The sequence below is a fragment of the Cellulosimicrobium sp. AB352 genome (assembly GCF_049538415.1).
GTDB classification, from domain to species: domain Bacteria; phylum Actinomycetota; class Actinomycetes; order Actinomycetales; family Cellulomonadaceae; genus Cellulosimicrobium; species Cellulosimicrobium funkei.
Genome location: NZ_JBMVFX010000002.1, coordinates 226231 through 281610, shown reverse-complemented (window position 1 = coordinate 281610; position 55380 = coordinate 226231). Strand labels below are relative to the sequence as shown.

59 protein-coding genes and 1 tRNA gene (2 of these 60 cut by a window edge) are annotated in these 55380 nt (G+C 72.5%); 45 read left to right on the top strand and 15 right to left on the bottom strand.

Translation table 11 applies throughout. The annotated features are described in order from the left end of the window. Positions 1 to 1035, bottom strand: the 5' portion of a protein-coding gene (locus ACPCUX_RS02825; RefSeq protein ID WP_085388412.1) for a LacI family DNA-binding transcriptional regulator. The gene continues 108 nt to the left of window position 1, outside the view; only the first 1035 of its 1143 coding nucleotides appear in the window; the start codon lies at positions 1033 to 1035; its stop codon lies off the left edge, out of view. A 72-nt stretch (positions 1036 to 1107) separates the two neighbouring features. Between ACPCUX_RS02825 and ACPCUX_RS02820 the strand changes: the two genes are divergently transcribed. The 3 genes from ACPCUX_RS02820 to ACPCUX_RS02810 all read left to right on the top strand — a co-directional run bounded on the left by ACPCUX_RS02820 (position 1108) and on the right by ACPCUX_RS02810 (position 5302). Then, a complete protein-coding gene (locus tag ACPCUX_RS02820; RefSeq protein WP_137280093.1) occupies positions 1108 to 2712 on the top strand; it encodes an MFS transporter in 1605 nt (534 codons plus the stop codon). Continuing rightward, complete coding sequence (locus tag ACPCUX_RS02815; protein WP_114553849.1) at positions 2709 to 4022, top strand: MFS transporter; 1314 nt, start codon at positions 2709 to 2711, stop codon at positions 4020 to 4022. Before ACPCUX_RS02820 ends, ACPCUX_RS02815 begins: the two co-directional genes overlap by 4 nt. Positions 4023 to 4084: 62 nt before the next feature. Then, positions 4085 to 5302, top strand: a complete 1218-nt coding sequence (locus ACPCUX_RS02810; protein ID WP_051028616.1) for a UDP-N-acetylmuramate dehydrogenase — start codon at positions 4085 to 4087, stop codon at positions 5300 to 5302. 19 nt (positions 5303 to 5321) lie between these two features. Here ACPCUX_RS02810 and ACPCUX_RS02805 read toward each other — a convergent pair whose 3' ends face one another. From ACPCUX_RS02805 to ACPCUX_RS02795, 3 genes are all read right to left on the bottom strand, one after another. Continuing rightward, positions 5322 to 6302, bottom strand: a complete 981-nt coding sequence (locus tag ACPCUX_RS02805) for a L,D-transpeptidase family protein (RefSeq protein WP_423388120.1) — start codon at positions 6300 to 6302, stop codon at positions 5322 to 5324. A 167-nt stretch (positions 6303 to 6469) separates the two neighbouring features. Beyond that, positions 6470 to 6865, bottom strand: a complete 396-nt coding sequence (locus tag ACPCUX_RS02800; RefSeq protein WP_085388410.1) for a GntR family transcriptional regulator — start codon at positions 6863 to 6865, stop codon at positions 6470 to 6472. Next, complete coding sequence (locus ACPCUX_RS02795) at positions 6858 to 7826, bottom strand: hypothetical protein (RefSeq protein WP_423388119.1); 969 nt, start codon at positions 7824 to 7826, stop codon at positions 6858 to 6860. The genes ACPCUX_RS02800 and ACPCUX_RS02795 overlap by 8 nt, the downstream gene beginning before the upstream one ends. 124 nt (positions 7827 to 7950) lie before the next feature. Here ACPCUX_RS02795 and ACPCUX_RS02790 point away from each other — a divergent pair, with 124 nt between their 5' ends. Together ACPCUX_RS02790 and ACPCUX_RS02785 are read left to right on the top strand one after the other, a co-directional pair. Further along, positions 7951 to 9279 carry an aminoglycoside phosphotransferase family protein gene (locus ACPCUX_RS02790; protein ID WP_423388118.1) on the top strand — a complete coding sequence of 443 codons (1329 nt, stop codon included), beginning with the start codon at positions 7951 to 7953 and terminating at the stop codon, positions 9277 to 9279. A 64-nt stretch (positions 9280 to 9343) separates the two neighbouring features. Continuing rightward, positions 9344 to 9736, top strand: coding sequence for a hypothetical protein (locus ACPCUX_RS02785; RefSeq protein WP_415298040.1), 393 nt, complete (start codon positions 9344 to 9346; stop codon positions 9734 to 9736). Between the two features lie 72 nt (positions 9737 to 9808). Here ACPCUX_RS02785 and ACPCUX_RS02780 read toward each other — a convergent pair whose 3' ends face one another. The 3 genes from ACPCUX_RS02780 to ACPCUX_RS02770 are packed head-to-tail and all read right to left on the bottom strand — an operon-like array spanning position 9809 to position 12542. Beyond that, positions 9809 to 10483: a response regulator transcription factor gene (locus ACPCUX_RS02780; protein WP_034654727.1), complete on the bottom strand. Its 675-nt coding sequence runs from the start codon at positions 10481 to 10483 to the stop codon at positions 9809 to 9811. After that, complete coding sequence (locus ACPCUX_RS02775; RefSeq protein ID WP_081600101.1) at positions 10480 to 12147, bottom strand: sensor histidine kinase; 1668 nt, start codon at positions 12145 to 12147, stop codon at positions 10480 to 10482. Before ACPCUX_RS02775 ends, ACPCUX_RS02780 begins: the two co-directional genes overlap by 4 nt. Positions 12148 to 12188: 41 nt before the next feature. Further along, the gene (locus ACPCUX_RS02770; RefSeq protein WP_137280098.1) at positions 12189 to 12542 is read right to left on the bottom strand and encodes a hypothetical protein; all 354 of its coding nucleotides are present in this window, start codon (positions 12540 to 12542) and stop codon (positions 12189 to 12191) included. A gap of 122 nt (positions 12543 to 12664) precedes the next feature. On the opposite strand from ACPCUX_RS02770, the gene ACPCUX_RS02765 reads away from it, so the two are divergent. After that, the gene (locus tag ACPCUX_RS02765; RefSeq protein WP_171467566.1) at positions 12665 to 13435 is read left to right on the top strand and encodes a methyltransferase domain-containing protein; all 771 of its coding nucleotides are present in this window, start codon (positions 12665 to 12667) and stop codon (positions 13433 to 13435) included. 49 nt (positions 13436 to 13484) lie between these two features. On the opposite strand, the gene ACPCUX_RS02760 is transcribed toward ACPCUX_RS02765, so the two are convergent. The 5 genes from ACPCUX_RS02760 to ACPCUX_RS02740 all read right to left on the bottom strand — a co-directional run bounded on the left by ACPCUX_RS02760 (position 13485) and on the right by ACPCUX_RS02740 (position 18447). Next, on the bottom strand, positions 13485 to 14504 hold the full coding sequence (locus tag ACPCUX_RS02760) for an adenosine deaminase (protein WP_034654722.1): 1020 nt from the start codon (positions 14502 to 14504) through the stop codon (positions 13485 to 13487). 101 nt (positions 14505 to 14605) lie between these two features. Beyond that, positions 14606 to 15271 carry a response regulator gene (locus tag ACPCUX_RS02755; protein ID WP_255438041.1) on the bottom strand — a complete coding sequence of 222 codons (666 nt, stop codon included), beginning with the start codon at positions 15269 to 15271 and terminating at the stop codon, positions 14606 to 14608. Continuing rightward, a complete protein-coding gene (locus ACPCUX_RS02750) occupies positions 15268 to 16590 on the bottom strand; it encodes a sensor histidine kinase (RefSeq protein ID WP_423388117.1) in 1323 nt (440 codons plus the stop codon). The genes ACPCUX_RS02755 and ACPCUX_RS02750 overlap by 4 nt, the downstream gene beginning before the upstream one ends. After that, positions 16577 to 17434 carry an ABC transporter permease gene (locus ACPCUX_RS02745; RefSeq protein ID WP_043656145.1) on the bottom strand — a complete coding sequence of 286 codons (858 nt, stop codon included), beginning with the start codon at positions 17432 to 17434 and terminating at the stop codon, positions 16577 to 16579. The genes ACPCUX_RS02750 and ACPCUX_RS02745 overlap by 14 nt, the downstream gene beginning before the upstream one ends. Continuing rightward, the gene (locus tag ACPCUX_RS02740; protein WP_423388116.1) at positions 17431 to 18447 is read right to left on the bottom strand and encodes an ABC transporter ATP-binding protein; all 1017 of its coding nucleotides are present in this window, start codon (positions 18445 to 18447) and stop codon (positions 17431 to 17433) included. The genes ACPCUX_RS02745 and ACPCUX_RS02740 overlap by 4 nt, the downstream gene beginning before the upstream one ends. A gap of 205 nt (positions 18448 to 18652) precedes the next feature. On the opposite strand from ACPCUX_RS02740, the gene ACPCUX_RS02735 reads away from it, so the two are divergent. The 5 genes from ACPCUX_RS02735 (at position 18653) to rplA (ending at position 21496) form a co-directional block, all read left to right on the top strand. Continuing rightward, positions 18653 to 18725 (top strand) — tRNA-Trp (locus tag ACPCUX_RS02735). Positions 18726 to 18831: 106 nt separating this feature from the next. Further along, the gene (secE, locus tag ACPCUX_RS02730; RefSeq protein ID WP_031316181.1) at positions 18832 to 19113 is read left to right on the top strand and encodes a preprotein translocase subunit SecE; all 282 of its coding nucleotides are present in this window, start codon (positions 18832 to 18834) and stop codon (positions 19111 to 19113) included. A 114-nt stretch (positions 19114 to 19227) separates the two neighbouring features. Then, on the top strand, positions 19228 to 20067 hold the full coding sequence (gene nusG, locus ACPCUX_RS02725; RefSeq protein WP_389299356.1) for a transcription termination/antitermination protein NusG: 840 nt from the start codon (positions 19228 to 19230) through the stop codon (positions 20065 to 20067). A 96-nt stretch (positions 20068 to 20163) separates the two neighbouring features. Beyond that, positions 20164 to 20595, top strand: coding sequence for a 50S ribosomal protein L11 (rplK, locus tag ACPCUX_RS02720; protein ID WP_021482529.1), 432 nt, complete (start codon positions 20164 to 20166; stop codon positions 20593 to 20595). A 184-nt stretch (positions 20596 to 20779) separates the two neighbouring features. After that, on the top strand, positions 20780 to 21496 hold the full coding sequence (gene rplA / locus ACPCUX_RS02715; protein ID WP_423388115.1) for a 50S ribosomal protein L1: 717 nt from the start codon (positions 20780 to 20782) through the stop codon (positions 21494 to 21496). 116 nt (positions 21497 to 21612) lie between these two features. Here the strand turns inward: rplA and ACPCUX_RS02710 are convergent, their stop codons facing one another. From ACPCUX_RS02710 to ACPCUX_RS02700, 3 genes are all read right to left on the bottom strand, one after another. After that, entirely contained in the window at positions 21613 to 22911 is a 1299-nt protein-coding gene (locus ACPCUX_RS02710) for a glycosyl hydrolase family 18 protein (protein ID WP_423388114.1), read from the bottom strand. Positions 22912 to 23121: 210 nt separating this feature from the next. Next, positions 23122 to 23676 carry a hypothetical protein gene (locus tag ACPCUX_RS02705; RefSeq protein ID WP_423388113.1) on the bottom strand — a complete coding sequence of 185 codons (555 nt, stop codon included), beginning with the start codon at positions 23674 to 23676 and terminating at the stop codon, positions 23122 to 23124. Then, positions 23673 to 24080: a DUF4383 domain-containing protein gene (locus tag ACPCUX_RS02700; protein WP_021483202.1), complete on the bottom strand. Its 408-nt coding sequence runs from the start codon at positions 24078 to 24080 to the stop codon at positions 23673 to 23675. Before ACPCUX_RS02700 ends, ACPCUX_RS02705 begins: the two co-directional genes overlap by 4 nt. A gap of 354 nt (positions 24081 to 24434) precedes the next feature. Here ACPCUX_RS02700 and ACPCUX_RS02695 point away from each other — a divergent pair, with 354 nt between their 5' ends. From ACPCUX_RS02695 to secY, 34 genes are all read left to right on the top strand, one after another. Further along, a complete protein-coding gene (locus ACPCUX_RS02695) occupies positions 24435 to 25070 on the top strand; it encodes an RNA polymerase sigma factor (protein ID WP_034653623.1) in 636 nt (211 codons plus the stop codon). Next, a complete protein-coding gene (locus ACPCUX_RS02690) occupies positions 25067 to 25564 on the top strand; it encodes a hypothetical protein (RefSeq protein WP_034653625.1) in 498 nt (165 codons plus the stop codon). Before ACPCUX_RS02695 ends, ACPCUX_RS02690 begins: the two co-directional genes overlap by 4 nt. A 145-nt stretch (positions 25565 to 25709) precedes the next feature. Continuing rightward, entirely contained in the window at positions 25710 to 27497 is a 1788-nt protein-coding gene (locus ACPCUX_RS02685; RefSeq protein WP_423388112.1) for a S8 family serine peptidase, read from the top strand. An 11-nt stretch (positions 27498 to 27508) separates the two neighbouring features. After that, on the top strand, positions 27509 to 30079 hold the full coding sequence (locus ACPCUX_RS02680) for a CHAT domain-containing protein (RefSeq protein WP_423388111.1): 2571 nt from the start codon (positions 27509 to 27511) through the stop codon (positions 30077 to 30079). A gap of 268 nt (positions 30080 to 30347) precedes the next feature. Further along, complete coding sequence (gene rplJ / locus ACPCUX_RS02675; protein WP_024840304.1) at positions 30348 to 30878, top strand: 50S ribosomal protein L10; 531 nt, start codon at positions 30348 to 30350, stop codon at positions 30876 to 30878. A gap of 113 nt (positions 30879 to 30991) precedes the next feature. Then, positions 30992 to 31384, top strand: coding sequence for a 50S ribosomal protein L7/L12 (gene rplL / locus ACPCUX_RS02670; RefSeq protein WP_024840305.1), 393 nt, complete (start codon positions 30992 to 30994; stop codon positions 31382 to 31384). A gap of 546 nt (positions 31385 to 31930) precedes the next feature. Continuing rightward, positions 31931 to 35443: a DNA-directed RNA polymerase subunit beta gene (rpoB, locus tag ACPCUX_RS02665; protein WP_021479867.1), complete on the top strand. Its 3513-nt coding sequence runs from the start codon at positions 31931 to 31933 to the stop codon at positions 35441 to 35443. Positions 35444 to 35559: 116 nt separating this feature from the next. After that, entirely contained in the window at positions 35560 to 39441 is a 3882-nt protein-coding gene (locus ACPCUX_RS02660) for a DNA-directed RNA polymerase subunit beta' (protein ID WP_021479868.1), read from the top strand. 456 nt (positions 39442 to 39897) lie between these two features. Beyond that, positions 39898 to 40272 (top strand): 30S ribosomal protein S12, encoded by a 375-nt coding sequence (gene rpsL, locus ACPCUX_RS02655; RefSeq protein WP_021479869.1) that lies wholly within the window; start codon positions 39898 to 39900, stop codon positions 40270 to 40272. Then, entirely contained in the window at positions 40272 to 40742 is a 471-nt protein-coding gene (rpsG, locus tag ACPCUX_RS02650; RefSeq protein WP_021479870.1) for a 30S ribosomal protein S7, read from the top strand. The genes rpsL and rpsG overlap by 1 nt, the downstream gene beginning before the upstream one ends. A 117-nt stretch (positions 40743 to 40859) precedes the next feature. Beyond that, on the top strand, positions 40860 to 42962 hold the full coding sequence (fusA, locus tag ACPCUX_RS02645) for an elongation factor G (RefSeq protein WP_021479871.1): 2103 nt from the start codon (positions 40860 to 40862) through the stop codon (positions 42960 to 42962). Positions 42963 to 43089: 127 nt separating this feature from the next. Further along, positions 43090 to 44286 carry an elongation factor Tu gene (gene tuf / locus ACPCUX_RS02640; RefSeq protein ID WP_021479872.1) on the top strand — a complete coding sequence of 399 codons (1197 nt, stop codon included), beginning with the start codon at positions 43090 to 43092 and terminating at the stop codon, positions 44284 to 44286. A gap of 479 nt (positions 44287 to 44765) precedes the next feature. After that, positions 44766 to 45074: a 30S ribosomal protein S10 gene (gene rpsJ, locus ACPCUX_RS02635; RefSeq protein WP_012867945.1), complete on the top strand. Its 309-nt coding sequence runs from the start codon at positions 44766 to 44768 to the stop codon at positions 45072 to 45074. Between the two features lie 14 nt (positions 45075 to 45088). Next, the gene (gene rplC, locus ACPCUX_RS02630; protein ID WP_021479874.1) at positions 45089 to 45751 is read left to right on the top strand and encodes a 50S ribosomal protein L3; all 663 of its coding nucleotides are present in this window, start codon (positions 45089 to 45091) and stop codon (positions 45749 to 45751) included. Positions 45752 to 45756: 5 nt separating this feature from the next. Further along, a complete protein-coding gene (rplD, locus tag ACPCUX_RS02625) occupies positions 45757 to 46461 on the top strand; it encodes a 50S ribosomal protein L4 (protein ID WP_034654917.1) in 705 nt (234 codons plus the stop codon). Next, entirely contained in the window at positions 46458 to 46748 is a 291-nt protein-coding gene (gene rplW / locus ACPCUX_RS02620; protein WP_021479876.1) for a 50S ribosomal protein L23, read from the top strand. The genes rplD and rplW overlap by 4 nt, the downstream gene beginning before the upstream one ends. 31 nt (positions 46749 to 46779) lie before the next feature. Next, positions 46780 to 47616 carry a 50S ribosomal protein L2 gene (gene rplB / locus ACPCUX_RS02615; RefSeq protein ID WP_021479877.1) on the top strand — a complete coding sequence of 279 codons (837 nt, stop codon included), beginning with the start codon at positions 46780 to 46782 and terminating at the stop codon, positions 47614 to 47616. 15 nt (positions 47617 to 47631) lie between these two features. Then, positions 47632 to 47913, top strand: coding sequence for a 30S ribosomal protein S19 (gene rpsS, locus ACPCUX_RS02610; protein ID WP_021479878.1), 282 nt, complete (start codon positions 47632 to 47634; stop codon positions 47911 to 47913). Between the two features lie 58 nt (positions 47914 to 47971). Beyond that, positions 47972 to 48343 carry a 50S ribosomal protein L22 gene (rplV, locus tag ACPCUX_RS02605; protein WP_021479879.1) on the top strand — a complete coding sequence of 124 codons (372 nt, stop codon included), beginning with the start codon at positions 47972 to 47974 and terminating at the stop codon, positions 48341 to 48343. Beyond that, the gene (gene rpsC / locus ACPCUX_RS02600) at positions 48343 to 49188 is read left to right on the top strand and encodes a 30S ribosomal protein S3 (protein WP_034654910.1); all 846 of its coding nucleotides are present in this window, start codon (positions 48343 to 48345) and stop codon (positions 49186 to 49188) included. Before rplV ends, rpsC begins: the two co-directional genes overlap by 1 nt. A 3-nt stretch (positions 49189 to 49191) precedes the next feature. Continuing rightward, positions 49192 to 49611 (top strand): 50S ribosomal protein L16, encoded by a 420-nt coding sequence (gene rplP, locus ACPCUX_RS02595; protein ID WP_021480428.1) that lies wholly within the window; start codon positions 49192 to 49194, stop codon positions 49609 to 49611. Next, positions 49611 to 49847, top strand: a complete 237-nt coding sequence (rpmC, locus tag ACPCUX_RS02590; RefSeq protein ID WP_021480429.1) for a 50S ribosomal protein L29 — start codon at positions 49611 to 49613, stop codon at positions 49845 to 49847. The genes rplP and rpmC overlap by 1 nt, the downstream gene beginning before the upstream one ends. 11 nt (positions 49848 to 49858) lie before the next feature. Next, positions 49859 to 50149 carry a 30S ribosomal protein S17 gene (gene rpsQ, locus ACPCUX_RS02585; RefSeq protein ID WP_021480430.1) on the top strand — a complete coding sequence of 97 codons (291 nt, stop codon included), beginning with the start codon at positions 49859 to 49861 and terminating at the stop codon, positions 50147 to 50149. Positions 50150 to 50355: 206 nt separating this feature from the next. Continuing rightward, positions 50356 to 50724 carry a 50S ribosomal protein L14 gene (rplN, locus tag ACPCUX_RS02580; RefSeq protein ID WP_021480431.1) on the top strand — a complete coding sequence of 123 codons (369 nt, stop codon included), beginning with the start codon at positions 50356 to 50358 and terminating at the stop codon, positions 50722 to 50724. A gap of 2 nt (positions 50725 to 50726) precedes the next feature. Next, complete coding sequence (gene rplX, locus ACPCUX_RS02575) at positions 50727 to 51068, top strand: 50S ribosomal protein L24 (protein ID WP_021480432.1); 342 nt, start codon at positions 50727 to 50729, stop codon at positions 51066 to 51068. Further along, positions 51068 to 51637, top strand: a complete 570-nt coding sequence (gene rplE, locus ACPCUX_RS02570; protein WP_021480433.1) for a 50S ribosomal protein L5 — start codon at positions 51068 to 51070, stop codon at positions 51635 to 51637. Before rplX ends, rplE begins: the two co-directional genes overlap by 1 nt. 1 nt (position 51638) lies before the next feature. Then, on the top strand, positions 51639 to 51824 hold the full coding sequence (locus tag ACPCUX_RS02565) for a type Z 30S ribosomal protein S14 (RefSeq protein WP_021480434.1): 186 nt from the start codon (positions 51639 to 51641) through the stop codon (positions 51822 to 51824). A gap of 81 nt (positions 51825 to 51905) precedes the next feature. Continuing rightward, positions 51906 to 52304: a 30S ribosomal protein S8 gene (gene rpsH / locus ACPCUX_RS02560; protein WP_021480435.1), complete on the top strand. Its 399-nt coding sequence runs from the start codon at positions 51906 to 51908 to the stop codon at positions 52302 to 52304. Positions 52305 to 52323: 19 nt separating this feature from the next. Then, a complete protein-coding gene (rplF, locus tag ACPCUX_RS02555) occupies positions 52324 to 52860 on the top strand; it encodes a 50S ribosomal protein L6 (protein ID WP_021480436.1) in 537 nt (178 codons plus the stop codon). A 2-nt stretch (positions 52861 to 52862) separates the two neighbouring features. Then, positions 52863 to 53234, top strand: coding sequence for a 50S ribosomal protein L18 (gene rplR / locus ACPCUX_RS02550; RefSeq protein WP_021480437.1), 372 nt, complete (start codon positions 52863 to 52865; stop codon positions 53232 to 53234). Between the two features lie 40 nt (positions 53235 to 53274). Then, positions 53275 to 53931 (top strand): 30S ribosomal protein S5, encoded by a 657-nt coding sequence (rpsE, locus tag ACPCUX_RS02545; RefSeq protein ID WP_423388110.1) that lies wholly within the window; start codon positions 53275 to 53277, stop codon positions 53929 to 53931. Beyond that, a complete protein-coding gene (rpmD, locus tag ACPCUX_RS02540) occupies positions 53931 to 54113 on the top strand; it encodes a 50S ribosomal protein L30 (RefSeq protein WP_021480439.1) in 183 nt (60 codons plus the stop codon). Before rpsE ends, rpmD begins: the two co-directional genes overlap by 1 nt. Before the next feature lie 2 nt (positions 54114 to 54115). Continuing rightward, the gene (gene rplO, locus ACPCUX_RS02535) at positions 54116 to 54670 is read left to right on the top strand and encodes a 50S ribosomal protein L15 (RefSeq protein WP_074808895.1); all 555 of its coding nucleotides are present in this window, start codon (positions 54116 to 54118) and stop codon (positions 54668 to 54670) included. Between the two features lie 310 nt (positions 54671 to 54980). Continuing rightward, on the top strand, positions 54981 to 55380 hold the start of the coding sequence (gene secY / locus ACPCUX_RS02530; protein WP_021480441.1) for a preprotein translocase subunit SecY. Its footprint extends 899 nt past the window's final position; only the first 400 of its 1299 coding nucleotides appear in the window; it begins with the start codon at positions 54981 to 54983; the stop codon falls past the right edge of the window.

Sequence of the window (55380 nt, the reverse complement as noted above, 5' to 3'; positions counted from 1 at the left end):
CTCGGCGCCCTTGCGCGCGAGCGGCTGGTGCACGCTCGTCAGCACGTCGGGGGCCAGCCACGGGAGGTCGAGCCCGTCGAACCCCGCGACCGAGACGTCGTCGGGCACGCGCAGCCCGAGCTCGCGCGCGGCGAGCAGCGCGCCCGCCGCAAGGAGGTCGGAGTGGGCGATGACGGCGGTCGGCCGGGTCGCGGGGTCGGCCGGCTCGGTCGTCCCGTCGGCCGCGGTGCGGCCGAGCAGGGCGAGCGTGGCGGACCGGCCGTGCTCGACGAGCGAGGCCTCGGTCTCCCAGCTCGCGACCGGCTCGACGACGTCGCGCACGCCCGCGAGGCGGTTGGCCGTCGGGGTGCGGTCCACCTGCGCGAGCCGCGCGGCGTCGAGCGGTCCGCTGCGGTCGGACGTGTCGAGGGGGAGCGAGACCTCGGCGATGCGCGTGTGCCCGAGCTCGACCAGGTGCCGCACGGCGTCCGCGGTGCCCGCGCGGTCGTGGATGAGGACGAGCGGGGCGCCCTCGACGGGGCGGCCCTCGCCGACGACGACGGGCACGCCGCGCCGCTGGAGCGCGGCGAGCGTCGCGTCGTCCGTGCCGACGCCCCACACGAGCACCGCGACGTCCATGGCCGCGCTCTCGACGAGCGGGTCGACGGCGCGTGCGGGGTCGTCGGACGGGATGCCGGGGATGAGAAGCACGCCGAGGCCGTTCTCGCCCAGGGTCGAGACGAGGCCGTCGAGCACCTGGACGGCGACCGGGTCGCGGAACGCGCGGCGGAGCTGGTCGCCGACGACGACCCCGACGACGCCCGACCGGCCGGAGCGGAGCTGGCGGCCCAGCGGGTTCGGTCCGGTGTACCCGAGCTCCTTCGCGGCGTCGAGCACGCGCGCACGGGTCTCCGGGGTGATCGGCCCGGCGCCGGAGAACGCGAGGGAGGCCGTCGAGACGGAGACCCCCGCGAGCTCGGCGACCTTGGCGAGCGTGGGCCGGTGAGCCGGCGCGGCGGGCGCCGCGGGCTCCCGGTTCCCGGGGGTGTCGCTCATCACGCTCCCTGCCTCCCGCGGGCGCGGGATTCTCGATTGACGCGCGGCCAGCGTACCCGCACACTGGTGACCATGCCTCGAATCGATTCGAAGAGCACTCTCGTCCGTCGGATCGAATCGATTCGAGGAGGTGCTGCGCAGTTCCCGTCCGGCCCCGAGTCCGACGCCCGCGCCCTGGCCAGGGCCCGCTGGGTGCTCCTCGGGGTGTTCGCGCTCAACGGCGTCATGATGTCGAGCTGGCTCGCGCGCCTCCCCTCCGTGCGCGACGCGCTCGGCCTCGGCCCCGCAGACCTGGGCGTCGTGCTCCTCGCGGGCGCCGTCGGGGCGCTCCTCACGGTCACCGCGGCCGGACCCTTCGTCACGCGGTTCGGCGGCCGGGTCGCGTTCGCCGTCTCGGCGGGCCTGTTCGGCGTCGCGTTCCTCCTGCTCGGGCTCGGTCCCGCCACCGGGTCGGTCGCGCTCCTCGCCGCGGGTATCTTCGTCAACGGCATGGCGTTCTCGCTCGGCAACGTGCCGATGAACGTGGAGAGCGCGGGCATCGAGCGGCGCGTCGGGCGCACGATCCTGCCCCAGTTCCACGCCGCGTTCTCCGTCGGCGCCGTCGTCGGCTCGCTGGTCGGCGCGGCGTGCGCGCACGCCGAGGTGCCCGTCGTCGTGCAGTTCGTCGCGACCGGGGTCGTGGCCACCGTGTGGCGGCTCGCCGCGATCCCCGCCACGGTCCACGACACCCTCCCGACGCGGACCCCCGCGCCCGGCACAGCGGCGCCGGCCCCGGTCGACGCGCTCGGCGACGCCGTCGTCGACGTCGAGACGGCGGGCCTGCGCGCGCGCCTCGCCCGGCGCGGTGCCCGGCTCGGCGCCGCGCTGTCGGCATGGCGCGAGCCGCGCACGCTGCTCATCGGGCTCGTCATCCTCTCGGCCGCGCTCTCCGAGGGCTCCGCCAACGACTGGCTGTCCCTCGCCGTCGTGGACGGGTTCGCCCAGACCGAGGCCGTCGGCGCGGTCGTCTTCGGCACGTTCGTCGCCGCCATGACCGTGATGCGCCTCGCGGGCACGCGCCTCATCGACCGGTTCGGCCGCGTCACCGTGCTCCGCGCGTCGGGCGTCGCGTCGATCGCCGGTCTCGTGCTGTTCGGGTTCGCGCCGACGCTCCCGCTCGCGGCCGTCGGGGTCGTCCTGTGGGGCTTCGGCGCCGCGCTCGCGGTGCCCGTCGGGATCGCCGCGGCGTCCGACGAGCCCCTGCGGGCCGCGAGCCGCGTCTCGGTCGTGTCGGCGTTCTCCTCGATGGCGTCGCTCGCCGCGCCGCCGCTCCTCGGCCTCGCCGCCGAGGCGATGGGCGCGCGCCACGCGCTCGTCCTCATCGTCGCCGCGATGGTCCTCAGCGTCCTCCTCGCGCGCCAGGTCGCACCCCTGGGCACCGCCGCCGCCCGTGCGGCGCGCCCGGCGCTCGGCACCGACGACGCCGCACCCGTCGCGGTGCAGGATGGTCCGGTGGACGTCCTGACCCCCGGCGCGCACGCCCCGGACGCCGTGGGCGGCCCCGCCCTGGCCGACGGCGCCCGTCGTCGCCGCCCGTGGCGCAGCGTCCGCGCGGGGTCCTCCGCCACCGCCCACCGGGCCGCGTCCCGCCGCCCCCGCACCCGCCCGTCGCACCGCCGCGAGGAGACCTCCGCATGACCACCGCCCGCCCCGACCGCCGCGTCGTCGCCCTCGCCACCTGGTCCGTCTTCGCGGTCTTCTTCCTCAACGGGTTCAACTTCGCGACGTGGGCCTCCCGCCTGCCCGCGGTGCGGGACTCGCTCGGCTTCACCGAGGCGCAGATGGGCCTCCTGCTGCTCTTCATGGCGGTCGGGTCGCTGCTCGCGCTGCCGCTGTCCGGGATGGTCGTCCAGCGGCTCGGTGCCTCGAAGGCCGTGACGGTCTTCGCCGTGACCAACGTCGTCGGTCTCGTCACCGCGGTCACGGGCGTCGCGACGGGGGAGGACGTCGTCGTGCGCGTCGGTCTGTTCCTCGCCGGGATCGGCACCGGCGTGTGGGACGCCGCGATGAACCTCGAGGGCGCCGCCGTCGAGCAGCGGCTCGGCAAGGCGATCATGCCGCGCTTCCACGCCGGGTTCTCGTTCGGCACCATGGCCGGCGCCGGCGTCGGTGCGCTCATGGCCGCGCTCCACGTGCCGGTCCAGGTGCACCTCACGGCCGCCGTCGTGCTGAGCCTCGTCGGCGTCCTGTGGTCCGTGCGGTTCTTCCTCCCCGCGGGCCAGGTGGACCACGCGGTCGCCGACGCCGTCGAGGACGCCGCCGGCGCCGACCCCGCCGCCGCGGCCGGGAGCGGGGCGTCGCACGGGACGGGCAAGGACGCGCGCGGGGCCCTCAGCGCGTGGACCGAGCCGCGCACCCTCCTCATCGGCCTCGTCGTCCTCGCGGCCGCGCTCACCGAGGGCGCCGCGAACGACTGGGTGAGCCTCGCCGTCGTCGACGGGTTCGGCACGTCCGACGCCATGGGCGCCGTCGGCCTCGCCGTGTTCCTCACCGCCATGACCGGGATGCGCCTGCTCGGGACGGGCCTGCTCGACCGCTACGGCCGCGTCGCCGTCCTGCGCCTGGGCGCCGCGCTCGCGCTGCTCGGCCTGCTCGTGTTCACGCTGTCCCCGAACCTCTGGGTCGCGCTCGTCGGCGTCGTCGCGTGGGGCATGGGTGCGGCGCTCGGGTTCCCCGTGGGGATGAGCGCCGCGTCCGACGACCCGGCGCGCGCCGCCGTGCGCGTGAGCGTCGTCGCGACGATCGGGTACTCCGCGTTCTTCATGGGGCCGCCGCTCATCGGCTTCCTCGCCGAGCACGTCGGCTACCGCGGGGCGCTCCTCGTGATCGCCGTGCCCGTCGTCGTCGGCCTGCTCGTCGTCGGCGCGACGCGACCGCTCCCCACGGCCGCCGGTGCCGCGGGCCAGCAGGCCGCCCAGGGCGCGGACCGCGCGGGGCGCGCCGACTGACGGGGAACCCGAACTACGCTGGACGGGTGACCTGCGAACCTGCCGCCCCCGTGGACCGTGACCTGCCCGAGATCGTCGGGACCGCCCCGGGGCTGCGTCCCGAGGCCGTCGGGACGCCGTCGCTCGCCGAGCTGACGACGCTGCGCGTGGGCGGGCCGGCGGACCGGTACGTCGAGGCGCACAGCGAGGCCGAGCTGCTGGAGATCGTCCGGGCCGCCGACGAGGCGGGGGAGCCGCTCCTCGTGGTCGGCGGAGGCTCCAACCTGCTCGTGGGCGACGAGGGGTTCGGCGGCGTCGTCGTGCGCGACCTGCGGCGCGGGATCACCGTCGACGCGGAGGACTCGTGCGGGGGCGCGAGCTTCCACGCCCCGGCGGGCCAGGACTGGGACGAGCTCGTGGCGCGCGCGGTCGCGGAGGAGTGGGTCGGGGTCGAGGCGCTGTCGGGCATCCCGGGCACCGTGGGCGCGGCGCCGGTCCAGAACATCGGCGCGTACGGGCAGGACGTCGCGGGCGTGGTCTCGACCGTGCGGGTCTGGGACCGCGCGCGCTCGCGGGTGCGCACGCTCGCCCTGGGCGAGCTCGCGTTCGGCTACCGGACGTCGCTGCTCAAGCGCAGCATGCACGTGGACGCCGGCGCCGGGTCCGACGACGACGGCCCCTGGTACCCGTCGCCCCGCTACGTCGTGCTCGACGTGGGCTTCCAGGCGCGGCTCGGGTCGTTGTCGGCGCCGGTCGCGTACCCCGAGCTGGCACGCACGCTCGGCGTCCAGGTCGGGGACCGCGCGCCGAGCGCGGACGTGCGCGCCGCGGTGCTCGCTCTGCGCGCGCGCAAGGGCATGCTGCTCGACGGCGTCGGCCCCGACGTCGACCCCGCGGCGGGGCCCGACCACGACCGTTGGAGCGCCGGGTCGTTCTTCACGAACCCCGTCGTCCCGGCCGAGCAGGCGGACCTGCTCCCGGCCGAGGCCCCGCGGTACCCGGTCCGCACGGCGACGCCGACCCGGACCACCGGCCCGAGCCTCGGCGAGATCGACCCGACGCTCGTGAAGACGTCGGCCGCGTGGCTCATCGAGCACGCGGGCTTCACCAAGGGGTTCGGCGTGCACGGCCCGTCGAGCCTCGCGCGGCTGTCGACGAAGCACACGCTCGCGCTGACGAACCGCGGCGGGGCGAGCGCGGAGGACGTCGTCGAGCTCGCGCGCGCGGTGCGCGACGGCGTCGTCGAGGCGTTCGGCGTCGAGCTCGTGCCGGAGCCGGTGCTCGTCGGCGTCGCGCTCTGACCCGCCCGACGCGCGGGGCTCAGTAGACGAGGACCGTGGTGCCGGGGTCGGCGCGCCAGGTGTCCCAGAGCCAGTTCATCGCCGAGTTCGCGACGCGGACGCACCCGTGCGACGCGGGCCACGGCGGGATCGACCCCGAGCCGTGCACCGCGATCCCTCCGGTGAAGAACTTGGGGCGCCACATGTCGCCGAGCTCGAGGCTGGACGAGTGGTTCCCGTCGACCTGCCGGCCCACCTGGAACGTGCCGCGCGGCGTGCTCGCGCGGTAGGTGCGCCCCTTCGCCTCGTACGACTCGCCGTTCCCGGACGACGCGTTGACCACCGTGACGACGCGACCGTCCTCGACGGCGAGCAGGAGCTGACGGTCGAGGTCGATCTCGACGACCTTGCCCGATCCGCTGCGCGGCTGCGGCGTGACACCCTCGTCGAGCGCGGCCTGGGTCGCGGGCCCGACGACGCCGTCGCGCGAGAGGCCCGCCGCCTTCTGCAGGGCCCACACGGCCTGCTGCGTTCCGCCGCCGAAGTCGCCGTCGGGCGCGCCGATGAAGTAGCCGAGGTCGGCGAGGCGCTGCTGGAGGGCGACCACCCGCTCGCCGGTCGCCCCGCGCGCGAGCTCGACCGGCTCCGGCGGGGCCTCGGGCGTCGGCTCCGGCGTGGGCTCGGCGGCGGGCGGCGGGGTGCTGGGCTCAGGCGTCTCGGTGGGCGTCGGCTCGGGCTCGGGCGTCTCGGTGGGGGTGGGCTCCGGGGTCGTGGTGGGCGCGGACGGGCTCGGGCTCGTCGGCTCCGGCGAGGCCGGGCTCTCGGAGGCCGACGGCGTCCGCCCGGGCTCCATGTCCGGCAGGCCCGCCTGGCAGCCCGCGAGAGCCAGCGCGGCGGCGAGCGCAGGCACGACGGCGCGCGCGACCGCCCGCCGGACGGGCCCGTGGCGGCGCGGTGCCGCCGTCGGTCGCGCGCCGGGCGCGGGTGCGGTCACGGTCGAGCGGACGGTTCCCTGCTCCACCTGGTCCCCCTTCGTCTGCCGCGGCGTCGCCGCGATGGTCCATCATGCGCCGTCCGCCGCGCCCGGTCGGACGACGGCGCCGGTTCTCGGCGGATCGTGACCCGGTCGTGACGCACGGTCTGTGCCGGTGGTCCGTGCCGGTGGTCCGTGCCGGTCGGTGCCGGTGGTCAGTGCGGCGCGCCCCGGTCCGGGCGGTGCGCGTCGAGCAGCGCGCCGCGCAGGACGTCGACGATCGCGTCGTCCGACAGCCCGGCCTCGCGGCCGGTGCGCACGAGCTCGTGCGCGGCGTGGCGCGCGGCGACGTCCGTGGGGGAGACGCCGTCGGCCACGACGGTCCCGGCCCGGCGACGCGTCGTGACGACCCCGGCCGCCTCGAGCTCCCGGTAGGCGCGGGCCACCGTCCCGGGGGCGAGACCGAGGTCCGTCGCGAGCGCGCGGATCGTGGGGAGGCGGTCCCCGACGCGCAGCCGCCCGGCCGCGACGTGCGCGACGACCTGGCTCCGGATCTGCTCGTACGGGGCGAGGCCGGTGCGCAGGTCGATCTCGACGCGCAGCTCACCCATCGCGACGCCCGTGCCCCGCGGACGCCGGGGCGGCGACCTCCGCGTCGGGGTCGGGCGCGGGACGCACGCCGACGGCGACCGCCACGAGGGCGATCACGACGGCGACGACCACGAGCACGACCGCCCCGGGGTAGCCCGCCCGGGCGGCGGCGTTCGCACCGTAGGCGAGCGTGCCGGCCGCGGTGAGCCCGAGCGCGAGCTGGGTGCCGCGCAGGACGCGGTGCGCGGACGCGCGGCGCAGCGCGAGGTCCCACCCGGGCTCGACGCGCGGGACGGCGGGGCGGCGCGCGACCAGCCGGAGCACGCCCTCCGCGCCGGCCACGAGCAGCACCCCGCCGGCGGCGAGCCACGCGCCGTAGAACCACCCGGGGTAGGGGCCGGCTGTGGACGTGACGTCGCCCAGCACGCGCGTCACGGACCGCCCGTCCGCCCCGGCGGTGAGGCCGCCGACGACGGTGAGCACGAGCACGAGGGCACCGAGGGCCCAGGTGAGGCGGCGCAGGCCGCGCGGCGCGACGTCGGACACCGTGCGCGGGCGCAGCGTCGCCGCCCGGACCGCCGTGCGCTGGCGCGGCCAGGTGCGCTCGCCGACGGCGTGCGCCCCGAGGAACGCCAGGCCGACGAGCGCGGGGGAGAGCCCCACGAGCACGCCCTCCGCGAGGCCGCCGACGGCGGTCGTCACGGCCTGCACGAGGACGGCGCCCACGAGCGCGGCGGCGGTCGCCGCGGCGACGCTGACGGTCGTCGCGTGCCGTCGGGCGGCGCGCCGCACCGGGTCGCCGTCCGCGAGCCCGTGCAGGGCGGGTGCCGGCTCGCGCGTCAGCGCACGCACGGCGAGCACGACGAGGGCGCCGACGCCCGCGAGCGCGGCGAGGGCGACGACGCTCCACAACAGGTCGTACGCGGCGGGGAAGAACAGATCGACCCCGTCCGGCTCCTCGGAGACACTTTGTATCAACACATCGATACATTCCCACGGACCCGCCCGCGGGTCAAGGGTGGCCGGGCGGCCTGGTGCGGACTCGATGAGAGGACTCTCATCGCGCTCTCACCCCCGTTCCACGCGCGCACGGTGCCGTGGGCGCATGACGATCGCCCCCGCCGTCCCCGACCAGCGCGCCTGGCTCGATCTGCTCACCGGTCCCGACGCGGGCGGCCTCCTCGACGCGGCGCTCGGGGCCGACGGCGCCGCGCTCGGCACGTGGCGCGTGCACCAGGTGCACGCGCGCCCCGGCGCGGAGGTCACCGTCGGGTACGACGTCGTCGCGCGCCGCACGCTCCCGACCCGGCCCGGCGGGGCGGTCGCGACCGTCGACGCGACCGCGTACCTGCTCGCCACGACGGCACCCCTGCCGCCCCACGCCGTCGGGCCGGGCGTCGCGCGCCTGGAGGACGGGCCGCGCGTCGTGCACGTGTGGCGGCACCCGGCCGACCCGGCGCTGCCCGCGCTCGCCGCGGCGTGCGACGCACCCGGGCTCACGCGCCGCCTGGACGACGCGGGCGTGCTCGCCCCGGGCGAGGCCGTCGAGTCGGTGACGATGGTCGCCTACCGGCCGCTGCGGCGCGCGGTGCTCCGCGCCCGGACGCCCTCCCGCACGCTCTACGTCAAGGTCGTCCGGCCCGGCCGGGCGCGCGCGCTCGCGCGCCGCCACGACCTCCTCCAGGACGGAGCCGTGCGCGCCCCGCGGTGCCTCGCCCGGGACGACGACGGCCTCGTGGTCCTCGAGGAGGCGCGCGGCCCGTCGCTCGCGCAGCACCTCGCGGCGTCGGGACCGGAAGCGCAGCCCGAGGCGATCGACCCGCACGAGCTGCTCCGTGCGCTCGACGCGCTGCCGGAGCGCGCGACGACGCTGCGCCGTCGGCCCGCGTGGGCGGAGCGCGTCGAGCACTACGCGACGTCGGCCCTCGCGGTCCACGGGCTCGACGCCGAGCGGGTGCGGCGCGTGGCGCGCGCCGTCGGGGACGCGGTCGCGACGCGCGACCCGGGCCCCGTGGTCGCGACGCACGGCGACTTCTACGAGGCGAACGTCCTGCTCGCCGTCGGCGCGGACGCCGACGACGTCCCGGGGGCGACGGCCCGGCCGCGCGTGGCCGCGCTGCTCGACGTGGACACGCTCGGGCCGGGCCACCGCGTGGACGACCTCGCGTGCTTGGTCGGGCACCTCGCCGTCCTGCCCGCGCTCGCGCCGACCGTGTACGGGGGCGTGGGCGGGCTCGTCGAGCGGTGCCTCGCGGTGTTCGGGACCGCCGTCGACCCGGTGGGCCTGCGTGCCCGGGCCGCGGGCGTCGTGCTGTCCCTCGTGCCGGGCGCGGGCTCGCGCGAGCTCGCGGAGGCCTGGCTCGCGGTCGCCGACGGGCTGCTGCCGGTTCCTGAGAGCACTCTCATGACGACCTCCTCGGCCTCTCACGCGTGAGCGGGAGGCTCGAGACCTGCACGGCCGAGGGGTCGTGCGCACCATCGGACGAAGGAGAAGCACCATGAAGGCACGCAGCGCATGGATCGTCACCGGGGCGCTCGGGGCGGTCGGTCTCGGGGCCACGATGGCCGCCGCCCAGGGCGCGCTCGACGCCCCCGACGAGGCGGTCGTCTCCCCGTCGGTCGAGGTGACGACGTCCGACGCCGCGACGGCCGCGGCGACCGCGTCGGCCACCCCGAGCCCGACGGACGTCCAGAACGGGACGTCGATCACGACGGTCACCGCGGGCTCCGCGAACACGTCCGCGTCGCCCACGACGGCGGCCTCCGCCGTGACGAGCCAGACGGCGAACACCGCGAGCACCGCCCCGACGGCCGACACGGCGGGCACCGCGCAGACGGCGAGCACGCCGGCCAGCCCGGTGACCCCGCCGTCGCCGCAGTCCGCGACCTGACCGGGCCCGGGCCTCGCCGCCCGCGCCCGCACGACGCCCGCCCCGGCCTCCGGGGCGGGCATCGTCGTCGGTTCAGGAGCGCCGTGGCGCGTCCGCGAGGCGGTAGCCCATCCCGCGCACGGTGACGAAGTGCTCCGCGCCGAGCTTGTTGCGCAGGTACCGCACGTACACGTCGACGACGTTGGAGCCGGGGTCGAAGTCGTACCCCCACACGCGCGACAGGAGCTGCTCGCGGCTGAGGACCTGCCCGGGGTTGCGCAGGAACGCCTCGGCGAGCGCGAACTCGCGCGCGGAGAGGTCGACCTCGCGGTCCGACGTCCGGGCCCGCCGCGTGCGCAGGTCCAGGCTCAGCGCGCCGTGCGTGAGCACCGTGACCTCGCCCGCGGGCTCGCTGCGCAGCCGGAGCCGGATGCGCGCGAGGAGCTCCTCGAAGCGGAACGGCTTGGCCATGTAGTCGTCGGCGCCGCCCTCGAGCCCGGCGACGGTGTCCGTGACCGACGTGCGCGCCGTGAGGATGATGACGGGGATCGCGTTCCCGGTCTCCCGCAGCCGGCGCAGCACGGTGAAGCCGTCCTGGTCCGGCAGGCCGAGGTCGAGCACGAGGAGCGCGAAGTCGCCGCTGCTCGCGAGGTCGAACGCCTCGCGGCCCGTCGCGACCGTGGTGCTCGCGTAGCCCGCGGCGCGCAGCCCCTTGGCCACGAACGACGCGATGCGGGTCTCGTCCTCGGCGACGAGGATCTGGCTCACCGGGTGGTCCTTCCGTCGGGGTCGGTGCCGGTCTCGGTGCCGGTCTCGGTGCTGCTCCGGGCGCCGTTGTCGGCGCCGTCGTCGGTGCCGGTCCGGGTGCCGGTCCGGGTGCGGGTCTCGGAGCCCGCCCCCGGGCTGGTCGGCGGCGCGTCCGGCGTGTCCGGCGGCAGCTCGGGGGTCGCGGCGGACGGCGCCGTGGATGCGGTCGGCGCGGTCGCCCCGTACGGGACCGCGGCGTCGCCGGCCGGCCCGGCGGCCTGCCCGGGGACCGGCACGAGCGGCAGGTCGAGCGTGAACGTCGACCCGACGCCCGGCGTCGAGGCGACGTGGACGCGGCCGTCGTGGCCGTCGGCGATCGCGGCGACGATCGCGAGCCCCAGCCCGGCACCCTCGGGGTGCGCCGCGCCGGGCGTGGTGGCCTGCGCGAACCGCTCGAAGATCCGTTCCTGCTGCTCGGGGGCGATCCCGACGCCCTCGTCGCGGACCCAGACGCGCACGCGCGCGCCGTCGTCGGACACGGCCGAGCCGAGCGCGACGGCCGACCCGGGCGCCGAGAACTTCACCGCGTTGGCCGCGAGCTGGAGGAGCGCCTGCGTGAGGCGCTGCGCGTCGGCCCGCACCGCGACGTCCGCGCGCGCGTCGACGAGCCACCGCCGGTCGCCGAGCGTGCGGACCTTGTCGTGGACGTCGTCGAGCAGCCGTCCGAGGTCCGTGTCGAGGGGGCGCACGAAGTCCGGGCGCCCGGCGGTCGCGAGCGTCACGAGGTCGTCCACGAGGCGGTTCATGCGGTCGAGCTCGTCGAGCGCGAGGTCGCGCGTCTCGGTCGCGTCGGTCGCGTCGTGCGGGTCCATGAGCTCGAGGTGACCCCGCACCACGGTGAGGGGCGTGCGCAGCTCGTGCCCGACGTCGTCGATGAGCCGGCGCTGCGAGTCGAACGCGCCCTCGAGCCGGTCGAGCATGCCGTTCACGGTGCGGGACAGGTCGGAGAGGTCGTCGTTACCCGTGACCGGGATCCGCGCGGAGAGGTCGGTCTCGCCGATGCGCTGCGCGGTGCGCGAGAGCGTGCGGATCGGGAGCAGGAGCCGGCCGGCCACGACCCAGCCGACGACGCCGATGAGCACGAGCGCGCCGAGCGCGACGACGGCGTACGTGCGGAAGACCTGGGCGAACTCGGCGTGCTCCGCCGAGCGGTCGTAGGCGAGGACGAGCGCCGCGGGGGGCCCGGCGCCGTCCGCCCCGGTCGCGCGCACAGGTGCGACGAGCGCGCGGTAGTCCGCGGTCGCCGTCCCGACCGAGCGCAGCACCACGTGGTCGCCCGCCACGAGCGGCGACAGCGCGGCGACGAGCTCGGCGTCCTCCTCGAGGCGCAGGCGCACGTCCTGCTGCGACACGAGCGGCGTGCGACCCTCGCGCAGCCCGAGCACGCCCTCGTTCTGCGCGGGCACGGTGAGCTGGATCGACGCGACGACGACGTCCTCGGCGGACCGGAACGGCTCGCCCGTCACGGGGTTCACGCCGGAGCCCGCGATCCGCCGCAGCTCGTTCGCGCTCCGCACGAGGCTCTCGTCGATGCGCGCGTCGAGCTGTCCGCGCTGCAGGAACCACGCCGCGCCGCCCGCGAGGAGGAGCGCGAGGGCGGACAGGCCGAGGAACGCCGCGAGCATCCGGGTGCGGACCGTGAGTCCCGCGCCGCGCGCCCGGCGCCTCACCCGTCGCCCCGGTCGGGGCCGTCGCGGTCGTCGTCCTGGTCGTCGGTCGCGTCGTCGTCGGGGTCGTCGCCCGAGTCGTCGTCCGAGTCGTCGTCCCGGTCGTCGTCGCTCGACGGCGGGGCGGGCGTGACGCGGTCGTCGTCCGTGTCGTCGCCGTCACCGTCGTCGTCGGTCGGGCTGGGCGTCGGGGCCGGCGTCGTCGGGGTCGCGGCCGGGGGAGCGGGCGTCACGACGACGGCCACGCCGACGTCGCGGTCCTGCGGCCGCGCGGCGAGCGCGCCCGCCGCGGCGGCGCCGGCGAGGACGAGCACGAGCGCCCCCACGAGCCACGCGACGGTCCGGCGAGTCATGGACCCAGTATCGGAGAGCCGGATGAGACGCACATGAGAGTCCGCGCGACGAGCCGGGAGGACGTGTGTATCTTGATGTCAAGATTGTTGACGTCTAGATACTGCGACAGGACGGAGTCGTCATGCCACGCGACTGGGACCCTGCCCTCTACCTCCGCCACGCCGACGAGCGCACGCGCCCGATGGCCGACCTCGTGGCACGCGTCCCCGTCGACGCGCGCACGGTCGTCGACCTGGGGTCCGGCCCCGGCCACCTGACCCCGCTCCTGCACGCGCGCTGGCCCGACGCCGCGATCACCGGCATCGACGCGTCGCCGGCCATGGTGGCCACCGCCCGGCGTGACGCGTCCGCCCCCTGGGTGCGGTACGAGCTCGCGGACGTGCGCTCGTGGGCGCCGCCCGCGCCCGCCGACGTCCTCGTGAGCAACGCGACGCTCCAGTGGGTGCCCGGTCACCTCGACCTGCTTCCCCGGCTCGCCGACCACGTCGCCCCGGACGGCGCGCTCGCGTTCTCCGTCCCCGGCAACCACGACGCGCCGAGCCACCGGCTCCTGCGCGAGCTCGCCGCCCGACCCCCGTACGCGGCGCACGCCGCGGGCGTCGAGCGCCCCGCGGCGCACGATCCCGAGGTCTACCTCGACGCGCTCACCACGCTCGGCTGGACCGTCGACGCCTGGGAGACGACGTACCTCCACGTGCTCCACGGCCCGGACCCCGTGCTGCGCTGGGTCTCCGCGACGGGCGCCCGTCCGGTGCTCCAGGCCCTCCCCGACGACCTGCGCGACGCGTTCGTCGCGCAGTACGCCGCCGCGCTGCGGGACGCGTACCCGGAGCGCGGCGCAGGCACGCTCCTGCCGTTCCGTCGCGTCTTCGTCGTCGCGACGCGCGCGTGACCGCTCGCGTCAGCCCGCCGATCCCCGGCGGCCCGCACGCACGCGGGCGTCAGCCCGCCGCGAGCCAGTCGTCCACGCCCGCGAGCAGCCGTCGCTTGGTGCCCGACGACGCGCGGCTCGCCCGGATCGACGACCGCGCGAGGTCGGCGAGCTCCGCGTCGGAGAACCCGTGCTCGCGCCGCGCCGTCTCGTACTGCCCGACGAGCCGGGACCCGAACAGCAGCGGGTCGTCCGCGCCGAGCGCGACCTGCGCGCCCGCGTCGACGAGCGCGCCGAGCGGGACCTGCCCCGCCTCCTCGTAGACGCCGAGCGAGACGTTCGACGCCGGGCACACCTCGAGCGCGATCCCCCGGTCCACGACGTCGTCGAGGACGCGCCGGTCCTCCGCCGACCGCACCCCGTGGCCCAGGCGGTCCGGGACCAGCTCGCGCACGACCTCGTGCACGTGTCCCGGGCCCAGCAGCTCGCCGCCGTGCGGCACCGACGCGAGGCCCGCCCGCCGCGCGATCGCGAACGCGCGCGCGAACTCGGCCGTGTCGCCGCGCCGCTCGTCGTTGCTCAGGCCGAACCCCACGACCTCGCCCGCGCCCTCGCCCGCGTACTGCGCCGCGAGCCGCGCGAGGGTCCGCGCGTCGAGCGGGTGCCGCGTGCGCGACGCCGCGACGACCACCGCGACCTCCGTCCCCGTCGCGGCGCTCGCGGACCGGGCGGCGTCGAGCACGATCTCCACGGCCGGGGTGATGCCCCCGACGAACGGCGCGTACGACGTCGGGTCCACCTGGATCTCGAGCCGCCCCGACCCCTCCGCGGCGTCGTCCTGCGCCGCCTCGAGCACGATGCGCCGCATGTCGGCCTCGGACCGCACGCACGCGCGCGCCGCGTCGTACAGGCGCTGGAACCGGAACCAGCCGCGCTCGGTGGGCGGCAGGCGCAGCGGGTCGCCGTCGACGAGCGCGTGGGGGAGCCGCACGCCGTACTGCGTGGCGAGGTCGCGCAACGTGTCGGGCCGCATGGACCCCGTGAAGTGCAGGTGCAGGTGGGCCTTCGGGAGCGTCGCCAGGTCTCGCACAGCGGGAGTCTGTCACGAGCGCCCGGCGCCCGCCGTCGGGCGCGGGACGACTGCGGCGCAGGTCCCGCCGCAGGTCGGGGTGCCGACGGCGCCCGCGCGCGTCACGCCCCGGGGAGGAACCCGCGCTGCATCGCGACCGTCACGGCGGCGGTGCGGTCGTCCACGCCGAGCTTGGCGAAGGCCCGCAGCAGGTGCGTCTTCACGGTCGCCTCGGCGATGAACAGCTCGCGTCCGACGGCCGCGTTCGACAGCCCGCGGGCCACGAGCCGCAGCACCTCGACCTCCCGGTCCGTGAGCCGCTCCGTCCCGCGCACCGACGTCACGAGCCGCGTCGCGACGCTCGGCGCCAGCACCGTCTGCCCCCGCGCCGCGGCGCGCACGCCCGCGACGAGCTCCTCGCGCGGCGTGTCCTTGAGCAGGTAGCCGGTGGCGCCCGCCTCGACGGCCCGCAGGATGTCGGCGTCGGTCTCGTAGGTCGTCAGCACGACGACGCGCGGCCCCGCCGCCCTGCGCCCACGGCCCGGTGCACCGAGGATCGCCGCGGTCGCGCCCACGCCGTCGAGCACGGGCATCCGCAGGTCCATGAGGACGACGTCGGGCGCCAGCTCGCGCGCGAGCTCCACCGCCTGCGCGCCGTCGCCCGCCTCCCCGACCACCGCGAGGTCGGGCTCGGCGGCCAGCATCCCCACGATGCCCGAGCGCACGACCGGGTGGTCGTCGACCACGAGCACCCGCACCGCGCCGTCCCGGCCCGTCGTCCTCGTCACCGCACCGCTCCTCGCCTCGTCGGGGCCGTCCGGCCCGTGCCCACGCCCGTCGCGGGCAGCCGCACCGCGACGCGCGTGCCCCCGCCCGGCGCGGGCCCGACCTCGAGGCTGCCGCCCTCCGCGGCGACGCGCTCGCGCATGCCTCGCAGACCGTAGCCCTCGGCCGCGTCGGCGGGCAGCCCGCGACCGTCGTCGCACACCTCCAGGAGGGTCCCGTCCGCGTCGCGGCGCAGCACGACCCGCACCGCGCCCGCCCCGGCGTGGCGCCGCACGTTCGTCAGCGCCTCCTGGGCCGAGCGCAGCAGGACCACCTCCTCGGCGCTCGACAGCCCCGGGACGTCGTCGGCCGCGAGCTCCGTGCGCGTCCCCGTCTCCTCGGTGAAGCGCGTCGCGAGGCGGCGCAGCGCCTCCCCGAGCGTGCTGCCCTGCAGCGGGGCCGGCGCGGAGGCCGCGACCAGCGCGCGGGCCTCGGCGAGGTTGTCGCGCGCCGTCGACTCGACGAGCGCGAGGCGCTCGCGCGCCGCGTCCGGGGCGCCCCGGTCCAGGTCGGCGCCCGCGGCCTGCGCCAGCATGACGACGCTCGTGAACCCCTGGGCGAGCGTGTCGTGGATCTCCTGGGCGACCCGCTCGCGCTCCGCGAGCACGCCCGCCTCGTGGTGCGAGCGCGCGAGCTCGGCCTGCGTCGCGCGCAGCGCGTCGACGAGGCGCTCGTGCCGCTCCGACTGCCGCATCGTGTGCGCCGTCCACAGCCCGAGGCTCAGCGCGAACGCGAGCGCGACGCCCATCTGCGGCGCGGCGCTCGCGAGCTCGTCGGGCTCGACGCGCCCCGTCGCCGGGTCGAACGCGAGCGCGAGCGCGGTGCCCGCCGCGAGCGCGACGCACAGCACGACCTGCGCCCAGAGGTGCTCCGAGAGCATCCAGATCTGCGTGAAGACGGCGAACAGCAGCAGCGTGCCGAGCGCGTCCTGCCCGACGACGACGAGCGTCCCGGCGATCGCGACGACGAGGTAGAGGTGCGCCGGCACCTGGGCGCGCGTGCGGGCCGCGCGCCGCCCCCACGCGAGGTAGGCCAGGAGGATCGTCCCGAGCGCGGCGAGCGACACGAGCAGGGCCGTGCCGGCGACGCCCGCGGTGAGCAGCGCGAGCGCGCTGAGCACGACGATGACGTAGAACGCCACGTCCCACCAGCGCACGTCGCGCGCCCACGTGCCGTCGAGCTGGGCCGTGGCCGCACCGTCCCCGGCCCCGTCCTCGCCCCCGGCCCGGTCCCCGGCTGCCGGGAGCCCGCCCGCGGGCGACGGCGGGTCAGCCGTCGTCACGGCGCCGCCACCGGAACGACCGCGCGCCCACCACGAGCCCCAGGACCAGCCATGCGACCAGTACAGCAGCGGTCGCGCCGTGCTGCCACGACCCGGACGGCTCGAGCGCCGCGGCCTGCTCGGGGAGGAAGACCGAGCGCATGCCCTGCGCCATCCACTTGAGCGGGAACACCGAGGCGACGGTCTGCATCCACGCGGGCAGCGCGAAGAACGCGAAGAAGACCCCGGAGATGAACTGCAGCACGAGCACGACGGGCGTGACGACCGCCGTCGCGGACCGGCCCGAGCGCGGCAGCGACGAGAACGCGACCCCGCACACGGCGCCCGCGGCGCACCCGAGCACGAACACCCACGCGAACGTCGTGAGCCGGGTCGCGGCGTCGGGCATGTCCCAGGGCATCGGGACGTCGTACACGACGGCCGCGAGGAGCAGCAGGAGCGCCGTCTGCACGATCGAGGTCGCGAGGACCAGGCCCACCTTGCCGTAGAAGTACGCCGACGCGGGCAGCGGGGTCGCGCGCAGGCGCTTGAGCGCGCCGTCGTCGCGCTCGACCGCGATCGAGATCGCGAGCGACTGGAAGCTCGTGAGCATGACGCCCGTCGCGATCATCCCCGGCAGGAAGTACTGCGCGAAGGGCACGGAGTAGCCCGCGTCGCCCTGGTCCTGCCCGTCGAACACGGTCGCGAAGATCGCGAGCATGATGAGCGGGTACGTGAAGATGAAGACGACCGCGTCGCGCTCGCGGAAGAACCCGCGCAGCTCGGCGCGCGTGCGCTCGACGCCGAGGCGGGCGGGCCCGGGCAGGGCGGCGCGCGGTGCGCGCGTGGTCGGGGCGACGGTCACGGTCGGGCCTCCTCGGGGACGACGACGGTCGCGTCGTCGGGCGTGCGGGCCGCGGCGGGTGCGCCGGGCCGGTCGGGGGCGGGCGCCGGGCCGCTCGACGCGGCCGGCTCGCCGATGAGCTCGAGGTAGACGTCCTCGAGGCTCGGGCGTGTCACCTCGAGCCCGGGGACCTCGCCGTCGGGGTACCGCGCGGCGAGCGCCGCGACGACCGCCGTGGGGGAGTCCGTGCGCTCGGAGCGCCGGGTGCCGCCGTCGAGCCACCGCACGACGGGGCGGCGCGCCTCCGCGCCCCCGAGACGGTCGGGCGCGTCGAGCGCGACGACCCGCCCCGACCGCACGACGGCCGCGCGGTCGGCCAGGTAGGCCGCCTCGTCGAGGTAGTGCGTGGTGAGCAGGATCGTCGTGCCGTCCTCGCGCAGCGACCGGACGAGCGCCCAGAACGCGCGGCGGGCCTGGGGGTCGAACCCCGTCGTGGGCTCGTCGAGGAACAGCAGCTCCGGCCGGCCGACGATCCCCAGCGCGACGTCGAGCCGTCGGCGCTGCCCGCCGGAGAGCTGGCGCGTGCGCGTGCGGGCCTTCTCCCGCAGCCCGACGGCGTCGATCACCTCGTCGGGGTCCCGCGGCGTCGGGTAGAACGTCGCGAAGTGCCGGACGAGCTCGGCGACCGTGAGCTCGGCCTGGTCGCGCGAGTCCTGGAGGACGACGCCGAGGCGCGAGCGCCAGGCGCGGCCCGCGGACTGGGGGTCCTCACCGAGCACGCGGACCTCGCCCGCGTCCCGGCGGCGGAAGCCCTCGAGGATCTCGACCGTGGTGGTCTTCCCGGCGCCGTTGGGGCCGAGGACCGCGAAGATCTCGCCGCGCTCGACGCGCAGGTCGATGCCGTCCACGGCCTGCTTGGGGCCGTAGCGCTTGCGCAGGCCGCGCACGTCCACGGCCGGTCCGCTCTGCCCGGCGCCGGCGCCGGGGCCGGAGCCGGCGCCGCGGGGGCCGGCGGGGAGGGGTGTCGTCGTCATGGGACCAGCGTGTCGGCGCGGGGCCCCGGCCCGCGACGCCCGTTCGTCCGGACCTCGTGTCCACCGATCGGTGGACGGTGGTTCGACCAGGGGCGCCGCGTCGCGTACAGTGATCCCTCGGTGGTTGACGCCCGCCACGCTGGTCCGCGCCCGTGAGACGACTTTCGTCCGGGGAGCGAGGCCGTGCGAGGCGCCGTCGGCACGAAGGGTAGTGGCGCAATTGGTAGCGCAGCGGTCTCCAAAACCGCAGGTTGCAGGTTCGAGTCCTGTCTACCCTGCACGGCGTGGCTCTCGCGGGACCTTCCCGGGATCCGCGCGCGGCCCGACACCGGGTCGCACCGAGGGTTCGAGCAGGTCCCGTACGTGAGCGATGGGGAAGATCGAGTGAGCGAATCGCCGTCAGAGGCCGTGGGCGCAGGCGGTGCACGCGCCGACGAGGTGAAGAAGAAGGGCGGTCCGTCCGCGGACAAGAAGCCCAACGTCTTCGCGCGCATCGCCCTGTTCGTGCGCCAGGTGGTCGCCGAGCTCCGCAAGGTCGTCACGCCGACGCGGTCCGAGCTCATCACCTACACGACGGTGGTCCTCGTCTTCGTGGTCGTGGTCATGGCGTTCGTGACCGTCCTCGACCTGGGGATCGGCCAGGCCGTCCGGTGGGTCTTCGGCTAGCGCACGACCTTCCCCGGCCAGGCCGGGTCAGCACGGCAGCCGGCGCCTCTCGGGGCGCCGTCGGCGCTTCCAGAAGAAGTCTTCGAGCAGTTCGTTGAGAAAGCAGGTTCGTTCGTGTCCCAGGAGTCGCTGGACCAGACGGAGAACGTCGACCCGACGCAGCCCGAGGGTGCCCAGGACGACGTCGACGAGACCACGGACGTCCCGGCGGTCGACGGAGCCGACGAGGCCCTCGACGCCGCTGACGAGACCGACGACGACGCGACGGACGACGCCGCTGACGAGACCGACGACGCGTCGGACGACGACGAGGCCGACGAGGTCCGCCCGGCCGACGAGGACGGCGACGTCATCGAGGACCCGGTCGCGGAGTTCAAGCGCACGCTGCGCTCGCAGCCGGGCGACTGGTACGTCATCCACTCCTACGCGGGCTACGAGAACCGTGTGAAGGCCAACCTGGAGAACCGCATCCAGAGCCTGAACATGGAGGACTACATCTTCCAGATCGAGGTCCCCATGGAGGAGGTGGCCGAGATCAAGAACGCGCAGAAGAAGATCGTCCGACGCGTGCGCATCCCCGGCTACGTCCTCGTGCGCATGGACCTCACCGACGAGTCGTGGGGCGCCGTGCGCCACACGCCCGGTGTCACCGGCTTCGTCGGCCACACCCACCAGCCGGTGCCGCTGACGCTCGACGAGGTCTTCTCGATGCTCGCGCCGATGCTCACCCCCGCCCCGGAGGCCGGCAAGCCCGCGCAGGCCGCGGCGAAGGCTCCCGTCGAGGTCGACTTCACGGTCGGCGAGTCGGTCACCGTCACGGACGGCCCGTTCGACACGCTGCCCGCCACGATCTCCGAGATCAACGTCGAGAACCAGAAGCTCAAGGTCCTCGTCTCCATCTTCGGCCGGGAAACCCCGGTCGAGCTGTCGTTCAACCAGGTCGCCAAGATCTGACGCGCGGGCGGCCCGAGCCGCCCCGCGTGAGCGCAGTACTGCAACCGGGTCATCGCCCACGGCGTCGGCCCACGAGAAGAAAGCCAGGGAAGAGTCATGCCTCCCAAGAAGAAGGTCTCCGGCCTCATCAAGCTCCAGATCCAGGCCGGTGCGGCGACGCCCGCGCCGCCGATCGGCCCCGCGCTCGGTCAGCACGGTGTGAACATCATGGAGTTCTGCAAGGCCTACAACGCGGCGACCGAGTCGCAGCGCGGCAACGTCATCCCCGTCGAGATCACGGTCTACGAGGACCGCTCGTTCACCTTCGTGACGAAGACCCCGCCGGCGGCGGAGCTCATCAAGAAGGCCGCGGGCGTGCAGAAGGGCTCGGCGACGCCGCACACCACCAAGGTCGCGAAGATCACCGCGGACCAGGTGCGCGAGATCGCCCAGACCAAGCTCGAGGACCTCAACGCGAACGACCTCGATGCCGCGTCGAAGATCATCGCCGGCACGGCCCGCTCGATGGGTATCACCGTCGAGGGCTGAGCAGAGCGAGCGCGGAGGTAGGACGAGCGCCAGCGAGTCCTGCCGGAGCGTGAGCGGCGCTCAGCCCGAGCAGACCATGCATCGGGCCGAGCGTGGCAACATCGGAAGTGTCCGTCCACGACCGTGGGCGGCAGTGGCAGGGTCCGCGCGGACCCGCTGACCACGACTGCAGAAGGAGAAGCAGATGGCAACGCGCAGCAAGGCGTACCGCAACGCCGAGGCGAAGATCGACCGTGAGCGTCTCTACGCGCCGCTCGAGGCGATCCGTCTCGCCAAGGAGACGTCGACCGTGAAGTACGACGCGACCGTCGAGGTCGCGTTCCGCCTCGGTGTCGACCCCCGCAAGGCGGACCAGATGGTCCGTGGCACGGTCAACCTCCCCCACGGCACGGGCAAGACCGCCCGCGTCATCGTCTTCGCGAACGCGGCGAAGGCGGAGGAGGCCCGTGCGGCCGGTGCCGACGAGGTCGGCGGCGACGACCTCATCGAGAAGGTCGCCGGCGGGTACACCGACTTCGACGCCGCCGTGGCGACGCCGGACCTCATGGGCAAGGTCGGTCGTCTGGGCAAGGTGCTGGGCCCCCGTGGTCTCATGCCGAACCCGAAGACCGGCACCGTGACGATGGACGTGGCGAAGGCCGTGTCGGACATCAAGGGCGGCAAGATCGAGTTCCGTGTCGACAAGCACGGCAACCTGCACTTCATCATCGGCAAGGTCTCGTTCGACGAGAAGGCGCTCGTGGAGAACTACGCGGCGGCTCTCGAAGAGGTCCTGCGTCTCAAGCCGTCGTCCTCGAAGGGCCGGTACATCACCAAGGCCACGCTGACGACGACGATGGGCCCCGGCATCCCGCTGGACCAGTCCAAGACGACGAAGCTGCTCGAGGACGACGCCGCCTGACGGCAGTCCTCCCCGCGGACGGTCCTCCGTCCGCACCACGCACGACGGCGCGGCACCCGACCAGGGTGCCGCGCCGTCGTCGTCTCAGCAGGTCGCCCGAGGGTCCGCCGGCCGGGTCAGCAGGCGCCGAGGTCCTTCCAGACGCCCCACTGCCCGCTCTGCGCGGGGTTCTCGTTGGTGGTCCACCACTTGGCCTCGTAGGTGCGGCCCTGGTGGGAGACGCGGGCGCCACCGGTGTAGACGGCGGAGGCCGACCACGCGGTCGCGGTGCAGGTCCCGGGGTTGGTGGGGTTCGTCGGGTTGGTGGGGTTGGTGGGCTCGGTGGGGTTGGTCGGCTCCGTGGGCGTGGTCGGACCGCTCGCGAGGCGGCCGCCGATCACGGACGCGACCTGGTAGCCGTTGGTCTTGTCCCAGTTGATCGACCAGGTCATGACGCCGCCGATCTTGCCGTACGGCTTCGCGGGCTTGAAGGCGCCGCAGCCGGTGCCGACCTCGAGGCAGTCGACGGCCTTGACGACGTTCGCGAGCGGCTGGTAGCCGCCGCCCGCGGCGCGCGGCACGGCCGGGACGCCGATGCCCACCTGGTCGGGGCGCAGGCCCATCTCGAGCTGGATGCAGGTGAGCGCGGTGAGGAAGTCGACCGTGCCCTGCGAGTAGACCTGCTGGTTGCAGCCCATCATCGAGCCGGAGTTGTAGTACTGGGTGTTGACGATCGTGAGGATGTCCTTGATCGCGAGGGTGAGCTGGTAGTACCCCATGCTCGTCGCCTGGTAGTCGATCGTCTGCGGCGCCATGGTGAGGATCAGGCTCGGACCGACCTTCGCCGCGAGCTGGTGGAGGGCGCTCGACATGTACGTGGCGTTGATGCCGTGCTCGAGGTCGATGTCGACGCCGTCGAACCCGTACTTCTGCATGAGCGCGTACGTGGTGTCGGCGAAGTTCTTCGCCTCGGTCGCGTTCGAGACGATGACGTTCCCCTTCTCGCCGCCCACGGAGATGACGACCTTGCGGCCCTGGGCCCGGATGGCCGCGACGTCGGCCTTGAACTGGGCCTCGGTGTAGCCGCCGAGCTCCGCGCTCGCGAGGTTGAAGGTGATGCCGCCGGGGGTCCCGGCGAGGTTGTCCGCGAACGCGATCGCCACGAGGTTGTACGCCTGGGGGACCTCGGACAGGCGCATCGTCACGGAGCCGTTGTCGAAGTTGTGCCAGTAGCCGGTGAGCCACTGCGTGCTGCCCGACGGCGCGGCGGCGCTCACGGGAGCGGCGGCGGGGGCGGCGGACGGCGCCGCGGCGGTCGCGGGCGCGGCCGCGAGCGCGCCGCCCGCGACGACGGTCGCCGCGGCGACGACGGACGCGAGGGCGCGCAGCGCGCGCCCGGTGAGGCCGCGCGTGCGGCCGGGGAGGACTGTTCTCACGGAGGTGCTCCTCGTGCTCGGGCGGGGCGCGTCGTCGCGCCTCGCCGGTCCGCACCCGCGGTGTGGGTGCAGGGGTCGCTCCCGACGCTAGGCCCGGTGCCCGCCGCGCGGCATGAGGGATTCCCCGGAACTTCGGACCCCGCGGTTACGGGAGAACTCGTACCCTCCGGGAGGCGTGGCGCCGCTCCGGGCGCAGCCGCCGTCGGGCCCTCACGGCGCGGTGCCGGGGCCGCCGTCGTGGGCCTGGCCGTGACTCGGCAGGTGCCCCAGGGCGGGCAGGTGGGACCCGTGCGGGACGGCGTGCCGCGCGGCGTCGGTCCCGCCGAGACCGAACGTCGCGACGGCGGCGACCACGACGGACACCGAGAACAGCGCGACGAGCCGCGCCCCGGCGCGCGGCGGCGGGCCGTCGGCGGGGACGCGCGCCGGTCGGGCGAGGACGCACGCCGACGCGACCCGCAGGGCGGCCGCGGCGGCCGCACCCGCGGAGAGCGGCACGCCGGACACGACGGGCACGGCCACCCCGGCGACGGTCGCGACGAGGAGCAGGGCGATCCCGAGGCGCGGGACCGCCGTCGGGCGCCCGGGCCGCGGTCCGCGGGCGAGGAGCACGAGCGCGACGACGAGCTCCCCGGCCCCGGTGGCCAGCGCGAGCAGGCCGGACGGCGCCGGGAACGCGCCCCGGACGAGCCCGAGGTCGACGATCCCGGCGCCGAGCAGCGCGAGCGCGGCGCCGACGCGGCCGGTCGGGACGGGCGTCGTCATGCCGTGACGGCGCGGCCCGCGTCCTCGCGGTCCGCGGCGAGCCCGACGCCGAGGAGCAGCAGCGCGCTGGCGAGGTGCAGCACGTTGTCGGCGCCGTTGAGCGCGATGATGTTGGCGCCGGTGTCGACGAGGAACAGCCCCACCACGCCGACGAGGAGGTACACCGCGCCGATCGCGACGTTCGTGCCGCGCGCGGCCCGGACGCTGCGCGACGCGAGCAGCAGCGCCGCCCCGATGCCGAGGTGGACGATGTTGTGCAGGGGGTTCACCTCGAACAGCAGGAGGTTGCGGCCCTCGGTGGCGGCGAAGCCGACCCCCGACGTCACGACGAAGCCGGCGAGGCCGACCAGCAGGTAGACGGTGCCGAAGACGGCTGCGAGCAGGCGGTTCGGGGACGAGGTCATGGTGGTCTCCGCTCGGTGGTCGCGCGGCCTCTCCGCGCGTCGCCCCGGGTTCGGAGCGGTGCGCGATCCGGACGGGTCCGCCGGTGCGGGTCCCGGACCGGGATCGCTCCGGACGGAGCAGACCGCGATGTATCAGACGGGCGGTCCGCCCCTCTCGTCCGGGTGGAGGAGCGCCGACCGGACGCTCCCGCCCGTGTGCCGGAGGGACGAGATGCGACGCAACCGCACGAGCCGGGAGGGGTGTGACCAGTGACGATGGTTGTCGACCCCACCGGCCCGGCCGTAGAATCAGGCGCTTCCGGGGACCCCCCGCTGATGCCTGACCGGACGAGCGTGCCGAGGACAGTGCGCCCCATGACCAGAACGACCGACGAGGTGGCCGACACCGGCGAACCGGGCCTCAGCCTGGGGGACCGGGGCGCGTTCGCGCTCCTGGAGTACCGCGACGGCCGCCCGGAGGCGCTCGGGGACTTCGTCCGCGAGGCGTCCCCCCTCCTGTGGCACACGGTGCGCGCGCAAGGCGTGGAGCGCGAGCAGGCCGACGACCTCGTCCAGACGGTGTGGGTCGCGCTCGTGCGCAACGCGATGACCATCAAGGAGCCGCACGCCGTCCTCAAGTGGCTGCTCATCACGGCCAAGCGCGCGGCCTGGGAGGCCGTGCGCAAGCACCGCGACGAGGCCCGACGGCGCACCGAGCTCCCGGACGACACCGACGAGGGCGTCCCCGAGCTCCCGTCGGGCGACCCGACGCCGGACGTCGAGGTGCTCCGCAACGAGCGCGACCGCTCCCTCTGGGCCGCGCTCGACCGGCTGCCGGAACGCTGCCGCCAGCTCCTGCACCTCGTGTCGCTCGCCGACCGTCCGGACTACAAGGCCATCTCGGCCGCCATCGGCATGCCCGTCGGGAGCATCGGCTCCACGCGGGGCCGCTGCCTCGCCAAGCTGCGCGACATCATCGACGACCAGGGGGAACCGTGGGAAGCATCATGAGCACCGAGCCGACGCACAGCCCCGACGAGCCGCTCGACGCCGTCGACCTCGCCCTCCTGGCCGACCTCGCGCGGATCGCCGAGGAGATCGACCCCGTCCCGGACGGCCTCGTCGAGCGGTCGCTCTTCGCGATCACGCTCGCCGGGCTCGAGGCCGAGGTCATGGAGCTGGAGTACGTCCAGGCCCCCGCGACGTCCGTGCGCGGCGACGCGCCGCCGGTCGAGGCGCGCACGATCACGTTCACGTCCGAGTCCGTCACGGTGATGATCTCGCTGTCCCCGACGGACGACGGCCGCATCCGCATCGACGGCTGGGCCGCCCCCGCGACGGCGCTGCGCGTCGAGCTGCACCGCCCCGGCGTGGTGAGCGAGACGACGAGCGACGACGACGGCCGCTTCGTCTTCGAGGCCGTCGACCGCGGCCCGGCGAGCCTCGTGGTCCGCCGCGCCGACGGCGCCGGCGGTGCCGTGAGCACGCCGGTCGTCGAGCTCTAGCACCCGGTGGGCCGCCGGCGACGCCCGCGGCCCACCGACCGCAGCACCACCAGCAACCCTTCCCCGCGCAGCGGTGCGCGGGCGGCCGCCCGTCGACGACGACGCGCGCGGTACCGGACGAACGTCATCTCCCGAGGAGGAGCACGTGAGCGAGACCCCTGAACCCCCCGCCGCGGCGGACCCCGGCTTCTTCGGCGACCGGCCGAGCCGGCTCCAGTGGCGCACCCGCACGATCGACCCGGTCGCCGCGCAGCGTCGCGCCGGGCAGCAGTCCCCGCACCCGACCTGGTACGTGGGCGACCGGATCCTCATCCCCGAGTCGCCGTTCGACCGCGAGGGGAACCGCTCCCTGCGGTGGCTCGAGCGCGCGGCCGAGCGCCTCCGCCTTCGCGTGGAGGTGCAGCAGGAGAGCATCGACGACGCCGAGCTCGTGCGCGAGGCCGACCTCGACCCGGAGACGACGACCGACCTGCTCCGCACGTTCGGCTACTCCGTGCGTCTGCGCTACCGCGACGACACGCAGGGGGAGCTCCCCGACGCCTGGCGCCTCGTCGAGGAGCTGAGCGGACGACTGTGCCCGGACGACCGGCACAGCCCGCGGCTCGCGCTCGACCACATGGTCGCGCCGACCCCGTTCATCGGCGGCCAGCCGTACACCCAGCCGTTCCCGTACACGCAGCCGCACCCGTACACCCAGCCCCATCCCTACACGCAGCCGCACCCGTACACCCAGCCCCATCCCTACACGCAGCCGCACCCCTTCGCGGGCACCGCGGAGTACTCCCTGCCGGGCTCGGGCGGCCGCACGCCCGTGAGCTGGATCGGGCCCGTGCCGCGCCGTGCGCTGCCCGCGGGGGACACGCCGTGGGTCGCGGGCGACGGCGTCCGTCGCCCCGTCGTCGCCGTGCTCGACACCGGCGTCGGCGAGCACCCGTGGTTCGACGACGACCTCGAGACGCGCGGCACGATCGTCGTGCGCGACCCCGAGCTGCTCGGTCAGCCGCTGTCGACCCTCCCGCCGACGGAGTACCCGTACGAGGACCCGGAGATCGGCGGCGTGTCCGTCTCGCCCCTGACCGGTCCTCTCGACCCCGTCGCGGGCCACGGGACGTTCATCGCGGGCCTCGTGCACCAGCTCTGCCCGGACGCCGTCATCCTCGCCCCGCGCCTCTACGGCGGGTCGGGCATCGTGCCCGAGCGCGACCTGCTGCGGACGCTGCGCCGCGTGCTCCTGTGGCACGTGCTCGGCCTGGCCGGTCGCGACGGCTACGCGCCGATCGACGTCCTCGTGCTCTCGCTCGGGTACTACCACGAGCGCCCGGAGGACGCGGACTTCGACGCCCCGTTCGGAGCGCTCATCCGCGCGCTGCGCCGGTACGGGGTCATCGTCGTCGTGTCGTCGGGCAACGACGGCCAGACCCGCCCGACCTACCCCGCGGCGTTCGCCCCCCGCATCAACCGGAAGGCGGAGCCGCCCGTGCCGCTCGAGGGGGTGACGCTGCTCCTCGACGAGCCGCCGGTCCTCACGGTCGGTGCGGAGAACCCCGACGGGACGGTGTCGCTCTTCAGCAACGACGGCCCATGGATCACGTGCACCCGCCCGGGCGCGGCCCTCGTGTCCACGATCCCGCGCACGATCGACGGCGCCGTCGCGCCCACGCGCCACGTCCAGGAGCTGTGGGGCCCGGGATACCGCGCCACGATCGACCCCGAGGGGTTCCAGGGCGGGTTCGCGACGTGGAGCGGGACGTCGTTCGCGGCACCCGTCCTCGCGGGCGAGCTCGCGGCCTCCCTGCTCGAGCGGATCGCCGACGACCCGACGGACCCGGGCGTCCTGGAGCCCGGCCAGGGCGCGCCGGACCGCTGCGCGTGGCTGTGGCCGTCCATTACCCTGGCGACGGGTCTGGTCCCGACCCCGGGTGACGACGCATGAGGTGATGAGCGGTGGTGCGCAGCGGCCGGGAGGTGCTCGAGGCCCGACTGGCTGCTGCGCAGGCCGTGAACGCGCGCGGCCAGCACCGGCGCGCGAGCCGCGCGTTCGCGCAGATCGTCCAGGACGTCGACGCCGCGGGCGGGGGCGCGAGCCGGGACGACGCCTATCTGGCCGCGCGCGCCCTGCTGGGGCTCGCGCTCGCCGAGTTCGAGCTGACGGGCGACGTCGACGGCGCCTACGAACGGCTCGCCGAGGTCGAGGCGCGCGGCGCCGCGCTGGCCATGCGCGACCTGGCGCTCGTCGTACGGTCGCAGCGCGGGCTCCTGCGGCTGCGGACCGGTGACGTCGCCGCCGCGCTGGACGAGATGGAGACGGCGGCCGAGGTCATCGACGACGCGCGCCCCCTCGACGCGGCCGTCCTGCTGCTCAACCTCGGCTCCCTGCGCCTCGAGCTGGGCGACGCCGAGGGGGCGAGCCGCGACCTCGACGACGCCGTCCACCGGGCCACCGCGCTCGGGGACCAGCTCCTGGTGTCCAAGGCCCGGCACAACCTCGGGTACGCGGAGTACCTGCGCGGCGACCTGCCGGTCGCCCTGCGCGCCATGGACGAGGCCGCGGCGCAGGCGCCGGACCGGCACGCCGCCGTCGGGCTCATCGACCGCGCGCAGGTGCTGCTCGACGCCGGCCTGCTCACGGAGGCGGACGAGGCGCTGAGCGAGGCGCGCGAGCACCTCTCCCGCTACCGCATGCTGCGCGACCTCGCGGAGGTCGAGCTGGTCCGGTCGCGCGTCGTGCTCGGCCTGCGGCGGTACGCCGAGGCGCGGCGCCTCGCCCGCTCGGCGTCGCGCCGGTTCGACCGCCTCGGCAACAGGCCCTGGGTGCTGCGCGCCCGCGTCGCGGAGCTCCAGGCGGCGCTCACGGAGCACCGCGCGACACCCGTGGGCCCGGCGCGCGCCCGTCGGCACGCGACCTGGGCGCTCGACCTCGCGCACGACGGCGAGACCCTGGGCAGCGTCTCGGGCCTCGGGATCAAGGTCCCGGCGCAGCTCCTCGCCGTCGAGTGGCTCGTGTCCGCGGGCGACGTGCGCGGGGCGCAGGAGGTCCTGCGGGCCGTGCCCCCGCGGCTCGGCCGCGCGCCGCTCCCCGTCCGGCTCCAGCACGAGGCGGTCCTCGCGCAGCTCGCGTTCGTGGCGGGCGACCGGCGTGCCGGCGTCCGCGCCGTGCGGCGGGGCCAGGCGGCGCTCGCGGACCACCGCGCGCGGCTGGGGTCCGTGGACGCGGTGACGGCGTCCGCGGTGCACGGCGTGCGGCTCGGCAACGTCGACGTCGAGGCGGCGCTGCGCACCCGGCGCCCCGGGACGATCTTCGACGCCGTCGAGCGCGGCCGGGCGGCGTTCGCCGGGACAGGCCGCGTGCGCCCGCCCGCGGACCCGGTCCTCGCGGACCTCCTCGCCGCCGCCCGGCGCGAGGTCGAGGCGGCCCGCGCGCTGGGGGCGCCCTCGGACGCGGCCAGCCTCGCGCGCCGGCAGGACCACCTCCAGGCGGCGCGGCGCCTCCAGGACGACGCACGACGGCGCTCCTGGCAGCACGGGGGAGGGGCCGCCGCCCCGGTCCCCGCGTCGGAGCGGCGGCTGCGCGCCATGCTGGCCGACGCCGGGTCCGACGCGGTCGTGGCCGACCTCATGCTGGACGGCGACGACGTGCTCGCCGTCCGCGTCAGCGCCCGGGGCTCCCGGCTCGTGCGCCTCGCGTCGCGCGCGGCGGTCGCCGAGCAGGTGCGCCGTGCGCGCGCGGACTTCGCGGTCCTGTCGAACGTGCTCATCCCGGTCCCCATGCGCGAGGCCGCGGTCGGCTCGCTGTCCCGGACGCTGGCCGCGCTCGACGACGCGCTCGTCGTCCCGCTCGAGGCGGACGGCGACCTCCACGTCGCTGCCCGCGACCTGCTGCTCGCGCTGCCGTGGGCCTCGCTGCCCTCGCGGCGCGGGCTGCGCACGTGGGCGAACTCGTGGGTGGACCTGCGCGTCGGCGAGCCGGTGCGCCGGGCGGACGAGGCGCTCGTCGTCGCCGGACCGGGCCTGCGCTTCTCCGGCGCCGAGGCGAAGCTCGTCGCGTCCGTCTGGGAGGGTGCCGAGGCGCTCACGGGGGAGGAGGCGACGTGCGAGGCCGTCGTCGACGGGCTGCGCACCGCGGGGGTCGTGCACCTGGCCGCGCACGGCACGCACGAGACCGACAACCCGTTGTTCTCGTCGCTGCGGCTCGCCGACGGTCCGCTGTTCGCGCACGAGCTCGACGGGACCGACCTGCACGGCGTGGTCGTCGTGCTGTCGGCGTGCGAGGTGGGGCTCTCGACGCCGCGCATCGGCGGCGAGTCGCTCGGCCTGACGAGCGTCCTGCTGCGGCTCGGCGCCCGCGCGGTGATCGCGAGCGTGGCCCCGCTGCGCGACGACGTCGCCGCCCGCGTCATGCCGTCGCTCCACGCCGAGCTGCGCGACGGCGCCATGCCGGGGACGGCGCTCGCCCGGGCCGTGGCCGACGAGCCCGAGCCGGTGCCGCTGGTCTGCTTCGGCCCGCTGGTGCTCTGACGGCACGGGCCGCGGTTTGGAGCACGCGCCGTCGTCCCGTACGATGAGCGTGTACCCAAGACCGCCGGTCGTCCGACGCTGCCCGCAGACTCCGTCTGCAGGACGTGACGGACCGAAGTCCCGCCCACGAGGTGGAGGCCAGCGCAGGTAGCGAATCGACGACGTCCGCCCGGCCCCGCCGCGCGTGCGACTGCGAGCCCCGCGCCTGCGCGGGGCTCTTTCTCGTTCCGGGACGGACGCCGGTGGTACCACCACCGGAAGGATTGCCATGGCGAGGCCGGACAAGGCAGCCGCAGTCGCCGAGATCTCGGAGAAGTTCCGCGACTCGAACGCTGCCGTGCTGACCGAGTACCGCGGGCTCACCGTCGCGCAGCTCAAGCAGCTGCGTCGGTCGCTCAGCGGCAACGCAACCTACGCCGTGGTGAAGAACACGCTGACCGCCATCGCGGCCAAGGAGGCCGGTGTCGAGGGACTCGACGCCGACCTGCAGGGTCCTTCGGCCATCGCCTTCGTCACCGGGGACCCGGTCGAGGCAGCCAAGGGTCTGCGTGACTTCGCCAAGGCGAACCCCGCGCTGGTCATCAAGGGCGGTGTCCTCGACGGGCGCCCCCTGACCGCCGCGGAGGTCACGAAGCTCGCGGACCTCGAGTCCCGCGAGGTCCTGCTGGCCAAGGCGGCCGGCGCGATGAAGGCCAAGCTCTTCCAGGCTGCCTACGTCTTCACCGCGAACACCGCCCAGGCCGCCCGCGTCATCGATGCCCTGCGTCAGAAGCAGGAATCGGAGGGCGCTGCCGCCTGATCCCGTGACCGGGCTCGCCCGGTCCCGCGACCGACGCAGCGCAAGCACAACACCCCGCTTCTGGCAGGCCCGCCCCGGGCCGCTGCCGAGCACCGACCGAAAGGAACGCCATCATGGCGAAGCTCAGCACCGACGAGCTCATCGAGCAGTTCAAGGGCCTCACCCTCATCGAGCTCAACGAGTTCGTGAAGGCCTTCGAGGAGACCTTCGAGGTCACCGCCGCCGCCCCCGCCGCCGTCGCGGTCGCCGCCCCCGCGGGTGGCGCCGGTGGCGACGCCCCGGCCGAGGAGGAGAAGGACGAGTTCGACGTCATCCTCGAGGCTGCCGGCGACAAGAAGATCCAGGTCATCAAGGAGGTGCGCGCGCTCACGTCCCTCGGCCTGAAGGAGGCCAAGGACCTCGTGGACGGTGCCCCGAAGCCGGTCCTGGAGGGCGCGAACAAGGAGACGGCCGAGAAGGCCAAGGCTGCCCTCGAGGGCGCCGGCGCCACGGTCACCCTCAAGTGATCCCACCGGTCCCGTCCTGACGGGACCGGTCGCACGCCGCACGAGGCCCGCACCCCGCCCGGGGTGCGGGCCTCGTCGTTCCCCGGGGGCGGCGCCGGGCGGGCGGGAGGGCCCGGGGGGCGGCCCGCGGCGTCGCGCGGCGTCGCGCGGCGTCGTGGGGCGACCGGGATCCGACGGCGTCGGCGCACCGGCTTCACGGAACGGCCACGAGTGTGCCACCATGTGCGGGTCGACGACGCAGGACAGCGAGGTCGACAGCAGCAGGTGCAGGGCCCGCACGGCGGGCCGGAGGGCGGGCGACGAGGCCCGTGCGAGTACCGGCGAGGCGCGCAGCGTCCGGGGCCGGGCGGGGGAGTGTGCCCCGAGGTTGTGTGGCGACGCCTTCTTGGGGTATGCTCACGCTTTGCGCTGTCCTGTGCCCCCGATCTCATATACCCCCGACCCCCTCGACGACGTACGTGCGCGTCCGCGAGGTGTCGTGGCGGCGGTGATCGTGTCCAGCCCGGCCGGTGCAGCGTTCTTTCGATCTGCAGGGAAGGACCCCTCTTGGCTGCCTCGCGCACCCCTTCTGCTCCGTCCGCCGACGCCATCGCGAACCGCACCGCATCGCGTCGCCTCTCCTTCGCCAAGATCTTCGAGCCGCTCGAGGTCCCCGACCTGCTGGGCCTCCAGACCGAGAGCTTCGACTGGCTGCTCGGCAACGAGGCGTGGCAGGCGCGCGTCGCCGCCGCGGCCGAGGCCGGGCGCCAGGACGTGCCCTCGACGTCGGGTCTCGAGGAGATCTTCGAGGAGATCTCCCCGATCGAGGACTTCGGGTCCTCGATGTCGCTGTCGTTCTCCAACCACCGCTTCGAGCCGCCGAAGTACACGGCCGACGAGTGCAAGGAGAAGGACTTCACGTACGCCGCGCCGCTGTTCGTCACCGCGGAGTTCGTCAACTACAACACCGGTGAGATCAAGAGCCAGACGGTCTTCATGGGCGACTTCCCGCTCATGACCGAGCGTGGCACGTTCATCATCAACGGCACCGAGCGCGTCGTCGTCTCGCAGCTCGTCCGCTCGCCCGGCGTCTACTTCGAGCGCGCCGCCGACAAGACGAGCGACAAGGACATCTTCTCCGCGAAGATCATCCCGTCGCGCGGTGCCTGGCTCGAGTTCGAGATCGACAAGCGCGACGCCGTCGGTGTGCGCGTCGACCGCAAGCGCAAGCAGTCCGTGACCGTGCTGCTCAAGGCGCTCGGCCTCACGGAGTCCGAGATCCGCGAGCAGTTCGCGGACTTCCCGTCCGTGCTCGACACGCTCGAGAAGGACCACGTCCACACGCAGGACGAGGCGCTCGTCGACCTCTACCGCAAGATCCGCCCGGGCGAGCCGCCGACGGTCGAGGCCGGCCGCGCGCTCCTCGAGAACTTCTACTTCAACCCGAAGCGCTACGACCTCGCGAAGGTCGGCCGCTACAAGGCGAACAAGAAGCTCGGCATCGACGCGCCGCTCAGCGACTCCACGCTGTCGGTCTCGGACGTCGTCGCGACGATCAAGTACCTCGCGGCGCTGCACGCGGACCACGCGAGCATCCCGGGCACGCGCAACGGCGAGGCCGTCGAGGTGCGCGTCGAGACGGACGACATCGACCACTTCGGCAACCGCCGCATCCGCGCCGTCGGCGAGCTCATCCAGAACCAGGTCCGCACGGGCCTGTCGCGGATGGAGCGCGTCGTGCGCGAGCGCATGACGACGCAGGACGTCGAGGCGATCACGCCGCAGACGCTCATCAACATCCGCCCGGTCGTGGCGTCCATCCGCGAGTTCTTCGGCACGTCGCAGCTCTCGCAGTTCATGGACCAGAACAACCCGCTCGCGGGCCTGACGCACAAGCGTCGTCTCTCGGCCCTCGGCCCGGGTGGTCTGTCGCGCGACCGCGCCGGCATGGAGGTCCGTGACGTCCACCCGTCGCACTACGGCCGCATGTGCCCGATCGAGACCCCTGAGGGTCCGAACATCGGTCTGATCGGCTCGCTCGCGTCGTACGGGCGCATCAACCCGTTCGGCTTCATCGAGACGCCGTACCGCAAGGTGACGGCGGGCAAGGTGACCGACGAGGTCGTCTACCTCACGGCCGACGACGAGGACCGCCACGTCATCGCGCAGGCGAACCAGACGCTCAACGCCGACGGCTCCTTCGCGGACGAGCGCGTGCTCGTGCGCACCAAGGGCGGCGAGGTCGAGATCGTCCCCGGCGCGCAGGTCGACTACATGGACGTCTCGCCGCGCCAGATGGTCTCGGTCGCGACGGCGCTCATCCCGTTCCTCGAGCACGACGACGCGAACCGCGCCCTCATGGGTGCGAACATGCAGCGCCAGGCCGTGCCGCTGGTCCGCTCCGAGGCCCCGCTCGTCGGGACCGGCATGGAGTGGCGCGCGGCCGTCGACGCGGGCGACGTCGTCGTCGCGACGAAGCCCGGTGTCGTCACCGAGGTCTCGGCCGACCTCGTGCTCGTCGCGAACGACGACGGCACGACCGGCAGCTACCGGATCGCGAAGTTCCGCCGCTCGAACCAGGGCACGAGCTACAACCAGCGCGTGCTCGTCGACGAGGGCCAGCGCGTCGAGCCCGGCTCCGTCCTCGCGGACGGCCCGGCGACCGACGAGGGCGAGCTCGCGCTCGGCCGCAACCTCCTCGTGGCGTTCATGTCGTGGGAGGGCCACAACTACGAGGACGCGATCATCCTCAGCCAGCGTCTCGTGCAGGACGACGTGCTCTCCTCGATCCACATCGAGGAGCACGAGGTCGACGCGCGCGACACCAAGCTCGGCCCCGAGGAGATCACGCGGGACATCCCGAACGTCTCCGAGGACGTCCTGGCGGACCTCGACGAGCGCGGCATCATCCGCATCGGTGCCGAGGTCGGCGCGGGCGACGTCCTGGTCGGCAAGGTCACGCCGAAGGGCGAGACCGAGCTGACCCCGGAGGAGCGCCTCCTGCGCGCGATCTTCGGCGAGAAGGCGCGCGAGGTGCGCGACACGTCCCTCAAGGTGCCCCACGGCGAGTCCGGCACGGTCATCGGCGTGCGCGAGTTCAACCGCGAGGACGGCGACGAGCTGCCCGCGGGCGTGAACCAGCTCGTGCGCGTCTACATCGCGCAGCGCCGCAAGATCACGGACGGCGACAAGCTCGCCGGCCGTCACGGCAACAAGGGCGTCATCTCCAAGATCCTGCCCGTCGAGGACATGCCGTTCCTCGAGGACGGGACGCCGGTCGACGTCGTCCTCAACCCGCTGGGCGTCCCCGGTCGTATGAACGTGGGCCAGGTCCTCGAGACCCACCTCGGGTGGGTCGCGAAGCAGGGCTGGGACATCTCGCTCGCCGACGGCAAGGACCTCTCCTGGCGGGAGAACGTCCCGGAGATCGCCGCGACGTCCGAGCCGGGCCGTCCCGTCGCCACCCCGGTGTTCGACGGCGTCCACGAGGACGCGCTCACGGGCCTGCTCTCGACGACGATCCCGAACCGCGACGGCGACCGCATGGTCGGCGCCGACGGCAAGGCGCGCCTCTTCGACGGCCGCTCCGGCGAGCCGTTCCCCGAGGCCGTGTCGGTGGGCTACATGTACATCCTCAAGCTCCACCACCTGGTCGACGACAAGATCCACGCGCGCTCGACCGGCCCGTACTCGATGATCACCCAGCAGCCGCTCGGTGGTAAGGCGCAGTTCGGCGGTCAGCGCTTCGGCGAGATGGAGGTGTGGGCCCTCGAGGCGTACGGCGCGGCCTACACGCTCCAGGAGCTCCTCACGATCAAGTCGGACGACGTGCCCGGTCGCGTCAAGGTCTACGAGGCGATCGTCAAGGGCGAGAACATCCCCGACTCGGGCATCCCGGAGTCCTTCAAGGTCCTCCTCAAGGAGATGCAGTCGCTGTGCCTGAACGTCGAGGTGCTCTCGAGCGACGGCGTGTCCATCGAGATGCGGGAGTCGGACGACGACGTGTACCGCGCAGCCGAAGAGCTCGGCATCGACCTGTCGCGCCGCCCCAACGCGGCGTCCAGCGTCGACGAGATCTGATCTCGGGCAGGTGGGAGCGGGTCACCCCGCTCCCACCGACGACCCCCACACCAACCGTCTTTTTGGCGTCGGGGCCGGCCACGGCCGGTCCCGGCAGGCGAAGGAAGTAGGACAACTTGCTCGACGTCAACGTCTTCGACGAGCTGCGTATCGGCCTGGCCACGGCCGACGACATCCGTGCGTGGTCGCACGGTGAGGTGAAGAAGCCCGAGACCATCAACTACCGCACCCTCAAGCCCGAGAAGGACGGACTCTTCTGCGAGAAGATCTTCGGCCCCACCCGGGACTGGGAGTGCTACTGCGGCAAGTACAAGCGCGTGCGCTTCAAGGGCATCATCTGCGAGCGCTGCGGCGTCGAGGTGACGCGCTCGAAGGTGCGTCGTGAGCGCATGGGCCACATCGAGCTCGCCGCGCCGGTCACGCACATCTGGTTCTTCAAGGGCGTGCCCTCGCGCCTCGGCTACCTGCTCGACCTCGCCCCGAAGGACCTCGAGAAGGTCATCTACTTCGCGGCGTACATGATCACCTCGGTCGACGAGGAGGGCCGCCAGGAGGACCTCCCGAACCTCCAGAACGAGATCGACCTGGAGAAGAAGGAGATCGCGGACGCCCGCGACAACGACATCAACTCCCGTGCCCAGAAGCTCGAGGCCGACCTGGCCGAGCTCGAGGCCGAGGGTGCCAAGGCCGACGCGCGCCGCAAGGTCCGCGACTCGGCCGAGCGCGAGATGGCGCAGATCCGCAAGCGCGCCGACGCCCAGCTCGACCGTCTCGAGCAGGTGTGGGACCGCTTCAAGAACCTCAAGGTCGCCGACCTCGAGGGCGACGAGATGCTGTACCGCGCCCTCCAGGACCGCTACGGCACCTACTTCGAGGGCTCGATGGGCGCCGCGGCGATCCAGAAGCGTCTCCAGGACTTCGACCTGGAGGCGGAGGCCGAGTCCCTGCGCGAGACCATCCGCTCGGGCAAGGGCCAGCGCAAGACGCGTGCCCTCAAGCGCCTCAAGGTCGTCAACGCGTTCCTCACCACGACGAACTCGCCCACGGGCATGGTGCTCGACGCCGTCCCGGTCATCCCGCCGGACCTGCGCCCGATGGTGCAGCTCGACGGTGGCCGCTTCGCGACGAGCGACCTCAACGACCTGTACCGCCGCGTGATCAACCGGAACAACCGCCTCAAGCGTCTCCTCGACCTGGGTGCGCCGGAGATCATCGTCAACAACGAGAAGCGGATGCTCCAGGAGGCCGTGGACTCGCTGTTCGACAACGGCCGCCGTGGTCGTCCGGTCACCGGCCCGGGCAACCGCCCGCTCAAGTCCATCTCGGACATGCTCAAGGGCAAGCAGGGTCGTTTCCGTCAGAACCTGCTCGGCAAGCGCGTCGACTACTCGGGCCGTTCGGTCATCGTCGTCGGCCCGCAGCTCAAGCTGCACCAGTGCGGCCTGCCGAAGCAGATGGCGCTCGAGCTGTTCAAGCCGTTCGTCATGAAGCGCCTCGTGGACCTCAACCACGCGCAGAACATCAAGAGCGCGAAGCGCATGGTCGAGCGTGCCCGCCCGGTCGTGTGGGACGTGCTCGAAGAGGTCATCACCGAGCACCCCGTGCTGCTCAACCGTGCACCGACGCTGCACCGCCTGGGCATCCAGGCGTTCGAGCCGCAGCTCGTCGAGGGCAAGGCGATCCACCTGCACCCGCTCGTCTGCGCCGCGTTCAACGCGGACTTCGACGGTGACCAGATGGCCGTCCACCTGCCCCTGAGCGCCGAGGCGCAGGCCGAGGCCCGCATCCTCATGCTCTCGAGCAACAACATCCTCAAGCCGTCGGACGGCCGTCCGGTGACCATGCCCTCGCAGGACATGATCATCGGTCTGTACCACCTGACGAGCGACCGCGAGGGCGCCGAGGGCGAGGGTCGTGCGTTCGGCTCGGTGGCCGAGGCGATCATGGCGTTCGACCAGGGCACCCTGGACCTCAACGCCCGGGTGAAGATCCGCACGACGGACCTCGTCCCGCCGGTCTCCGGCTTCGAGGCTCCCGAGGGCTGGGAGGAGGGTCAGCCGATCCTCTTCGACACCACGCTCGGTCGCGCGCTGTTCAACGAGACGCTCCCCGTCGACTACCCGTACGTGAACTCGGTCGTCGACAAGAAGCGCCTCTCGGCGATCGTCAACGAGCTCGCGGAGCGCTACCCGAAGGTCGAGGTCGCGGCGTCGCTCGACGCGCTGAAGGCCGCCGGCTTCCGCTGGGCGACCCGCTCGGGCGTCACGATCGCGATCTCCGACGTGGCGACGCCCAAGGAGAAGGCCGTCATCCTCGAGCAGCACGAGGAGCGCGCGCTCAAGGTCCAGCAGCAGTACGACCGTGGTCTCATCACGGACGACGAGCGCCGTCAGGAGCTCATCGAGATCTGGACCCAGGCGACGGACAAGGTCGCGTCGGTCATGCGCGAGAACCTCGAGGCGAACGACCGCAACACCGTGTACCGCATGGTCGGTTCGGGTGCGCGTGGTAACTGGATGCAGGTCCGTCAGATCGCCGGTATGCGCGGTCTCGTGGCGAACCCGAAGGGCGAGATCATCCCGCGCCCGATCAAGTCCAACTACCGCGAGGGCCTGTCCGTCCTCGAGTACTTCATCGCGACGCACGGTGCCCGCAAGGGTCTGGCGGACACCGCGCTGCGGACCGCCGACTCGGGCTACCTCACGCGTCGTCTCGTGGACGTGTCGCAGGACGTCATCGTCCGCGAGGAGGACTGCGGCACCGAGCGCGGCCTGACCCTGCCGATCGCCGAGGAGCTCGCGGGCAAGCTCGTGCGCCACCCCAAGGTGGAGACGAGCGTCTACTCGCGCACCCTCGCGGCCGACCTGGTCGACCCCGACGGGAACGTCGTCGGCAAGGCCGGCGACGACGCGGGCGACGTCCTCATCGACGCCGCGGTCACCGCGGGCGTCCGCGAGGCCAAGGTCCGCTCGGTCCTCACGTGCGAGTCGCGCGTCGGCACGTGCGCCAAGTGCTACGGGCGCTCGCTCGCGACGGGCAAGCTCGTCGACATCGGCGAGGCGGTCGGCATCATCGCCGCCCAGTCGATCGGTGAGCCCGGCACGCAGCTGACGATGCGTACCTTCCACACCGGTGGTGTCGCCTCCGCGGACGACATCACGCAGGGTCTGCCGCGTGTCACGGAGCTCTTCGAGGCCCGCACCCCCAAGGGTGAGGCGCCCATCGCGGAGTTCTCGGGCCGCATCGCGATCGACGACTCGGAGCGCTCGCGCCGTCTGGTGCTCACGCCGGACGACGGCTCGGAGGAGATCGCCTACCCGGTGACGAAGCGTGCCCGCCTGCTCGTGCAGGACGGCGACCACGTGAACGTCGGCACGCAGCTCGTCCAGGGTGCGGTGGACCCGAAGAAGGTCCTGCGCATCCTCGGCCCGCGCGCCACGCAGAAGCACCTGGTGGACGAGGTCCAGGAGGTCTACCGCTCGCAGGGCGTGGACATCCACGACAAGCACATCGAGGTCATCGTGCGGCAGATGCTGCGTCGCGTGACCGTGCTCGACTCGGGCGACTCGCACCTCCTGCCGGGCGAGCTCGCCGAGCGCGGCCGCTTCGAGGACGCGAACCGTCGCGCGGTGGCGGAGGGTGGCCAGCCGGCCTCCGGCCGTCCGGAGCTGATGGGCATCACGAAGGCGTCGCTCGCGACGGACTCGTGGCTCTCGGCCGCGTCGTTCCAGGAGACGACGCGCGTGCTCACCGAGGCGTCGATGAGCGGTCGTCGTGACCCGCTCCTCGGCCTCAAGGAGAACGTCATCATCGGTAAGCTCATCCCGGCCGGTACCGGTCTTCCCCGGTACACCAAGGTCCAGGTCGAGCCGACCGAGCAGGCCAAGACGGAGCTCTACCCGAGCTTCGGCTACGACGAGATCGACTTCCCGGCGCTCGGCATGGGCTCCGGCGAGGCGATCCCGCTCGAGGACCTGGACTTCGGCGACTACCGCTGACGTCCCACGACGGGTGCCCGTCGGCTGCCGCGCCTCGTACGCGGTGGCCGGCGGGCACCCGTCGTCGTCCCTCCTGCGGGACGACGACGGGCCTGGGGGAGCGGCCGTGCTCGCGACCTGCTCCTTTGACTCCTTGCCGGGTGGCAGGTAACCTGGTAAACCGTGCCCGCGCCGTCGGGCCCTCCGTGATGTCCCTGGCGGGACGGTGCGGGCGAGCGATCGTCGCACACCGCCGCGTGGCGGTCTCCGGACGGGCCGATGTGAGTGCCCGGGCACTCCGGATCCCGGTCCTGGTGGCGCGCTCGCGCCCACGGCCCGGAGCCGGACCATCGAGCCGGTGGTAGGTGGCTGCTGCAGCGTCTCTCGCGCTGCGGGTGCCTCGTGCGATCGGCTCCAGCAGCCCGCACGACCACCATCGGGGATAGCCCCGGTAGCTCGAGAAGACACGGAGACGTAGTGCCTACGATCCAGCAGCTCGTCCGCAAGGGGCGGACCTCGAAGGTGGGGAAGTCCAAGACTCCCGCCCTCAAGGGCTCCCCGCAGCGGCGCGGTGTGTGCACGCGCGTGTACACCACCACCCCGAAGAAGCCGAACTCCGCGCTGCGCAAGGTCGCTCGCGTGAAGCTCTCCTCCCAGGTCGAGGTCACGGCCTACATCCCCGGCGTCGGCCACAACCTCCAGGAGCACTCCATCGTGCTCGTGCGCGGCGGTCGTGTGAAGGACCTCCCGGGTGTGCGCTACAAGATCGTGCGCGGCGCGCTCGACACGCAGGGCGTGAAGAACCGCAAGCAGGCCCGCAGCCGCTACGGCGCCAAGAAGGAGAAGAGCTGATGCCTCGCAAGGGCCCGGCCCCGAAGCGGCCGCTCATCGTCGACCCGGTCTACGGGTCTCCCGTCGTCACGCAGCTCATCAACAAGGTGCTGCTCGACGGCAAGAAGTCCACCGCCGAGTCGATCGTCTACGGCGCCCTCGAGGGCGTCCGGGCGAAGACGGACGGCGACCCGGTCGTCGTGCTCAAGCGCGCGCTCGAGAACGTCCGCCCGGCGCTCGAGGTCCGCTCGCGCCGCGTCGGTGGTGCGACCTACCAGGTCCCGGTCGAGGTGCGCCCGGCGCGTGCGACGACCCTCGCGCTGCGCTGGCTCACGGACTACTCGCGCGCCCGTCGCGAGAAGACCATGACGGAGCGCCTCATGAACGAGATCCTCGACGCCAGCAACGGCCTCGGCGCCGCGGTCAAGCGCCGCGAGGACATGCACAAGATGGCGGAGTCCAACAAGGCCTTCGCCCACTACCGCTGGTAGTCCGCACGACGGGCCCCGGGGACCGGAGCGTCCCCGGGGCTGTCGGCGGGTCCGAGGCCGGTCATCCCGGTCCGAGCAGCGCCCCCGACTCAACCCATCTAACGAGGGAAGCAGACCGTGGCACTTGACGTGCTGACCGACCTGAGCAAGGTCCGCAACATCGGCATCATGGCCCACATCGATGCCGGGAAGACCACGACCACCGAGCGCATCCTGTTCTACACGGGTGTGAACTACAAGCTCGGCGAGACGCACGACGGCGCGTCCACGACCGACTGGATGGAGCAGGAGAAGGAGCGCGGCATCACCATTACGTCCGCCGCCGTCTCGTGCTACTGGAACAAGAACCAGATCAACATCATCGACACGCCCGGCCACGTCGACTTCACGGTCGAGGTCGAGCGCTCCCTGCGCGTGCTCGACGGCGCCGTCGCCGTCTTCGACGGCAAGGAGGGCGTCGAGCCGCAGTCGGAGACGGTGTGGCGCCAGGCGGACAAGTACAACGTCCCGCGCATCTGCTTCGTCAACAAGATGGACAAGCTCGGCGCGGACTTCTACTTCACCGTCGACACGATCATCAACCGCCTCAAGGCGAAGCCGCTGGTCATCCAGCTCCCGATCGGGGCCGAGAGCGACTTCACCGGTGTCGTGGACCTGCTCGAGATGAAGGCGCTCGTCTGGCACGGGGAGACCCAGCTCGGCGAGGCGTACGACACCGAGGAGATCCCCGCGGACCTGGTCGAGAAGGCCCAGCAGTACCGCAGCGAGCTCGTCGAGGCCGTCGCCGAGGCCGACGAGGAGCTGCTCGAGAAGTACCTCGGTGGCGAGGAGCTGACGATCGCCGAGCTCAAGGCCGGCATCCGCAAGCTCGTCATCGCGGGCGAGGCGTTCCCGGTCCTGTGCGGCTCCGCGTTCAAGAACAAGGGCGTCCAGCCCATGCTCGACGCGGTCATCGACTACCTGCCGTCGCCCCTCGACGTGCCGGCCATCGACGGTCACGACCCGAAGGACGAGGAGAAGGTCATCCAGCGTCACCCCGACGCCTCGGAGCCGTTCTCCGCGCTCGCCTTCAAGGTCGCGGCGCACCCGTTCTTCGGCAAGCTCACCTACGTCCGCGTGTACTCCGGTCGTGTCGAGCCCGGCCAGCAGGTCGCGAACTCGACCAAGGGCAAGAAGGAGCGCGTCGGCAAGATCTTCCAGATGCACTCCAACAAGGAGAACCCGGTCGACGAGGCGAGCGCCGGTCACATCTACGCGGTCATCGGCCTCAAGGACACCACGACCGGTGACACGCTGAGCGACATGGCGAACCCGGTCATCCTCGAGTCGATGAGCTTCCCCGAGCCCGTCATCGACGTGGCGATCGAGCCGAAGACGAAGGCCGACCAGGAGAAGCTCTCCACGGCGATCCAGAAGCTCGCCGAGGAGGACCCGACCTTCCGCGTGAAGCTGGACGACGAGACCGGCCAGACCGTCATCGGCGGCATGGGCGAGCTCCACCTCGACATCCTCGTCGACCGCATGCGTCGCGAGTTCAAGGTCGAGGCGAACGTCGGCAAGCCGCAGGTCGCGTACCGCGAGACGATCCGCCGCAAGGCCGAGAAGATCGAGTACACGCACAAGAAGCAGACCGGTGGGTCCGGGCAGTTCGCGAAGGTCCAGGTGACCTTCGAGCCGCTCGACACGTCCGAGGGCGAGCTCTACGAGTTCTCCAACGCGGTCACCGGTGGTCGCATCCCGCGCGAGTACATCCCCAGCGTCGACGCCGGCATCCAGTCCGCGATGGAGCTCGGCGTGCTCGCCGGCTTCCCGCTGGTCGGGGTGAAGGCGATCCTGCTCGACGGCGCCTACCACGAGGTCGACTCCTCGGAGATGGCGTTCAAGATCGCCGGCTCGATGGTCCTCAAGGAGGGCGTCAAGCGGGCGGACCCGGTTCTGCTGGAGCCGGTGATGGCGGTCGAGGTGCGTACGCCCGAGGAGTACATGGGCGACGTCATCGGCGACCTGAACTCACGTCGTGGAATGATCCAGTCCATGGAGGACGCGACGGGTGTGAAGGTCGTCCGGGCCCACGTACCGTTGTCAGAGATGTTCGGGTACATCGGTGACCTCCGGTCCAAGACCCAGGGTCGTGCGGTGTACTCGATGCAGTTCGACAACTACGCCGAGGTTCCTCGGAACGTTGCCGAAGAGATCATCAAGAAGACCCGGGGCGAGTGAGTCCCCACAGGTCGAAGACCCGCACAACCATCAACCTGTAGGAAACCGCAACGCCCCGCGGATGTAGGATCTCTCGGTCGACATTCGCAACGTTCGGCACATCTACCCAAGTCCCAGGAGGACCCCAGTGGCTAAGGCCAAGTTCGAGCGGACCAAGCCGCACGTCAACGTCGGCACCATCGGTCACGTCGACCACGGTAAGACGACGCTGACGGCAGCGATCTCGAAGACGCTCGCGGACACGTACCCGGACCTGCCGGCGAACACGCAGCGCAACTTCGACGAGATCGACGCGGCTCCCGAGGAGAAGCAGCGCGGTATCACGATCAACATCGCGCACATCGAGTACGAGACGCCGAAGCGCCACTACGCGCACGTCGACGCCCCGGGTCACGCCGACTACATCAAGAACATGATCACCGGTGCCGCCCAGATGGACGGCGCGATCCTGGTGGTCGCCGCGACCGACGGCCCGATGGCCCAGACGCGCGAGCACGTCCTGCTCGCCCGCCAGGTCGGCGTGCCGTACCTGCTCGTGGCGCTCAACAAGTCCGACATGGTCGACGACGAGGAGATCCTCGAGCTCGTCGAGATGGAGGTGCGCGAGCTCCTCTCCTCGCAGGAGTTCGACGGTGACAACGCGCCGGTCGTGCGCGTCTCCGGTCTCAAGGCGCTCGAGGGCGACCCCGAGTGGACCGCGAAGATCCTCGAGCTCATGGAGGCCGTGGACGAGAACGTGCCCGAGCCCGTCCGCGAGCTCGACAAGCCGTTCCTCATGCCCGTCGAGGACGTCTTCACGATCACCGGTCGTGGCACCGTCGTCACCGGCAAGGTGGAGCGTGGCACGCTCGACCTCAACTCGGACGTCGAGATCGTCGGCATCCGCTCGCCCCAGAAGACCACGGTCACGGGCATCGAGACGTTCCACAAGCAGATGGACCAGGCTCAGGCCGGCGACAACACCGGTCTGCTCCTGCGCGGCATCAAGCGCGAGGACGTCGAGCGCGGCCAGGTCGTCGTGAAGCCGGGCTCGATCACCCCGCACACGCAGTTCGAGGCGCAGGTCTACATCCTGGGCAAGGACGAGGGCGGCCGTCACAACCCGTTCTACTCGAACTACCGTCCGCAGTTCTACTTCCGCACGACGGACGTCACCGGCGTCATCACGCTGCCCGAGGGCACCGAGATGGTCATGCCCGGTGACAACACCGAGATGACGGTCGAGCTGATCCAGCCGATCGCCATGGAGGAGGGCCTCGGCTTCGCCATCCGTGAGGGTGGCCGCACCGTCGGCTCGGGCCGCGTCACCAAGATCCTCAAGTGATCTGACGCTGCCTCCGCAGCACCTCGTCGAAGGCCCGGTCCCGTCCGCGGGGCCGGGCCTTCGGCCTGCGGTCACCGTCACACCGGCGTCGCGTCGTCCCGACTTGGACGACGGCGGCTTCGTGTGGCAGACTGTTCAGGTTGCCTGTTACGGGTGCGCTCTTTCACGTGTCGAACAGTGTGTTGAACCGGTCCTCTCGCCGAGGGCCAGGACCCCGGGACTTCTCCCGGGTCTGCGGGTTGAGCTCTCTGTGTCGCCATGGATCGAGTACCCCGCGGAACACACGTTCCGACAGGCTCGCACAAACGTTGTGGTCCGGTTCGCGGAGCCGTGCGTCAGCACGGAGCCCGGCGGGAGTCCACATATCCAACGGCCCTGCGCCTCTCGGCGTGTGCGCCCAGGTGCGTCGCGACTACGCGACACGCCCGAGCGCGGGGGTCGGACAGCTAGCGGTTCGAGAGAGAGAGTCAGACGACGCCATGGCGGGACAGAAGATCCGCATCCGGCTCAAGTCCTACGACCACGAGGTCATCGACAGCTCGGCGCGCAAGATCGTCGACACGGTGACGCGCGCTGGTGCAACGGTCGTGGGTCCGGTGCCGCTGCCGACGGAGAAGAACGTCTTCTGCGTCATCCGGTCGCCTCACAAGTACAAGGACAGCCGCGAGCACTTCGAGATGCGCACGCACAAGCGGCTGATCGACATCATCGATCCCACGCCGAAGGCGGTCGACTCGCTCATGCGTCTCGACCTGCCGGCTGACGTGAACATCGAGATCAAGCTCTGAGGCTGGAGGACATCATGACTACCCCCCAGCAGAACGCGCGCCCGGTCACCGCGGTGCTCGGCACGAAGCTCGGGATGACGCAGCTCTGGGACGAGGCCGGGCGCCTCGTGCCCGTCACCGTCGTCGCGGTCGGCACGAACGTCGTGACGCAGGTGCGCACGTCGGACGCCGACGGCTACGCCGCCGTGCAGCTCGCCTACGGCCAGATCGACCCGCGCAAGGTCACGAAGCCGCTCAAGGGCCACTTCGAGAAGGCCGGCGTCACGCCGCGTCGTCACGTCGCCGAGGTCCGCACCACCGACGCCACCGAGTACTCGCTCGGCCAGGAGATCACCGCGGAGGCCTTCGAGGCCGGCGCCGTGGTCGACGTCGTGGGCACGACCAAGGGCAAGGGCACCGCCGGTGTCATGAAGCGTCACGGCTTCTCCGGCGTGGGTGCCTCCCACGGCTCGCACCGCAACCACCGCAAGCCCGGCTCGATCGGTGGGGCCTCGACCCCGTCGCGAGTCTTCAAGGGCCTGCGCATGGCCGGTCGGATGGGCAACGTCCGTCAGACCACCCAGAACCTGACCGTCCACGCGGTCGACGCCGAGAAGGGTCTGCTGCTCGTCAAGGGCGCGGTTCCCGGCCCCAAGGGCGGCGTCGTCCTCGTGCGCAGCGCCGCGAAGGGAGCGTGAACCCCATGTCCGCTCTGACCGTTGACGTGCTGGACCCCAAGGGCAAGAAGGCCGGCACCGCCGAGCTCCCCGCCGAGGTGTTCGACGTCGAGCTCAACGTCCCGCTGATCCACCAGGTCGTCGTCGCACAGCGTGCTGCCGCACGCCAGGGCACCCACGACACCAAGTCCCGCGGCGAGGTCCGCGGTGGTGGTCGCAAGCCGTACAAGCAGAAGGGCACCGGCCGCGCCCGCCAGGGTTCGACCCGTGCGCCGCAGTTCGCCGGCGGTGGCGTCGTCCACGGCCCCACGCCGCGCTCGTACGACCAGCGGACGCCCAAGAAGATGAAGGCCGCCGCGCTCCGCGGTGCCCTCTCGGACCGCGCCCGCAACGGCCGCGTCCACGTGGTGACCGGCTTCGGCGTCGACGGCGTGCCGTCGACCAAGACCGCCGTCACGACGCTCGCCAAGCTCTCCGGGCGCAAGCACGTCCTCGTCGTCACCGAGCGTGGCGACGAGCTGACGATCAAGTCGCTGCGGAACGTCGAGCAGGTCCACCTCCTGGTGGCCGACCAGCTCAACACCTACGACGTGCTCGTCTCCGACGACGTCGTCTTCACGCAGGGCGCGCTCGACGCGTTCCTGACGGGCCCGGCCACGGGTCGCTCCGCGAAGGCCGTCGCCACCTCCACCGAGGCGGACGAGACTGCTGCCGAGGAGGCCGCGAAGTGACCACCGTGACCAAGGACCCCCGTGACGTGATCCTCGCGCCGGTCGTCTCCGAGAAGAGCTACGGCCTGCTCGACGAGGGCAAGTACACGTTCGTCGTCGACCCGCGGGCCAACAAGACCGAGATCAAGATCGCCGTCGAGCAGATCTTCTCGGTCAAGGTCGCCTCGGTGAACACGATCAACCGCAAGGGCAAGACGCGTCGCACGCGTTTCGGCCTGGGCAAGCGCAAGGACACCAAGCGTGCGATCGTCACCCTCCGCGAGGGCACGATCGACATCTTCGGCTGAGCCGACGAGAGCAGATTGAGGACAGATCCCCATGGGAATCCGTAAGTACAAGCCGACGACGCCCGGCCGCCGCGGCTCGAGCGTCGCCGACTTCGCCGAGATCACGCGCTCGCAGCCGGAGAAGTCTCTGGTCCGCCCGCTCTCCAAGAGCGGCGGCCGCAACAGCTCCGGTCGTATCACCACCCGTCACAAGGGTGGTGGCCACAAGCGTGCGTACCGCGTGATCGACTTCCGTCGTCACGACAAGGACGGCGTGCCGGCGAAGGTCGCGCACATCGAGTACGACCCCAACCGCACCGCGCGCATCGCGCTCCTGCACTACGCGGACGGCGAGAAGCGCTACATCGTCGCGCCGGCCAAGCTCAAGCAGGGCGACGTCGTCGAGGCGGGCGCGGGCGCGGACATCAAGCCCGGCAACAACCTGCCGCTGCGCAACATCCCGACCGGTACGGTCATCCACGCCATCGAGCTCAAGCCCGGTGGCGGCGCGAAGATCGCCCGCTCGGCCGGTGCGTCCGTGCAGCTCGTCGCCAAGGACGGGCCGTACGCGCAGCTGCGCATGCCCTCCGGCGAGATCCGCAACGTCGACCTGCGCTGCCGCGCGACGGTCGGCGAGGTCGGCAACGCCGAGCAGTCGAACATCAACTGGGGCAAGGCCGGCCGCATGCGCTGGAAGGGCAAGCGCCCGACCGTCCGCGGTGTCGCCATGAACCCGATCGACCACCCGCACGGTGGTGGTGAGGGCAAGACCTCCGGTGGTCGCCACCCGGTGAGCCCCTGGGGCCAGCCGGAGGGTCGTACCCGCCGTCCCAACAAGCCGAGCGACAAGCTGATCGTGCGTCGTCGCCGTACCGGCAAGAAGCGCTGATAGGAGCCTGGAGACATGCCTCGTAGCCTGAAGAAGGGCCCCTTCGTCGACGACCACCTGCAGAAGAAGGTGGACGCTCAGAACGAGAAGGGGACCAAGAACGTCATCAAGACCTGGTCCCGTCGGTCGGTCATCACGCCCGACTTCCTCGGTCACACGTTCGCCGTGCACGACGGTCGCAAGCACACGCCGGTGTTCGTCACCGAGTCGATGGTCGGCCACAAGCTCGGCGAGTTCGCTCCCACGCGGACCTTCCGCGGCCACGTGAAGGACGACAAGAAGGGTCGTCGCCGCTGACCCCCGGGTCAGTCTGGTGACGACCTGGACGGTCAAGAGACAAGAAGGCAGGACAGCAATGGAAGCCAAGGCGCAGGCGCGGTTCGTCCGTGTCACGCCCCAGAAGGCCCGGCGCGTCGTGGACCTCATCCGTGGCAAGCAGGCCTCCGAGGCCGTCGCGGTGCTGAAGTTCGCACCGCAGGCGGCGAGCGAGCCCGTCCGCAAGGTCGTGGAGAGCGCCATCGCCAACGCCCGGGTGAAGGCGGACCGCGCGAGCGAAGCGTTCGAGGAGCAGGAGCTCGTCGTGCGTGAGGCGTTCGTCGACGAGGGCCCGACCCTCAAGCGTTTCCGCCCCCGGGCCCAGGGCCGTGCGAACCGCATCCTCAAGCGCACCAGCCACATCACCGTGGTCGTCGCTCCGCGTGAGAACACGAAGGGAAGTGCCCGATAGTGGGACAGAAGGTTCACCCGCACGGGTACCGCCTCGGCATCACCACCGACCACCGGTCGCGCTGGTTCGCCGACAGCACCAAGCCCGGCCAGCGGTACCGCGACTACGTCCGCGAGGACGTCCAGATCCGCAAGCTCATGAGCACGGGTCTCGAGCGCGCCGGCATCTCCAAGGTCGAGATCGAGCGCACCCGTGACCGCGTCCGCGTGGACATCCACACGGCGCGCCCGGGCATCGTCATCGGCCGCCGCGGCGCCGAGGCCGACCGCATCCGCGGCGAGCTCGAGAAGCTCACCGGCAAGCAGGTGCAGCTCAACATCCTCGAGGTGAAGAACGCCGAGACGGACGCGCAGCTCGTCGCGCAGGGCATCGCCGAGCAGCTCGCGAGCCGCGTCTCGTTCCGTCGTGCCATGCGCAAGGGCATCCAGTCCGCGCAGCGCGCCGGCGCGAAGGGCATCCGCGTGCAGGTCTCCGGCCGCCTCGGTGGCGCGGAGATGAGCCGGTCGGAGTTCTACCGCGAGGGTCGTGTGCCGCTGCACACGCTGCGCGCGTACATCGACTACGGCTTCTTCGAGGCCCGCACCACGTTCGGCCGCATCGGCGTGAAGGTGTGGATCTACAAGGGCGACGTCACCGAGAAGGAGTTCGCCGCGCAGCAGGCCACGGCCGCTCCGCGCCAGGGCCGTGGCGGCCCGCGCGGTGAGCGCGGCGGCGACCGTCGTGGTGGCGGCCGTCGTCCCGAGCGTTCGGCCGAGCGGACCCCCGCGTCCGAGTCGCCGGCGGCGCCCGAGCAGGCTGCTCCCGCCGCAGAGGCGAAGGCCCCTGAGACCGGAACGGAGGCCTGAGTCATGCTGATCCCGCGCAGGCTCAAGCACCGCAAGCAGCACCACCCGTCGCGCTCCGGTGCGGCGAAGGGTGGCACCCAGATCTCGTTCGGCGAGTACGGCATCCAGGCTCTCGAGCCGGCGTACGTGACGAACCGCCAGATCGAGGCTGCTCGTATCGCGATGACCCGCCACATCAAGCGTGGCGGCAAGGTCTGGATCAACATCTACCCGGACCGTCCCCTGACCAAGAAGCCTGCCGAGACCCGCATGGGTTCCGGTAAGGGTTCGCCCGAGTGGTGGGTCGCCAATGTCAAGCCCGGCCGGATCGTCTTCGAGCTGGCGGGTGTCCCGGAGGACCTGGCTCGCGAGGCCATGCGCCGCGCGATCCACAAGCTCCCGATGAAGTGCCGTTTCGTGGTGCGCGAGGGTGGTGGCAACTGATGGCAATCGGAACGAAGGGGCTCGCCCCCGTCGACCTCGACGCCATGGACGACGAGACGCTCGTCGCCGAGCTCAAGAAGGTCAAGGAGGAGCTCTTCAACCTCCGCTTCCAGTCGGCCACCGGCCAGCTGGAGAGCCACGGGCGCCTCAAGGCCGTCCGCCGCGACATCGCGCGGATCTACACGATCCTGCGTGAGCGCGAGCTCGGCATCCGAACCGCGCCGAGCGCCGAGTGAGTGAGGCTGGAATGAGCGAGAACGCAACGAACGCGCCCGAGGCGGCCGAGGAGCGCGCGCACCGCAAGACGCGCCGCGGCTACGTCGTGAGCGACAAGATGGACAAGACCGTGGTGGTCGAGGTCGAGGACCGGGTCAAGCACCCGCTCTACGGCAAGGTCATCCGCCGCACGAGCAAGGTCAAGGCGCACGACGAGCAGAACTCTGCCGGCGTGGGCGACCTGGTGCTCATCATGGAGACCCGCCCGCTGTCCGCGACCAAGCGGTGGCGCCTCGCGGAGATCCTCGAGAAGGCCAAGTGATCCACCGGTCGTGACGGGCGGGCCCCGGCTCGCTCGTCACGACCGCTCTCGTGCCGCACCGCGGTGCGGCAACCAGTGAGGACAGGTCGGGCGGGTCCACCGCCCGGTCCTGGCCGGTTCACCCGCGAGGGACCCGGCACTGACAGCTATCCGTTCGGCAAGGCTCGCCCACGGCGAGAACCGGCTCGACGACAGGAGTTCATTACATGATCCAGCAGGAGTCGCGACTTCGTGTCGCCGACAACACGGGTGCCAAGGAGATTCTCTGCATCCGTGTTCTCGGTGGCTCGGGCCGTCGCTACGCCGGAATCGGCGACGTCATCGTCGCAACCGTCAAGGACGCGATCCCGGGCGGCAACGTGAAGAAGGGCGACGTGGTCAAGGCCGTCGTCGTCCGCACCGCCAAGGAGCGCCGTCGTCCGGACGGTTCCTACATCAAGTTCGACGAGAACGCCGCCGTGATCCTCAAGAACGACGGCGAGCCGCGCGGGACGCGCATCTTCGGCCCGGTCGGGCGCGAGCTGCGCGACAAGCGGTTCATGAAGATCATCTCGCTGGCTCCGGAGGTGCTCTGACCATGGCCAAGATCAAGAAGGGCGACCTCGTCGTCGTCATCGCGGGCAAGGACAAGGGCAAGCAGGGGCGCGTCCTCGAGGTGCTCACCGACCGTGACCGCGTCATCGTCGAGGGCGTCCAGCGCGTCACCAAGCACACCAAGGTCGGCCAGTCGCAGCGCGGCACGCGGACCGGTGGGATCGAGACCGTCGAGGCCCCGATCCACATCAGCAACGTGATGGTCGTCGACCCGGAGACCAAGAAGGGCACCCGCGTCGGGTACCGCACCGAAGAGGTCGAGCGTGACGGCCGCAAGCGCACCGTGCGCGTGCGTGTCGCCAAGCGCTCCGGGAAGGACATCTGATGAGCACCGAGATCGTCGCCCCCGAGGTGCCCCGCCTGAAGCAGCGCTACCGCGAGGAGATCGTCGCCGGTCTGCGCGAGGAGTTCGGGCACGAGAACGTCAACCAGGTCGCCCGCGTCACGAAGATCGTCGTGAACATGGGTGTCGGTGACGCCGCCAAGGACTCGAAGCTCATCGAGGGCGCCATCCGCGACCTGTCCGCGATCACCGGCCAGAAGCCGCAGGTGACCAAGGCCCGCAAGTCCATCGCGCAGTTCAAGCTGCGCGAGGGCATGCCGATCGGCGCGCACGTCACGCTGCGCGGCGACCGCATGTGGGAGTTCCTGGACCGCCTGCTGTCGATCGCCCTGCCGCGCATCCGCGACTTCCGCGGCCTGTCGCCCAAGCAGTTCGACGGGAACGGCAACTACACGTTCGGTCTCACGGAGCAGTCGATGTTCCACGAGATCGACCAGGACAAGATCGACCGTGTCCGCGGTATGGACATCACGATCGTGACCACGGCGACGACCGATGACGAGGGCCGCTCCCTGCTGCGCCGTCTCGGCTTCCCCTTCAAGGAGAACTGACATGGCGAAGAAGGCCCTGATCAACAAGGCGGCCGCCAAGCCGAAGTTCGCGGTCCGCGCCTACACCCGGTGCCAGAAGTGCGGTCGCCCGCACTCGGTGTACCGCAAGTTCGGCCTGTGCCGCATCTGCGTGCGCGAGATGGCCCACCGTGGTGAGCTTCCGGGCGTCACCAAGAGCAGCTGGTAACAACTACGTCGTAGGTCCTGGCGGAGCGCGTCGCTCGACGCGCCCCGCCCGGATACCACGTCGAGGAAGGGCTAGAGCCCGATGACGATGACCGACCCGATCGCAGACATGCTGACGCGTCTGCGGAACGCGAACTCGGCTTACCACGAGACGGTGACCATGCCGTACTCGAAGCTGAAGTCGCACATTGCCGAGATCCTCCAGGCCGAGGGCTACATCTCCGGCTGGAGCGTCGAGGACGCGACGGTGGGCAAGAACCTCACCATCCAGCTCAAGTTCGGCCCGAACCGTGAGCGCAGCCTCGCCGGCGTGCGCCGCGTGTCGAAGCCCGGCCTGCGCAAGTACGTCAAGTCCACCGAGCTGCCGAAGGTTCTCGGCGGCCTGGGCGTGGCGATCCTGTCCACGTCCTCCGGTCTGCTCACCGACAAGCAGGCCGCCACGAAGGGCGTGGGCGGCGAAGTCCTCGCCTACGTCTGGTAACCCGGAAAGGAGATACGCCATGTCTCGAATCGGCAAGATCCCCGTTCCGGTTCCCGCCGGAGTGGACGTCACCATCAGCGGCGCGCTCGTGACCGTGAAGGGCCCCAAGGGCTCGCTCGAGCACCACGTGCCCGCCCCCATCCAGGTCGCTCAGGAGGACGGCACCCTCGTGGTGTCGCGCCCGAACGACGAGCGCGAGTCCCGCGCGCTGCACGGCCTGACCCGCACCCTCCTGGCGAACCTCGTCCAGGGCGTGACGCAGGGCTACGAGAAGAAGCTCGAGATCGTCGGCACCGGTTACCGCGTGACGGCCAAGGGCTCGGACCTCGAGTTCGCCCTCGGCTTCAGCCACCCGGTCGTCGTGACCCCGCCCGCGGGCATCACGTTCGCGGTCGAGAGCCCGACGAAGTTCTCGGTCTCCGGCATCGACAAGCAGCAGGTCGGCGAGATCGCAGCGAACATCCGCAAGATCCGCAAGCCCGAGCCGTACAAGGGCAAGGGTGTGCGTTACGCCGGCGAGGTCGTCCGCCGCAAGGCTGGAAAGGCTGGTAAGTAACGATGGCTCTGAAGGTTCTCGGCAAGGGCAAGGCCGTCGCGCGTCAGCGCCGGCACCTGCGCCTGCGCAAGAAGATCAAGGGGACCGCCGGTCGTCCGCGCCTCGTGGTGACGCGTTCCACGCGTCACATCACGGCTCAGGTCGTGGACGACACGATCGGTCAGACGCTCGCGTCGGCCTCGTCGCTCGAGGCGGACCTGCGTGCGCTCGACGGCGACAAGAGCGCCAAGGCCCGCAAGGTCGGCGAGCTCGTCGCCGAGCGTGCGAAGGCCAAGGGCGTCGACTCCGTCGTCTTCGACCGTGGTGGCAACAAGTACCACGGTCGGGTCGCTGCGGTCGCCGACGGCGCTCGCGAGGGCGGTCTGTCCCTGTGACGACGCCGACCATCCCCACACGGAAGCAAAGGATTCTCTGATGGCTGCAGGGCAGCGCAGCACCACCGGCGCCCCCACGGGTGCCGCCAACGAGTCGAGCGACCAGAACGCGCGCGGGGGGCGCCGCGACGACCGTCGCGGTGACCGTCGCGACGGTCGCCGTGGCGACGCAGCCGAGAAGAACGCCTTCGTCGAGCGCGTCGTCACCATCAACCGCGTCTCCAAGGTCGTCAAGGGCGGCCGCCGCTTCAGCTTCACCGCGCTCGTCGTGGTGGGCGACGGCGACGGCACCGTCGGCGTCGGCTACGGCAAGGCGAAGGAGGTGCCCGCGGCGATCGCCAAGGGTGTCGAGGAGGCCAAGAAGAACTTCTTCAAGGTCCCGCGCATCCAGGGCACCATCCCGCACCCCATCCAGGGTGAGGCCGCCGCCGGCGTCGTGTTCCTCCGTCCGGCCGCTCCGGGTACCGGTGTGATCGCCGGCGGTCCGGTGCGCGCCGTGCTGGAGTGCGCGGGCATCCACGACGTGCTGAGCAAGTCGCTCGGCTCGTCCAACGCGATCAACATCGTGCACGCGACCGTCGAGGCCCTGCGCAACCTGGAGCAGCCTGAGGCTGTCGCCGCGCGCCGTGGTCTCCCGCTCGAGGACGTGGCCCCGGCCGCGCTCCTGCGTGCCCGTGCTGCGGGGGTGAACGCCTGATGGCCAGGCTCAAGGTGACCCAGACGAAGTCCGCCATCGGCGGCAAGCAGAACCAGCGCGACACGCTGCGCACTCTGGGCCTCAAGCGGATCGGCGACACCGCCGTGAAGGAGGACCGCCCGGAGATCCGCGGCATGGTCGCGACGGTGGCGCACCTCGTCACCGTTGAGGAGGTCGAGTGACCATGGCTGAGAAGGCCACCAAGGAGACCGCCGAGGCTCCGAAGAAGAAGACCGCTGCGAAGGCGTCGGCTCCGGCGAAGGCCGAGCAGACCCCCGCGCAGACCGAGGGTGCCGGCGGCACGCTCAAGGTCCACCACCTGCGTCCGGCTCCCGGCGCCAAGAAGGCCAAGACCCGCGTGGGTCGTGGTGAGGCGTCGAAGGGTAAGACGGCGGGCCGCGGTACCAAGGGTACGAAGGCTCGTTACCAGGTTCCCGAGCGCTTCGAGGGTGGGCAGATGCCTCTGCACATGCGCCTCCCGAAGCTGCGCGGCTTCAAGAACCCGTTCCGCACCGAGTACCAGGTCGTGAACCTGGACAAGCTCGCGGCGCTGTACCCCGAGGGTGGCCAGGTCACCGTCGAGGACCTCGTCGCGAAGGGCGCGGTCCGCAAGGGCCAGCTCGTGAAGGTGCTCGGCACGGGTGAGATCACCGTCAAGCTCGAGGTCGCGGTCGACGCTCTCTCGGGCGCGGCTCGCGAGAAGATCCTCGCGGCCGGCGGTTCGGTCTCGGAGGACTGACACACCTGGACAGGGCCGGTGGCGCGTACGCGCCGTCGGCCCTGTCCGCGTCTGAGGGTGCCTCCCTGCACGACCCGTGGTCCGTCCGGCAGCGCACCACGGTCTAGACTCTCCGACGGCTGTCTCCCCGCACCCCGGGGGTGACCGCCGTCACTCCCAGGTCCACGGCCGGCCCGTCCGGTGATCGGGACCGACTTGCCGTTCGACGCGGCGCTACGGCTAGGGTGCCTCTTGGCGCCCGTGCCGTGCGTCACACCTCGCCGGGCCTCCCGGCGACACGACATCCCGCCTCGGCGGGCCAGGAGGATAGGTGCTCAGCGCATTCGCCCGGGCTTTCCGGACGCCCGACCTGCGGCGCAAGCTGCTGTTCACGATCGCGATCATGGCGATCTTCCGGGTGGGGTCGTTCATCCCCACGCCCGGCGTGGACTACCCCAACGTGCAGCAGTGCATCGCGGAGACCGCCGACGGCAACGACCTGCTCAGCCTGGTCAACCTCTTCAGCGGCGGCGCGCTGCTCCAGCTGTCGATCTTCGCGCTCGGCATCATGCCGTACATCACCGCGAGCATCATCGTCCAGCTGCTGCGCGTCGTGATCCCTCGCTTCGAGGCGCTCCACAAGGAGGGCCAGTCGGGCCAGGCGAAGCTCACGCAGTACACGCGCTACCTGACGATCGCGCTCGCCATCCTCCAGTCGACGACCGTCATCA

Bases quoted from the DNA above. Each gene is read 5' to 3' on its own strand.
- ACPCUX_RS02820 (WP_137280093.1), top strand. From the start codon at position 1,108: ATGCCTCGAATCGATTCGAAGAGCACTCTCGTCCGTCGGATCGAATCG.
- ACPCUX_RS02815 (WP_114553849.1), top strand. From the start codon at position 2,709: ATGACCACCGCCCGCCCCGACCGCCGCGTCGTCGCCCTCGCCACCTGG.
- ACPCUX_RS02800 (WP_085388410.1), bottom strand. From the start codon at position 6,865: ATGGGTGAGCTGCGCGTCGAGATCGACCTGCGCACCGGCCTCGCCCCG.
- ACPCUX_RS02790 (WP_423388118.1), top strand. From the start codon at position 7,951: ATGACGATCGCCCCCGCCGTCCCCGACCAGCGCGCCTGGCTCGATCTG.
- ACPCUX_RS02785 (WP_415298040.1), top strand. From the start codon at position 9,344: ATGAAGGCACGCAGCGCATGGATCGTCACCGGGGCGCTCGGGGCGGTC.
- ACPCUX_RS02775 (WP_081600101.1), bottom strand. From the start codon at position 12,147: ATGCTCGCGGCGTTCCTCGGCCTGTCCGCCCTCGCGCTCCTCCTCGCG.
- ACPCUX_RS02770 (WP_137280098.1), bottom strand. From the start codon at position 12,542: ATGACTCGCCGGACCGTCGCGTGGCTCGTGGGGGCGCTCGTGCTCGTC.
- ACPCUX_RS02765 (WP_171467566.1), top strand. From the start codon at position 12,665: ATGCCACGCGACTGGGACCCTGCCCTCTACCTCCGCCACGCCGACGAG.
- ACPCUX_RS02740 (WP_423388116.1), bottom strand. From the start codon at position 18,447: ATGACGACGACACCCCTCCCCGCCGGCCCCCGCGGCGCCGGCTCCGGC.
- rplK (WP_021482529.1), top strand. From the start codon at position 20,164: ATGCCTCCCAAGAAGAAGGTCTCCGGCCTCATCAAGCTCCAGATCCAG.
- rplA (WP_423388115.1), top strand. From the start codon at position 20,780: ATGGCAACGCGCAGCAAGGCGTACCGCAACGCCGAGGCGAAGATCGAC.
- ACPCUX_RS02705 (WP_423388113.1), bottom strand. From the start codon at position 23,676: ATGACGACGCCCGTCCCGACCGGCCGCGTCGGCGCCGCGCTCGCGCTG.
- ACPCUX_RS02700 (WP_021483202.1), bottom strand. From the start codon at position 24,080: ATGACCTCGTCCCCGAACCGCCTGCTCGCAGCCGTCTTCGGCACCGTC.
- ACPCUX_RS02695 (WP_034653623.1), top strand. From the start codon at position 24,435: ATGACCAGAACGACCGACGAGGTGGCCGACACCGGCGAACCGGGCCTC.
- ACPCUX_RS02690 (WP_034653625.1), top strand. From the start codon at position 25,067: ATGAGCACCGAGCCGACGCACAGCCCCGACGAGCCGCTCGACGCCGTC.
- rplJ (WP_024840304.1), top strand. From the start codon at position 30,348: ATGGCGAGGCCGGACAAGGCAGCCGCAGTCGCCGAGATCTCGGAGAAG.
- rplL (WP_024840305.1), top strand. From the start codon at position 30,992: ATGGCGAAGCTCAGCACCGACGAGCTCATCGAGCAGTTCAAGGGCCTC.
- rpsG (WP_021479870.1), top strand. From the start codon at position 40,272: ATGCCTCGCAAGGGCCCGGCCCCGAAGCGGCCGCTCATCGTCGACCCG.
- rpsJ (WP_012867945.1), top strand. From the start codon at position 44,766: ATGGCGGGACAGAAGATCCGCATCCGGCTCAAGTCCTACGACCACGAG.
- rplC (WP_021479874.1), top strand. From the start codon at position 45,089: ATGACTACCCCCCAGCAGAACGCGCGCCCGGTCACCGCGGTGCTCGGC.
- rplD (WP_034654917.1), top strand. From the start codon at position 45,757: ATGTCCGCTCTGACCGTTGACGTGCTGGACCCCAAGGGCAAGAAGGCC.
- rplB (WP_021479877.1), top strand. From the start codon at position 46,780: ATGGGAATCCGTAAGTACAAGCCGACGACGCCCGGCCGCCGCGGCTCG.
- rpsS (WP_021479878.1), top strand. From the start codon at position 47,632: ATGCCTCGTAGCCTGAAGAAGGGCCCCTTCGTCGACGACCACCTGCAG.
- rplV (WP_021479879.1), top strand. From the start codon at position 47,972: ATGGAAGCCAAGGCGCAGGCGCGGTTCGTCCGTGTCACGCCCCAGAAG.
- rplP (WP_021480428.1), top strand. From the start codon at position 49,192: ATGCTGATCCCGCGCAGGCTCAAGCACCGCAAGCAGCACCACCCGTCG.
- rpmC (WP_021480429.1), top strand. From the start codon at position 49,611: ATGGCAATCGGAACGAAGGGGCTCGCCCCCGTCGACCTCGACGCCATG.
- rpsQ (WP_021480430.1), top strand. From the start codon at position 49,859: ATGAGCGAGAACGCAACGAACGCGCCCGAGGCGGCCGAGGAGCGCGCG.
- rplN (WP_021480431.1), top strand. From the start codon at position 50,356: ATGATCCAGCAGGAGTCGCGACTTCGTGTCGCCGACAACACGGGTGCC.
- rplX (WP_021480432.1), top strand. From the start codon at position 50,727: ATGGCCAAGATCAAGAAGGGCGACCTCGTCGTCGTCATCGCGGGCAAG.
- rplE (WP_021480433.1), top strand. From the start codon at position 51,068: ATGAGCACCGAGATCGTCGCCCCCGAGGTGCCCCGCCTGAAGCAGCGC.
- ACPCUX_RS02565 (WP_021480434.1), top strand. From the start codon at position 51,639: ATGGCGAAGAAGGCCCTGATCAACAAGGCGGCCGCCAAGCCGAAGTTC.
- rpsH (WP_021480435.1), top strand. From the start codon at position 51,906: ATGACGATGACCGACCCGATCGCAGACATGCTGACGCGTCTGCGGAAC.
- rplF (WP_021480436.1), top strand. From the start codon at position 52,324: ATGTCTCGAATCGGCAAGATCCCCGTTCCGGTTCCCGCCGGAGTGGAC.
- rplR (WP_021480437.1), top strand. From the start codon at position 52,863: ATGGCTCTGAAGGTTCTCGGCAAGGGCAAGGCCGTCGCGCGTCAGCGC.
- rpsE (WP_423388110.1), top strand. From the start codon at position 53,275: ATGGCTGCAGGGCAGCGCAGCACCACCGGCGCCCCCACGGGTGCCGCC.
- rpmD (WP_021480439.1), top strand. From the start codon at position 53,931: ATGGCCAGGCTCAAGGTGACCCAGACGAAGTCCGCCATCGGCGGCAAG.
- rplO (WP_074808895.1), top strand. From the start codon at position 54,116: ATGGCTGAGAAGGCCACCAAGGAGACCGCCGAGGCTCCGAAGAAGAAG.